Annotated in this window: 54 protein-coding genes and 1 riboswitch (1 of these 55 cut by a window edge); of the genes, 39 read left to right on the top strand and 15 right to left on the bottom strand. The window is 66.8% G+C overall.

Features of this window, described 5'->3' with window-relative positions:
* The 12 genes from EBS11_RS16695 to hmgA form a co-directional block, all read left to right on the top strand.
* A protein-coding gene (locus tag EBS11_RS16695) for a winged helix-turn-helix domain-containing protein (protein WP_290604596.1) crosses the window boundary here: on the top strand, positions 1-233 show its 3' end. 496 nt of this gene lie to the left of the window's left edge; the window shows 233 of its 729 coding nt (coding positions 497-729); its start codon lies off the left edge, out of view; the stop codon is at positions 231-233.
* Positions 226-1,578 (top strand): ATP-binding protein, encoded by a 1,353-nt coding sequence (locus EBS11_RS16690; RefSeq protein ID WP_290604594.1) that lies wholly within the window; start codon positions 226-228, stop codon positions 1,576-1,578. The genes EBS11_RS16695 and EBS11_RS16690 overlap by 8 nt, the downstream gene beginning before the upstream one ends.
* A gap of 231 nt (positions 1,579-1,809) precedes the next feature.
* A complete protein-coding gene (locus EBS11_RS16685; protein WP_290604569.1) occupies positions 1,810-2,754 on the top strand; it encodes a DUF535 family protein in 945 nt (314 codons plus the stop codon).
* A gap of 89 nt (positions 2,755-2,843) precedes the next feature.
* A complete protein-coding gene (gene hemB, locus EBS11_RS16680; RefSeq protein ID WP_290604567.1) occupies positions 2,844-3,818 on the top strand; it encodes a porphobilinogen synthase in 975 nt (324 codons plus the stop codon).
* A gap of 107 nt (positions 3,819-3,925) precedes the next feature.
* Positions 3,926-5,269, top strand: coding sequence for an MBL fold metallo-hydrolase (locus EBS11_RS16675; protein WP_290604565.1), 1,344 nt, complete (start codon positions 3,926-3,928; stop codon positions 5,267-5,269).
* Between the two features lie 66 nt (positions 5,270-5,335).
* Positions 5,336-5,845, top strand: coding sequence for a peptide-methionine (S)-S-oxide reductase MsrA (gene msrA, locus EBS11_RS16670; RefSeq protein ID WP_290604563.1), 510 nt, complete (start codon positions 5,336-5,338; stop codon positions 5,843-5,845).
* Positions 5,846-5,863: 18 nt separating this feature from the next.
* Positions 5,864-6,682 (top strand): helix-turn-helix transcriptional regulator, encoded by an 819-nt coding sequence (locus EBS11_RS16665; protein ID WP_290604561.1) that lies wholly within the window; start codon positions 5,864-5,866, stop codon positions 6,680-6,682.
* A 210-nt stretch (positions 6,683-6,892) separates the two neighbouring features.
* Positions 6,893-7,291 carry a DUF1842 domain-containing protein gene (locus EBS11_RS16660; protein WP_290604559.1) on the top strand — a complete coding sequence of 133 codons (399 nt, stop codon included), beginning with the start codon at positions 6,893-6,895 and terminating at the stop codon, positions 7,289-7,291.
* Between the two features lie 218 nt (positions 7,292-7,509).
* Complete coding sequence (locus EBS11_RS16655; RefSeq protein WP_290604557.1) at positions 7,510-8,865, top strand: MFS transporter; 1,356 nt, start codon at positions 7,510-7,512, stop codon at positions 8,863-8,865.
* 21 nt (positions 8,866-8,886) lie between these two features.
* Positions 8,887-10,566, top strand: coding sequence for an FAD-dependent oxidoreductase (locus EBS11_RS16650; protein WP_290604555.1), 1,680 nt, complete (start codon positions 8,887-8,889; stop codon positions 10,564-10,566).
* Between the two features lie 12 nt (positions 10,567-10,578).
* Positions 10,579-10,764, top strand: a complete 186-nt coding sequence (locus EBS11_RS16645) for a DUF2783 domain-containing protein (RefSeq protein WP_096235651.1) — start codon at positions 10,579-10,581, stop codon at positions 10,762-10,764.
* The gene (gene hmgA / locus EBS11_RS16640; protein ID WP_290604551.1) at positions 10,761-12,065 is read left to right on the top strand and encodes a homogentisate 1,2-dioxygenase; all 1,305 of its coding nucleotides are present in this window, start codon (positions 10,761-10,763) and stop codon (positions 12,063-12,065) included. The genes EBS11_RS16645 and hmgA overlap by 4 nt, the downstream gene beginning before the upstream one ends.
* A 4-nt stretch (positions 12,066-12,069) precedes the next feature.
* Here the strand turns inward: hmgA and EBS11_RS16635 are convergent, their stop codons facing one another.
* Positions 12,070-13,407, bottom strand: coding sequence for an LLM class flavin-dependent oxidoreductase (locus EBS11_RS16635; RefSeq protein WP_290604549.1), 1,338 nt, complete (start codon positions 13,405-13,407; stop codon positions 12,070-12,072).
* A gap of 158 nt (positions 13,408-13,565) precedes the next feature.
* Between EBS11_RS16635 and EBS11_RS16630 the strand changes: the two genes are divergently transcribed.
* The 5 genes from EBS11_RS16630 (at position 13,566) to EBS11_RS16610 (ending at position 20,787) form a co-directional block, all read left to right on the top strand.
* On the top strand, positions 13,566-14,774 hold the full coding sequence (locus tag EBS11_RS16630; RefSeq protein ID WP_290604547.1) for a sigma 54-interacting transcriptional regulator: 1,209 nt from the start codon (positions 13,566-13,568) through the stop codon (positions 14,772-14,774).
* Positions 14,775-15,010: 236 nt separating this feature from the next.
* Positions 15,011-16,093 (top strand): LLM class flavin-dependent oxidoreductase, encoded by a 1,083-nt coding sequence (locus tag EBS11_RS16625; RefSeq protein WP_290604545.1) that lies wholly within the window; start codon positions 15,011-15,013, stop codon positions 16,091-16,093.
* 33 nt (positions 16,094-16,126) lie between these two features.
* A complete protein-coding gene (locus EBS11_RS16620) occupies positions 16,127-17,281 on the top strand; it encodes an LLM class flavin-dependent oxidoreductase (RefSeq protein WP_290604543.1) in 1,155 nt (384 codons plus the stop codon).
* A 222-nt stretch (positions 17,282-17,503) separates the two neighbouring features.
* Positions 17,504-19,879, top strand: coding sequence for a TonB-dependent receptor (locus EBS11_RS16615; RefSeq protein WP_290604541.1), 2,376 nt, complete (start codon positions 17,504-17,506; stop codon positions 19,877-19,879).
* 74 nt (positions 19,880-19,953) lie between these two features.
* Positions 19,954-20,115, top strand: a riboswitch (FMN riboswitch).
* 171 nt (positions 20,116-20,286) lie between these two features.
* Entirely contained in the window at positions 20,287-20,787 is a 501-nt protein-coding gene (locus EBS11_RS16610; RefSeq protein ID WP_290604539.1) for a 6,7-dimethyl-8-ribityllumazine synthase, read from the top strand.
* Between the two features lie 66 nt (positions 20,788-20,853).
* On the opposite strand, the gene EBS11_RS16605 is transcribed toward EBS11_RS16610, so the two are convergent.
* A complete protein-coding gene (locus EBS11_RS16605) occupies positions 20,854-21,906 on the bottom strand; it encodes an ABC transporter substrate-binding protein (protein WP_290604537.1) in 1,053 nt (350 codons plus the stop codon).
* A gap of 229 nt (positions 21,907-22,135) precedes the next feature.
* On the opposite strand from EBS11_RS16605, the gene EBS11_RS16600 reads away from it, so the two are divergent.
* From EBS11_RS16600 to EBS11_RS16565, 8 genes are all read left to right on the top strand, one after another.
* Positions 22,136-22,891, top strand: coding sequence for a class II aldolase/adducin family protein (locus tag EBS11_RS16600; protein WP_290604535.1), 756 nt, complete (start codon positions 22,136-22,138; stop codon positions 22,889-22,891).
* A 151-nt stretch (positions 22,892-23,042) separates the two neighbouring features.
* Positions 23,043-24,110 (top strand): PhnD/SsuA/transferrin family substrate-binding protein, encoded by a 1,068-nt coding sequence (locus EBS11_RS16595; protein ID WP_290604531.1) that lies wholly within the window; start codon positions 23,043-23,045, stop codon positions 24,108-24,110.
* The gene (locus EBS11_RS16590; RefSeq protein ID WP_290604530.1) at positions 24,107-24,949 is read left to right on the top strand and encodes an ABC transporter permease; all 843 of its coding nucleotides are present in this window, start codon (positions 24,107-24,109) and stop codon (positions 24,947-24,949) included. The genes EBS11_RS16595 and EBS11_RS16590 overlap by 4 nt, the downstream gene beginning before the upstream one ends.
* Positions 24,946-25,710 carry an ABC transporter permease subunit gene (locus tag EBS11_RS16585; RefSeq protein ID WP_290604528.1) on the top strand — a complete coding sequence of 255 codons (765 nt, stop codon included), beginning with the start codon at positions 24,946-24,948 and terminating at the stop codon, positions 25,708-25,710. The genes EBS11_RS16590 and EBS11_RS16585 overlap by 4 nt, the downstream gene beginning before the upstream one ends.
* A complete protein-coding gene (locus EBS11_RS16580) occupies positions 25,703-26,983 on the top strand; it encodes an MFS transporter (protein ID WP_290604526.1) in 1,281 nt (426 codons plus the stop codon). Before EBS11_RS16585 ends, EBS11_RS16580 begins: the two co-directional genes overlap by 8 nt.
* Entirely contained in the window at positions 26,980-27,861 is an 882-nt protein-coding gene (locus EBS11_RS16575; protein WP_290604524.1) for an ABC transporter ATP-binding protein, read from the top strand. The genes EBS11_RS16580 and EBS11_RS16575 overlap by 4 nt, the downstream gene beginning before the upstream one ends.
* 39 nt (positions 27,862-27,900) lie before the next feature.
* Positions 27,901-28,962, top strand: coding sequence for an ABC transporter substrate-binding protein (locus EBS11_RS16570; RefSeq protein WP_290604522.1), 1,062 nt, complete (start codon positions 27,901-27,903; stop codon positions 28,960-28,962).
* Between the two features lie 48 nt (positions 28,963-29,010).
* On the top strand, positions 29,011-30,066 hold the full coding sequence (locus EBS11_RS16565; protein ID WP_290604520.1) for an ABC transporter substrate-binding protein: 1,056 nt from the start codon (positions 29,011-29,013) through the stop codon (positions 30,064-30,066).
* 70 nt (positions 30,067-30,136) lie between these two features.
* On the opposite strand, the gene EBS11_RS16560 is transcribed toward EBS11_RS16565, so the two are convergent.
* Positions 30,137-30,313: a hypothetical protein gene (locus EBS11_RS16560; RefSeq protein WP_290604518.1), complete on the bottom strand. Its 177-nt coding sequence runs from the start codon at positions 30,311-30,313 to the stop codon at positions 30,137-30,139.
* A 103-nt stretch (positions 30,314-30,416) separates the two neighbouring features.
* Here EBS11_RS16560 and EBS11_RS16555 point away from each other — a divergent pair, with 103 nt between their 5' ends.
* Together EBS11_RS16555 and EBS11_RS16550 are read left to right on the top strand one after the other, a co-directional pair.
* A complete protein-coding gene (locus tag EBS11_RS16555) occupies positions 30,417-33,110 on the top strand; it encodes a polysaccharide deacetylase family protein (RefSeq protein WP_290604516.1) in 2,694 nt (897 codons plus the stop codon).
* Positions 33,111-33,112: 2 nt separating this feature from the next.
* Positions 33,113-33,487, top strand: coding sequence for an immunity 22 family protein (locus EBS11_RS16550; RefSeq protein WP_290604514.1), 375 nt, complete (start codon positions 33,113-33,115; stop codon positions 33,485-33,487).
* On the opposite strand, the gene EBS11_RS16545 is transcribed toward EBS11_RS16550, so the two are convergent.
* Positions 33,460-34,692 carry a response regulator gene (locus EBS11_RS16545; protein ID WP_290604512.1) on the bottom strand — a complete coding sequence of 411 codons (1,233 nt, stop codon included), beginning with the start codon at positions 34,690-34,692 and terminating at the stop codon, positions 33,460-33,462. The genes EBS11_RS16550 and EBS11_RS16545 overlap by 28 nt on opposite strands.
* 130 nt (positions 34,693-34,822) lie before the next feature.
* On the opposite strand from EBS11_RS16545, the gene EBS11_RS16540 reads away from it, so the two are divergent.
* A complete protein-coding gene (locus EBS11_RS16540) occupies positions 34,823-36,901 on the top strand; it encodes a TonB-dependent receptor (RefSeq protein ID WP_290604510.1) in 2,079 nt (692 codons plus the stop codon).
* Positions 36,902-36,957: 56 nt separating this feature from the next.
* The gene (locus EBS11_RS16535) at positions 36,958-37,503 is read left to right on the top strand and encodes an RNA 2'-phosphotransferase (RefSeq protein ID WP_290604508.1); all 546 of its coding nucleotides are present in this window, start codon (positions 36,958-36,960) and stop codon (positions 37,501-37,503) included.
* Between the two features lie 31 nt (positions 37,504-37,534).
* Here the strand turns inward: EBS11_RS16535 and EBS11_RS16530 are convergent, their stop codons facing one another.
* The 7 genes from EBS11_RS16530 to EBS11_RS16500 all read right to left on the bottom strand — a co-directional run bounded on the left by EBS11_RS16530 (position 37,535) and on the right by EBS11_RS16500 (position 44,292).
* Positions 37,535-38,386 carry an aldo/keto reductase gene (locus EBS11_RS16530; protein WP_290604506.1) on the bottom strand — a complete coding sequence of 284 codons (852 nt, stop codon included), beginning with the start codon at positions 38,384-38,386 and terminating at the stop codon, positions 37,535-37,537.
* A gap of 110 nt (positions 38,387-38,496) precedes the next feature.
* Positions 38,497-39,618 carry a HupE/UreJ family protein gene (locus tag EBS11_RS16525; RefSeq protein ID WP_290604504.1) on the bottom strand — a complete coding sequence of 374 codons (1,122 nt, stop codon included), beginning with the start codon at positions 39,616-39,618 and terminating at the stop codon, positions 38,497-38,499.
* Positions 39,615-40,826, bottom strand: coding sequence for a hypothetical protein (locus EBS11_RS16520; RefSeq protein WP_290604502.1), 1,212 nt, complete (start codon positions 40,824-40,826; stop codon positions 39,615-39,617). The genes EBS11_RS16525 and EBS11_RS16520 overlap by 4 nt, the downstream gene beginning before the upstream one ends.
* 72 nt (positions 40,827-40,898) lie before the next feature.
* Positions 40,899-41,147, bottom strand: a complete 249-nt coding sequence (locus EBS11_RS16515) for a hypothetical protein (RefSeq protein ID WP_290604501.1) — start codon at positions 41,145-41,147, stop codon at positions 40,899-40,901.
* 17 nt (positions 41,148-41,164) lie between these two features.
* Complete coding sequence (locus EBS11_RS16510; protein ID WP_290604499.1) at positions 41,165-42,676, bottom strand: DUF4331 domain-containing protein; 1,512 nt, start codon at positions 42,674-42,676, stop codon at positions 41,165-41,167.
* A 375-nt stretch (positions 42,677-43,051) separates the two neighbouring features.
* Complete coding sequence (locus EBS11_RS16505; RefSeq protein WP_290604497.1) at positions 43,052-43,699, bottom strand: DUF1109 domain-containing protein; 648 nt, start codon at positions 43,697-43,699, stop codon at positions 43,052-43,054.
* On the bottom strand, positions 43,696-44,292 hold the full coding sequence (locus EBS11_RS16500) for a sigma-70 family RNA polymerase sigma factor (RefSeq protein ID WP_290604495.1): 597 nt from the start codon (positions 44,290-44,292) through the stop codon (positions 43,696-43,698). The genes EBS11_RS16505 and EBS11_RS16500 overlap by 4 nt, the downstream gene beginning before the upstream one ends.
* Positions 44,293-44,422: 130 nt before the next feature.
* On the opposite strand from EBS11_RS16500, the gene EBS11_RS16495 reads away from it, so the two are divergent.
* The 8 genes from EBS11_RS16495 (at position 44,423) to EBS11_RS16460 (ending at position 50,206) form a co-directional block, all read left to right on the top strand.
* Complete coding sequence (locus EBS11_RS16495) at positions 44,423-45,229, top strand: DUF1223 domain-containing protein (protein WP_290604493.1); 807 nt, start codon at positions 44,423-44,425, stop codon at positions 45,227-45,229.
* Positions 45,229-45,834 carry a cytochrome b/b6 domain-containing protein gene (locus tag EBS11_RS16490; protein ID WP_290604491.1) on the top strand — a complete coding sequence of 202 codons (606 nt, stop codon included), beginning with the start codon at positions 45,229-45,231 and terminating at the stop codon, positions 45,832-45,834. Before EBS11_RS16495 ends, EBS11_RS16490 begins: the two co-directional genes overlap by 1 nt.
* Positions 45,835-45,845: 11 nt before the next feature.
* The gene (locus tag EBS11_RS16485) at positions 45,846-46,616 is read left to right on the top strand and encodes a molybdopterin-dependent oxidoreductase (protein ID WP_290604489.1); all 771 of its coding nucleotides are present in this window, start codon (positions 45,846-45,848) and stop codon (positions 46,614-46,616) included.
* A gap of 183 nt (positions 46,617-46,799) precedes the next feature.
* Entirely contained in the window at positions 46,800-47,096 is a 297-nt protein-coding gene (locus EBS11_RS16480) for a pentapeptide MXKDX repeat protein (protein ID WP_290604487.1), read from the top strand.
* Between the two features lie 142 nt (positions 47,097-47,238).
* Positions 47,239-47,865, top strand: a complete 627-nt coding sequence (locus EBS11_RS16475) for an energy transducer TonB (protein ID WP_290604485.1) — start codon at positions 47,239-47,241, stop codon at positions 47,863-47,865.
* 38 nt (positions 47,866-47,903) lie between these two features.
* Entirely contained in the window at positions 47,904-49,124 is a 1,221-nt protein-coding gene (locus EBS11_RS16470; RefSeq protein ID WP_290604483.1) for an MFS transporter, read from the top strand.
* Between the two features lie 13 nt (positions 49,125-49,137).
* Complete coding sequence (locus EBS11_RS16465) at positions 49,138-49,527, top strand: DUF5071 domain-containing protein (protein ID WP_290604481.1); 390 nt, start codon at positions 49,138-49,140, stop codon at positions 49,525-49,527.
* 37 nt (positions 49,528-49,564) lie between these two features.
* Positions 49,565-50,206: a CatA-like O-acetyltransferase gene (locus EBS11_RS16460; RefSeq protein WP_290604479.1), complete on the top strand. Its 642-nt coding sequence runs from the start codon at positions 49,565-49,567 to the stop codon at positions 50,204-50,206.
* Here EBS11_RS16460 and EBS11_RS16455 read toward each other — a convergent pair.
* Positions 50,203-50,964: a helix-turn-helix transcriptional regulator gene (locus EBS11_RS16455; RefSeq protein ID WP_290604477.1), complete on the bottom strand. Its 762-nt coding sequence runs from the start codon at positions 50,962-50,964 to the stop codon at positions 50,203-50,205. The two genes, EBS11_RS16460 and EBS11_RS16455, sit on opposite strands and share 4 nt — an antisense overlap.
* A gap of 88 nt (positions 50,965-51,052) precedes the next feature.
* On the opposite strand from EBS11_RS16455, the gene EBS11_RS16450 reads away from it, so the two are divergent.
* The gene (locus EBS11_RS16450; protein ID WP_290604475.1) at positions 51,053-51,814 is read left to right on the top strand and encodes an alpha/beta hydrolase; all 762 of its coding nucleotides are present in this window, start codon (positions 51,053-51,055) and stop codon (positions 51,812-51,814) included.
* Positions 51,815-51,820: 6 nt separating this feature from the next.
* On the opposite strand, the gene EBS11_RS16445 is transcribed toward EBS11_RS16450, so the two are convergent.
* Both EBS11_RS16445 and EBS11_RS16440 read right to left on the bottom strand, forming a co-directional pair.
* Entirely contained in the window at positions 51,821-52,462 is a 642-nt protein-coding gene (locus tag EBS11_RS16445) for a LysE family transporter (protein WP_290604473.1), read from the bottom strand.
* 115 nt (positions 52,463-52,577) lie between these two features.
* Positions 52,578-53,657, bottom strand: coding sequence for a YeiH family protein (locus tag EBS11_RS16440; RefSeq protein ID WP_290604471.1), 1,080 nt, complete (start codon positions 53,655-53,657; stop codon positions 52,578-52,580).
* 116 nt (positions 53,658-53,773) lie between these two features.
* On the opposite strand from EBS11_RS16440, the gene EBS11_RS16435 reads away from it, so the two are divergent.
* Positions 53,774-54,676, top strand: a complete 903-nt coding sequence (locus EBS11_RS16435) for a LysR family transcriptional regulator (protein ID WP_290604470.1) — start codon at positions 53,774-53,776, stop codon at positions 54,674-54,676.
* A gap of 76 nt (positions 54,677-54,752) precedes the next feature.
* On the opposite strand, the gene EBS11_RS16430 is transcribed toward EBS11_RS16435, so the two are convergent.
* Positions 54,753-55,825, bottom strand: a 1,073-nt coding sequence (locus EBS11_RS16430) for an NAD(P)H-dependent oxidoreductase (RefSeq protein WP_290604468.1), incomplete at its 5' end; no start/stop codon positions are given.

Here is a 55,825-nt window from a genome sequence, read left to right as displayed (position 1 = left end):
TGCAGCCGCGCGAATTTCGCCTGCTGGAGTACCTGATGCGCCACCAGGGCCAGTCCGTCACGCGCGCCATGCTGCTCGAAGCCGTGTGGGACTACCATTTCGACCCGCAGACCAACGTCATCGACGTGCAGGTGAGCCGTTTGCGCACCAAGGTGGACAAGGAGTTTTCGCCGCCGCTGATCCACACGGTGCGCGGCGTCGGCTACACCCTGGGCGTGCTTGACGGTGCGTAATCTGCACCGCTCGATCGCGGCGCGCCTGGCGCTGGGCTATGGCGTGCTGGTGGCGCTGTCGATCGCCGTCGTGTGCGGCGTCTTCTATTTCGGCACCATCGGCGTGCTCGATCGCAGCGTGGACCGCAAGCTGGTGCTGCTGTCCGAGCGCCTGGCGGCCCTGTACCAGCCGGGCGACGGCACGCGCACGGCGGCGGAAATCGCCCATCTGCTGACGGACCGCACGGACAGCGACACGGAGATCTTCCTGCTCGTGGACGCCGACGGCCGGCGCGTGGCCGGCAACCTGTCCACCTGGCCCGACGCGGCCAGTCCCGTGGGCGAGCTGCTGCACCGCGACGTCACGCGCGAAGGCCGCAGGGTGCCCGCGCGCCTGCTGATCCGCGACCTCGACGGCGGCGCGCGCCTGTTCGTCGGGCGCGACATGGAGGAGGGCGAGTCGATCCGCTCCCTGGTGCTGCGTTCGCTGGCCTTTGGCGGCAGCGCCGCCGTGCTGCTGGCCGTGGCGGGCGCCTGGCTGTTCCGCCGCCAGATCGAGGCGCGCATCGGCCAGATCCGGCGGACGGCGGCGGAAATCGAGGCGGGCGACCTGAGCCGGCGCATTCCCGTTTCCAGCGAGGATGAATTCGGCCTGCTCAGCCGCGACATCAACCGCATGCTCGACCGCATCGAGCACCTGATGGAAGGCGTGCGCCATGTGTCGAACGCCATCGCGCACGACCTGCGCACGCCGCTGGGGCGCATCCGCAACAAGCTCGACGGCGCCTTGCGCCAGCAGCAGACGGTGGCGGCCTATGAAGGCGCGGCGCAGGCGGCCATCGACGATATCGACGACCTGACGCGCGTGTTCGACAAGCTGCTGCAGATCGCGGCGGCCGAATCGGGCATGCGTCCCGAGAATTTCAGCGACATCGACCTGCAGCGCATCGGCGCCGACATCGTGGAAATGTACGAAGCGACGGCCGACGAGCAGGGCGTGCTGCTGGTGCAGATGTATGGCGACGGCGTGCCGGCGCGGGGCGACCGCAACCTGCTGGGCAGCGCCCTGGCCAGCCTGGTGGACAATGCCATCAAGTATGCGGGGCGGGGCGCCACGGTGGAAGTGTCGGCCGGCAGCGACGCCGACGGCAGCTGGCTGGCCGTGCGCGACAACGGTCCCGGCGTGCCGCCGGAAGAGCTGCCCAAGCTGACACAGCGCTTTTATCGTCTCGACAAGAGCCGCCACCTGCCCGGCAACGGCCTGGGCCTGTCCATCGTGGCGGCCATCGCCGCCCTGCACGGCGGCAGCCTGGAAATCGAGGACGCGGCGCCGGGCTTGCGCCTGCGGCTGCGGTTGCTGGGCTAGAGGCCGTTTCCCGCCGGAGCGTGCCGTCGCCACGGGCCGGGAAGGTGCCGGATCGTCCGGCCGGCGTGGCAAATCCGCACATTACCAACTTGTAACCCCCTTCATTTTCACCTCCCCCTATCATCCGCACTATCCGGTGTCGCGCGGGTGCCTGCGTGCAGCCGCCTGTCCCGGCCTGCGTGCGGCTGCGGCCGCGCCCCGTTCGTACAGACCCATCGTAGAGCCGTTCGCATGCATACATTTACCGTCACCGGAGAACTGGCCCCAGTGCCAGCGGCGCGCCAGCATGGCCACCGTATCAAGGCCGCCATCGGCGCGCTCGTGTTTCCCGTGCAGCGCGCGCGCTGGCAAGCCTTCCTGGCCGACACGCCGGGCCTGGCGGCGCTGGCGCAAGCCCACCCCAGCCTGCGCTACAAGATCTACCGGCCGTATGCGAACCGCCAGCTCGGCTGTGCGGCGCGCGTGGACCTGCTGTGCGGGCATTACCGTTTCCTGTGGCAGGCGGGCGCGCGTCCGCTGGTGGAGTACGTGGCGCGCCGCGCGCTGGTGCTGGCCGCTATCGAAGGCAAGGATGGCGCCACCTACCGCCTGCAGCTGACGGCCATCCACGATAGCCACCGCGAGGGCGACCTGTGCCTGCGCCTGACGCGCGACGGCGCGCCGCTGTACCTGGCCAGCTTCCTGTTCCGTCCCCAGCCTGGCGGCGCCGCCATCGCGCTGGGGGCCCTGCAGGGCTTGCGCTCGTCGGCCGGCGCGCAGGCGGTGAAGGAGGCCACCCGCGCGCTGCACGGCTGCCGGCCGAAGAACCTGATGGTGGCGGCCTTGCGCGACCTGGGCGATTTCTTCGGCTGCGACCATTTGAGCCTGGTCAGCAACGCCAACCGCATCGCGCTGAACTGGCGCCGGCGCCGCCACATCAGCTGCGACTACGACCAGGCCTGGCAGGAGCTGCACGCGCTGCCGTCCAGCGACGGCAATTACCGCCTGCCGTGCGGCCCGTGCCAGATGCCGGACCTGGAGCAGGTGGCGTCGAAGAAGCGCGCCGATGCGCGCCGCCGCGGCGCCATGCTGGTGCAGCTGGCGGCCGACATGCGCTGGCAGCTGTCCGCCCTGCTGAACGAGCCGGCGCCTGCCCCCAGCGGCCAGCCGGCGCCGCTGTGCGCCAGTGTTTCTTGACCTGCGCGGCTTTTTTGCCAGGCGGCCCCACGCAATCGGCGTGATGGGCGTATACTGACCGGCGTTCTCAACCTGAAGCCAGTCACCCCATGCCAGCACAATTCCCCACTTCGCGCATGCGCCGCCTGCGCGCGACCCCGCAACTGCGCGAGCTGTTCCGCGAGACCGAGATCAATCCGCGCGACCTGGTCCTGCCGATCTTCGTCGACGAAGGCGCCAGCGACTTCATCGACATCACGTCCATGCCCGGCGTGCGCCGCATTCCCGAGGCGAAGCTGGCGCAGGAAGTCGAGCGCTATGCGCGCGCCGGGCTGCGCTCCGTCATGACCTTCGGCATCTCGCACCACAAGGATGGCCATGGCAGCGACACCCTGAACCCGGAAGGCCTGGTGGCGCGCATGTCGCGCATCATCAAGGACGCCGTGCCGGAAATGGTGGTCATGTCCGACACCTGCTTCTGCGAATACACGGACCACGGCCACTGCGGCATCCTGCATGGCGACACGGTGGACAATGACAGCACGGTGCTCAACCTGGGCAAGCAGGCCGTCATCGCGGCCCAGGCGGGCGCCGACATCATCGCCCCGTCGGCGGCCATGGATGGCCAGGTGGCGGCCATCCGCAGCGCGCTGGACGCGGCCGGCTTCCAGGACACGCCCGTGATGGCGTATTCCACCAAGTTCGCCTCCGGCCTGTACGGCCCGTTCCGCGACGCGGCCGGCAGCACCCTGAAGGGCGACCGCAAGACCTACCAGATGGACCCGATGAACCGCCGCGAAGCGGTGCGCGAATCGCTGATCGACGAAGCCGAAGGCGCCGACGCGCTGATGGTCAAGCCGGCCGGGGCCTACCTGGACATCATCCGCGACCTGCGCGAAGTGACGCGCCTGCCGATCGGCGCCTACCAGGTCAGCGGCGAATACGCGATGATCAAGTTCGCCGCCCAGGCGGGCGCCATCGACGAGCGCCGCGTGGTGCAGGAAACCCTGGGCGCCATCAAGCGCGCGGGCGCTGACATGATCTTTACGTATTTTGCGATGGACGTGCTGAATAATCCGTATTAAGCATTGTCCGTCAAGTTAGTGCCTATTTTTACCCCATAAGTAAGAGCTGGGGTCAGACCCGCCGGGTCTGACCCCGGAATTTGCTATTGGGTTTATTCAGCTTACCCATGCCCCTGAAAATCTCCCGCATCCTGCACGCCGGCTATGTCTTCGAATGCGAAGGCACGGCCATCGCCTTCGACCCCATCGTCGAAAATCCGTTCAGCCGCAACTGCCACGCGTTTCCCGCCGTGCGCTTCGACCTCGATGCCGTGCGCCGGCTGCGCTGGGATGCCGTCTTCATCTCGCACTTCCACGACGACCACTGCTCGCTCGACAGCCTCGACGTGCTCGACCGCGCCACGCCCATCTACCTGTACTGCGTCTTCGACGAACTGTTCGCCATGCTGCGCGCGCTCGGTTTTACCCGCGTCGAGCGGCTGCACGTCGACGTGCCCGTGCGGGTGGGCCCCATCGAGGTGATCCCGCGCCGCGCGCTGGACGACGACGTCGATTCGCTGTTCCAGGTGCGGGCAGGGGGCTTGAACGTGCTCAACGTCGTCGATTCCTGGATCGGCCCCGAGACCCTGGCGCAGCTGGCCGCCTTCGCGCCGTGGGACATGGTGCTGTGGCCGTTCCAGACCATGCGCGAGATCGCCGTCATCGCGCCGTCGCAGGCGGCGCGCGGCCCGGTGGAATTGCCGGATGACTGGGTGCCGCAGCTGCGCGCGCTCGCTCCCCGCTACCTCGTGCCCAGCTCCTGCCAGTTCGTGCAGGAAGACTGGTCCTGGTACAACCACGCGATGTTCCCCATCACCTACCGCCGCTTTGCCGAAGAGATCGGCGCGGCGCTGCCGGAGGCGCGCATCTTCCGCCTCGATCCGTCGATGGCCGTGCTGCTCGACGCCCACGGAGTGAGCAGCGCCGAATCCTTGCCCTGGGTGCTCCCCGTGGGGCCGCAGGACGTGGATTTCGATTACCGGCCAGAGGCGCCGCCGCCCGCCACGGCCGACATCGCCCGGCGTTTCGCGGCCCTGGACGCTGCCGCCACGGCGCTGGTGCTCGATTTCTGCCGCCACGGCCTGCCCGAGCGTTACCGCGACATGGAACTGCCCGGGGACAGCTACTTCCAGCAACCGCGCCTGTGGCGCTTGTCGCTGTACGGCCACGACGGCGCCGCCACCGTCCTGCATTACCGCACGCACGGCGACCTGATCGACCTCGTGCCCGACACGGGCGAGGCGCCAGGCTGGACCACCGACGTGCCGCTCGTGAAATGCCATGCGGCGCTGGCGCTGGGCGAGTCGCTGACGTCGATGTACATGCGCATCAACGACGGTCCGCTCGACGGGGCCACGCGGGACGAACGCATGGACGCCGACATCGTCGACGACCCGCTGATCCGCTGCCTGTTCAACGACGCCATCGGCGCCTACCAGGCGGCGCAGCTGAAACGCTTGCTGGCCCGCTGAAGAAAATCGCGCGACAGGGTAAGATGAACGATTAATACCAGTATCTCAGATCAAGGAATGATCAATATGACACAAGACAACGATACCGCGATCCTGGCCGGCGGCTGCTTCTGGGGCGTGCAGGACCTGCTGCGCCGCTATCCTGGCGTGCTGGCCACGCGCGTGGGCTACAGCGGCGGCGACGTGGCCAACGCCACCTACCGCAACCACGGCACGCATGCGGAAGCGATCGAGATCATCTTCGACCCGAAGGTCATCAGCTACCGCAAGATCCTGGAGTTCTTCTTCCAGATCCACGACCCCAGCACGGAAAACCGCCAGGGCAACGACCGCGGCACGAGCTACCGCTCGGCCATCTTCTACACGAGCGAGGCGCAGAAACGGGTGGCCGAAGACACCATCCGCGACGTCGACGCGTCCGGCCTGTGGCCCGGCAAGGTGGTGACGGAAGTGGCGCCGGCCGGTCCGTTCTGGGAAGCGGAGCCGGAGCACCAGGATTACCTGCAGCGCTTGCCGCATGGCTACACCTGCCACTACATCCGCCCGGACTGGGTCTTGCCGCAAGGTCAGCACTAAGGGTCACGGGAGACGGCCATGCGCTACTGGCGGGTAGAACGGCGGCAGGCCGACGGGCAGCTGGACCTGGGGCGCGCCCTGGACCTGGTGTCGGCCATCGGCCATGCGGACGTGAACGCCATGGCGGGCGCCATCCTGAAAACGGCCAGCACGGCCGCATCCATCGCCCAGTGCACGATCTTTGCGTATGAATTCGGCAACCGTCCCCGCACGGTGGCCGTGGCCGACCGGCGCGGCGGGCGGTTTCTGCAGGATATCGCAGACAGCTATGCCCGCCATTACTATGCGCTCGACGGCAACCAGAGCGTCATCGCGCCTGCGCGCCAGCCGAAAGCCGATCCCGTCATCGTGCTGCACCAGCAGGCGGGCGACGAGATCCGCCATCCCGGCTACCGCGCCGTCTGCTACCAGAGACCGAACGTGTCGGACCGCCTGTCCCTGCTGGTGCAGCCGGCCAGCGACATCTGGCTATCCGTCAATTTTTACCGCGACAGCGGCCAGGGTCAGTTCCAGCCCGGCGAGATCGCCGCCATCGAAACCCTGTCGCCGCTGTTTGCGTACGCGGCGCAACACCACTACCGCCTGAACGGCCAGCCCGCGCAGGGCGTCTCGCCCATGATGCTGGCCCGCTTGCGCCAGCATGGCCCGCAACTGAGCAAGCGCGAACTCGACGTGCTGCGCGGCGTGCTCGAAGGCCTCACGGCCGCGGAGATCGCCGAGAGCATGGGCGTGCAGCCGTCCAGCGTCGTCACCTACCAGAAACGCGCGTACAAGCGCCTGGGCATCTCCAGCCAGCGCCAATTGTTTGCGCTATGTCTAGGGCCGCAAGCGGCTTGAGTGCTAGCCAATCCCGAATACGGACCCCTGCATAAAATTGCTGGAATTCAAGGCAATAATGTGAGCATATTGCTACGAAAATAGGGACTATGCTGCCTGCAGAGTGTTGATGCGCCGGGCGGCCATCAGCAAGGCTGGTAGCCAGTGCCTGTCGCGCTCCGCGATCTCCGGAATTCATGGCTCATGCATCGTTCCCCGAAGGAGTCCATTGTGTCCTCATCTGAACTGAATGCGGTAGAACACGTCTTTCTGACCGCCGGCAATCTCGGCTTGCCTGGCGCACCGATCCTGAACCTGGCCCTGTTTTACAATCCCGACGACGGCACCGTCAGCGGCGAAGCGCTGATCACGCAATCGATCACGCCGCCGCATGGCCGCGTGGTGATCCGCCCCGTCAGCGGCCCCGTGCACGGCCTGGGCCTGGGCAACGCCACGCGCGTGTTCAGCCTGAGCGGCGAGTACGTCGTTTCCGCCACGCCACCGGCCATCGGCAGCTACCTGGCCAAGTTCGAAGCCACCTTTGTCACCGACAACAACTGGAGCGGCCACGGCTCCTTCAGCTATGACCAGCAAAAGGTCAACAACGTGCCCATCAAGAAACGCGGCTAGACCCGTCCGCTGACGGCGGGCAAGCCTGGCGGCGGCGTCCTTTCCGGGGGCGCCGCCGTTTTTGCGTGCGTTTTCTACTCCTTCCGGCCGGCGTCTGTCCCCAAAATGGGGACAGCCATGGTCGTAGACGTCTGCATACTGTGTCGCACGCCGGAGCATCCGGCCGCTCTCACCCCAGAACAACAACAAGGGGAGGGCGACACCTTATGGAGACCAGCATGACCATCGCCCAGGCGGCCACCCCCGCCACACCCGCCCCCCATGCGCCCGTCGCCGACGCGGCCACTGTCCAGCTGGAACAGCAGCTCATGCGCAAGGTATCGCGCCACCTGCTGGGATTCTTGTTCCTGCTGTTCGTGTTTTCCTTTCTGGACCGCATCAACATCGGCTTTGCCGGCTTGACCATGATGCAGGACCTGGGCCTGTCCGGCACCCAGTTCGGTTTTGCCACGACCCTGTTCTACATCGCCTACATCGCCTGCAGCATTCCCAGCAACATCGTGCTGGCGCGCATCGGCGCGCGCCGCTGGATCGGCGCCATGATGATCGCCTGGGGCCTGGCCTCGACGGCGACCCTGTTCGCCAGCGGCCCGGCCAGCCTGTATGCGCTGCGCTTTCTCGTCGGCGTGACGGAGGCGGGCTTCTTGCCCGGCATGCTGCTGTACCTGACCTACTGGTTCCCCAGCGCCTACCGGGCGCGGGCCAATGCCCTGTTCATGATCGCCATGCCCGTCACGGCCGCCATCGGCTCGGCCCTGTCGGGGCTGATCCTGGGCCTCGATGGGCACTGGGGCTTGAAGGGCTGGCAATGGTTGTTTTTGCTCGAAGGCATGCCGTCCGTGCTGCTGGGCCTGGCCGTGTTCGGCTACCTCGATGACGCGCCCGCCAAGGCGAACTGGCTGAGCAAGCTGGAACGGCAGGTGCTGGCGCGCATGCTGGCGGCCGAGCAGAAACCCGTGGCGCCGCACGCCGCGGCAGCAGCGAAAACCTCGGTGCTGGCGGAAATGTGCTCGCCCACCGTATTGAAATTCGGCATCGCCTATTTCTGCCTGGTGAACACCCTGGCGATGGTGGCCGTGTGGACGCCCTTGATCGTGAAAAGTTTCAGCGGCGACGCCAGCAACACACAGATTGGCTTGCTGGCCGCCATCCCGCAAGTGTGCACCGTCATCGGCATGATCGCCTGGGGCCGCCGCTCGGACCGCCTGCAGGAGCGCCGCTGGCACATCGTGTGGCCCATGCTGCTGTCGGCGGCCGGCTGGCTGTGCACCGCCTGCTCAAGCAGCCCCATCGTTCAGCTGCTGGGCGTGTGCATGGCTTCGACGGGCGCCTACACGGCCATGTCCGTCTTCTGGACGACGCCGGACCGGGCCCTGAGCCTGGGGGCGCGCGCCATCGGCATCGCCGTCATCAATGCCACGGGCAATATCGGTTCGGCCCTGAATCCCGTCGTCGTGGGCTGGCTGAAGGACATCACGCACAGCTTTGCCACGGGCCTGCTGTATGCCAGCGTGCTGCTGGTGGCGGGCGCGGCCATCGTGCTGACCCTGCCCATTGCCCGCGGCAGCAAATAATATTGTTGAAGAGGAAACATCATGAGCGCTACCTTCCACCCTTATCCCCACGTGGCGAAAGTCTATCCGCCCGGTAAGCCGGCCGGCGCCGCCACGCAGCACGTGCCCGTCCTCATCGTCGGCGGCGGCCCCGTAGGGCTGGCCACGGCTCTGGGCCTGGCCCGCCACGGCGTGCGCAGCGTGCTGATCGAAGCGGACGATGGCGTGTGCACGGGCAGCCGCGCCATCTGCATCTCGCGGCGCAGCCTGGAAATCATCGAACGCCTGGGCGCGCTGGACGGTTTTCTCGTCAAGGGCTTGCCGTGGGCGGGCGGGCGCAGCTTTTACCGCGAGGAAGAAGTGCTGCACTTTACGATGCCGCAAGACGCGCAGCAGAAATTGCCGCCCATGGTCAACCTGGCGCAATACCATATCGAGCAATTCCTGCTCGACGCGGCCGAACGCCAGCCGGAATTGATCGATATCCGCTGGCAGACGCGGGTCACGGGCGTGGACAAGCGCGCCGATGGCGCCACCGTCACCGTGGCCACGCCCGATGACACCTATACAATCGAGACGGACTGGCTGGTGGCGGCCGACGGCGGGCGCAGCGCCGTGCGCGAGGCGCTGGGCCTGAAGTTGCAGGGCACCAGCTATGAAGGGCGCTATGTCATCGTCGACATCCATTTGAAGAGCGGGCGCCCCACGGAGCGCCTCGCCTATTTCGACCCGCCATCGAATCCCGGCTCGACCGTGCTGGTGCACAAGCAGCCCGACGATATCTGGCGCATCGACTATCAATTGCGCGACGACGAGGATGCGCAGGCGGCCGTGCTGCTGGAAAACGTGGCGCCCCGCGTGGACAGCCTGCTGGCCATGATGGGCGAGACGGCGCCGTGGCATCCCGTGTGGATCACCATCTACAAGGCGAATGCCCTGACCCTGGAAAAATACCGGCACGGCCCCGTGCTGTTCGCGGGCGATGCGGCCCACCTCGTGCCCATCTTCGGCGTGCGGGGAGCGAACTCGGGCATTGACGACGCGGACAACCTGGCCTGGAAGCTGGCCTACGTCGTCCAGGGCCGGGCGCCGCAGGCCTTGCTGGACAGCTATTCGGACGAGCGCGTCTACGCGGCCCGTGAAAACCTGCGCCACGGCACGAAAAGCACGGAATTCATGGCGCCGCCCACGTTTGCCTTCGATCTCATGCGCACGGCCGTGCTGGGCCTGGCGGGCAAGCATGCGCACGTGCGCTCCCTGATCAACCCGCGCCAGACGAGCGCCATCGCGTACGCGCAGTCGCCCCTGAACGGGCCAGATATCGGCGGGTTTGCGGCCGGCCCCGCGCCGGGCACGGTCCTGCCCGAGTGTCCGCTGGCGCTGCGGCACAACGGCGGGCAAAAAGCGGCGTATATTACCGATCTGGTGGCGCGCGCGGATGGCGATTTCACGGGCCTGTACTTCAGCGAGGATGGCGCCGTGCCGGCGGAACTGCTGGCGCTGGGCGATGTCTTGCCATTGACGACCGTGGCGATTTGCCGCAATGGGGCGCAAGAGTGCGCCTGGGACCACACGGCGCAGGTATTCTCGCTGTTCGACGCCCGGCCCGGCACGTTTTACCTCGTGCGCCCGGACGGCCACGTGCTGGGGCGCTGGCGGCAAGTGCAGGCAGGGCAGGTGGCGCGGGCGCTGGCGGCGGCCGGCATCGCCCAATCAAAGTAACAAGGAGACAACATGACCGACATCGAACTGGATAATTTGTACACCGAGCTGTGCCACACCATGGGCGGCCTGGGCGAACAGCGCTCGCCCCTGTTCCTGGCCCGCTTCGCCCTGCTGGCCATGGGCGCCATCGGCAAGGCCGACGTGGTGCAGGGCTTGCTGCGCGACGCGGCCGACGGCCTGGCGGAGAGCGCATGATAGGCGCCGGCTACCAGAGCGGCTTCGGCAACGAGTTTGCCACGGAAGCCGTGCCCGGCGCCTTGCCGCAGGGGCAGAATTCGCCGCAACAGGCACCCCTGGGCCTGTACGCGGAACAACTTTCGGGCACGGCCTTCACGGCGCCGCGCGCGCAGAACCGGCGCTCGTGGCTGTACCGCATCCGTCCCGCCAGCCAGCATCCGCCATTCGCTTTGCTGGAAAATACGCGCATCGTCGGCGATTTCCACGCCATGCCGCCGACGCCGCCGAACCAGCTGCGCTGGGACCCGCTGCCGCTGCCCGACAGCGCCACGCCCGTGGACTTCATCGACGGCTGGCAGACCATGGCGGGCAATGGCAGCGCCGAAACGATGAGCGGCTGCGCCATCCACGTGTACGCGGCCAACCGTTCCATGCAGCGCTTCTTCTATTCGGCCGACGGCGAACTGCTGGTCGTGCCGCAGCAGGGTCGGCTGGCCATCGCCACGGAACTGGGCCTGATCGAGCTGGAACCGCAGGAAATCGCCGTCATCCCCCGCGGCGTGCGCTTCCGCGTGACCCTGCCGGACGGCGCGGCGCGCGGCTACGTGTGCGAAAACTTCGGCACGGCCTTCCGCCTGCCGGACATGGGACCCATCGGCTCGAACGGCCTGGCGAACAGCCGCGACTTCCTCACGCCGCACGCGGCCTACGAGGACATCGACGGCGAGTGCGAGCTGGTGGCCAAGTTCGGCGGCCACCTGTGGCGCACGACGCTGGACCATTCGCCGCTGGACGTGGTGGCCTGGCACGGCAATTACGCGCCATACAAATATGATCTGCGCCGCTTCAATACCATCGGCTCGATCAGCTACGACCACCCGGACCCGTCGATCTTCCTCGTGCTGCAGGCGCCCAGCGAAAATCCCCAGCTGGGCGCCATCGACTTCGCCATCTTCCCGCCCCGCTGGCTGGCCGCCGAGCACACCTTCCGCCCACCGTGGTTCCACCGCAACGTGGCCAGCGAATTCATGGGGCTGATCCACGGCGTGTACGACGCCAAGGCGGCCGGTTTCGTGCCTGGCGGCGCCAGCCTGCACAACTGCATGTCCGGCCACGGCCCCGATGCGCAGACCTTCGACAAGGCCTCGCACAGCGACACGTCCGCGCCCGTGAAGGTGGGCGATACCATGGCTTTCATGTTCGAGACGCGCACCGTGATCAAGCCCACGCCGTTCGCCTTGAACAGCGAACTGCTGCAACGTGACTATTACACGTGCTGGCAAGGCTTGCGCAAGCATTTCGACCCGGATCAGGGCTAGAGTGTCAGGCGGCCCGCGCCCGCGCCACTGTGTGCGGGTTGGCGGGCCGCGCCAGTCCCAGGTGACCGCGCAGGGTGCTGGCCGCGTATTCCGTGCGGAACAGGCCGCGCCGCTGCAGTTCCGGCACCACCAGCCGCGTAAAGTCCTCGAAGCCCTGCGGCAGCAGGGGCGGCACGACGTTGAAGCCATCCGCGCCCCGTTCCACGAACCATTGCTCTATCACGTCGGCCACCGTCCTGACGGAGCCGATGGCCTGCAGGTGGCCGCGCGCGACCCTGAAGCGCAGCACCAGCTGGCGCAGGGTCAGGTTTTCCCGGCGCGCCAGTTCCAGCTGCTGCGCGAAACGCCCCTTGCCGTTGTCGCCCGCTTCGTAGGGCAGGTCGGGCAGGGGGCCATCGAGGGGATAGCCGGACAAGTCGAAGCCGCCGAATTCCAGATTGCCGAAGTCGACCAGGTCCTGCAGTTCGCCGAACCGGTCCTGCGCCTGCTGGTCGCTGTCCGCCACCACCACGGACAGGCCCGGCGTGACTTTCAGCTGGTCTTGCGCGCGGCCGTACTTCGCCATGCGGCCCTTCACGTCCGCGTAATACGCCTGCGCCACGGGCAGCGAGGTCGCCGAGCAGTACACCATCTCGGCCTGGCGCGCGGCAAATTCGCGGCCCGTCCCGGAATTGCCCGCCTGGACCAGCACGGGGTGGCCTTGCACGGGGCGGGGCAAGTCCAGCAAGCCTTGCGAGGCAAAATACTCGCCCCGGAAGTCCAGCGGGTGGCCCGCTTCGGGCCGGTAGAACTGACCGGCGGCGCGGTCGGGATGGTCGAAGGCGTCGTCATCCCAGCTATCCCACAGCATCTTGGACAGGGCGACGAATTCATCGGCGCGCGCATAGCGTTCCGCGTGGCTGCGCGGCGCAGGAATCCCGAAGTTACGCGCCGTGTGTTCGCCGAACGAGGAAACGACGTTCCAGCCCGCGCGTCCGCCGCTCATGTGGTCGAGCGAACTGAATTTGCGCGCCACGTGGTAGGGGTGCTCGTAATTGGTGTTGACCGTGGCGATCAGGCCGATGTGGCTGGTGACGGCGGCGATCGCCGACAGCAGGGTGTAGGGTTCGAAGGGCAGGCCGACGGCGGCGTGTCCCGTCTCGGGCGTGACGTCGCCGGCGCGGCCGATGAAGTCGGCGACGAAAAAACTGTCGAATTTGGCCGCCTCGGCCAGCCGGGCGGCGCGCAGCCACCAGGCCAGGTCGGGCCGCCCGCTGGCGCTGGCGGATGGATGGCGCCAGGCGGCCGGATGGTGGCCGTGGCGTTGCAAAAAGACGTTCAGGACAAGCTGGCGTGCTGGCATGGAAGTAGCTCCGTGGTGGGTTGGCGACAGGGCGTTTCCCTATTTACCATGCAAGCTTCGGGCCAGCATGGAACGAGCGTCGGCATATGCAAAATCCGGATAAGCTAGCGCGGCACCATTCGTTCACGCCTGCGGATGCAGCGCGGTATAGTCGGCCCATGGAACTCTTAGCCCACAATTTCAGCAGCGATTTCGCGCGCAGCGCCCACCTTGCCCGGGGCGCCGGTGCCGCCGACGGCAGCGACGGCGGCGAGGCGCTGGTCGCCTTCCGCGACCCGCAGCAAATGAGCCTGCTGGTGCGGGCCACGGCCTTCGTCTTCGCCGATCCCCGCTCGCGCCAGCTGCACGAGCTGATCGAGCGCATCGCCCCCAGCGAGGCGACGGTGCTGATCACGGGCGAAACGGGGACGGGCAAGGAGCTGATCGCCCGCCACGTGCACGGCTTGAGCGGGCGCGCCGAACAGACCTTCGTGGCGATCAATTGCGGCGCGTTTTCCGAAACCCTCGTCGAAAGCGAATTGTTTGGCTATGAAAAAGGCGCCTTTACGGGCGCCCAGCAGGGCAAGCCTGGCTGGTTCGAGACGGCCAGCGGCGGTACCCTGTTCCTCGACGAGATCGGCGACCTGCCGCTGGCGATGCAGGTCAAGCTGCTGCGCGTGCTGCAGGAGCGCGAAGTGGTGCGCCTGGGCGCGCGGCGCGCCATTCCCATCGACGTGCGCCTGATCGCCGCCACCAATGTGGACCTGGCCGAAGCCGTGCGGGCCGGGCGCTTCCGCGAAGACCTGTATTACCGCCTGCAGGTGATCGGCCTGCCGCTGCGTCCCCTGCGCGAGCGCCCGGGCGACATCATGCCGCTGACGCGCCACTTCATGGCCATCTACGCGCAGCGCCTGCACCTGGGCGAGGTGGAACTGGGCGCGGACGCGCAGCAAGCCTTGCTGGCCTACCCGTGGCCGGGCAATATCCGCGAACTGGAAAATGTCATCCACCGTGCGCTGCTCGTGTGCCGCAGCGGTGAAGTGCGTGCCGACGACCTGAGTCTGTCGGGCTGGCACAGGCCGCTGGCTGCCGTCGCCGCGGCGGCCCCGGTGCCCGTGCCGGACGCCTGGGCCGGCGGCGCCGACATCGCCTATGCGGCCCACGGCGCAGCCGGGCAGGATGACTTGCTGGCGGCCGGGCGCTTCGCCCGCGCCTGGCAAGCCTTGCTGGACTCGGGCGAGGCCGTGGCCTTCGAAGCCTTGCAGCAGGAACTGGTCTGCGCCGCGTGGGAGCGCAATGAGCGCAACCAGGTGCGCACGGCGAAACACCTCAATATCAGCCGCAACATCCTGCGCACCTTCCTGAAAAAAGCGGGCGCCATCGACTAGGCTCCGCAACACGCCAGCCCTTTCGTGCCGGACCCGCAGCGATGCGGCTCCGGTTTTTTTCATGGCTGCTGCGCGCGCAGCACGCTGCTGTCCTGGACGCAGGGAATTGCTGCCAAATCAACAGCGGAGGGCAGCGGCGGGCGTCCGCGGCATGGCATGTTTTCTGCGAGGAGGGAAGGGCAGGCCTGCGCGCTGCGCGTACGGCCTTTTCTTCGACCCACGACAGGAGTCCATGCATGACCATCGAATTCATCTGGCAATTGCCCACCGGCGGTGACGGCCGTTACGCGGCGCCCGGCATCACGCGCCGCGGCGAACGGGCCGCCGGCGCGCCCAGTCCCCTGCAGGCGGGCGTGAGCGACCCGCGCGGCGCGCGTCCGCCGTTCAACTATTTCGATTACCTGCACCAGATCGCCCGCGCGGCGGACCTGTCCGGCTTCGACGGCATCCAGGTGCGCCACGATACGCAGGGCGATGAAAGCTGGATCGTCGCAGGGTATCTGGCCCGCAGCACGCGGCATTTGAAGCTGATCGCCGAATTCGACGCGGCCTGGGGTTCGGCCGTGTATGCGGCGAAGAACGCCGTCAGCTTCCAGCGCTTCACGGGCGGGCGCTTCGCCTGGCAGATCGGCCATGGCGGCGATGCGGCGGCGCGCCGGCGCCAGGGAGATGCGGCGCCGGACGCCGACATCCTGCCGCGCATCGATGAATTCATCACGGTGGCGCGCGGCGTGCAAAGCACGTCGCCGTTCAGCTTCAAGGGCCGCTTTTTCGAAGTGCAGGACGGCGGCTTCAAGGGGCCGCTGGCGCATCACCTCGTCAACAGCATCTATCTGACGGGAGAGTCGCCCGAGGCGCTGGCCCTGTCGGCGCGCCAGGCGGACGTGCATGTGTTCGATGCGGCGCCCGTGGCGGACCTGCGGCCCGCCATCGACAGTCTGCAGACGCAGGCGCGCCAGCGGGGCCGCGCCGTCGCGGCGGGCCTGCGCATCGACGTGCTGGCCCGCGAAACCTTCGATGAAGCCTTGCGCGATGCGCGCCGCTACCGCAGCGGGGCGGGACTGCCCGCCGATGCGGTGTTCGATGCCGGTGCGGCGGGCTTCTGGCCCGGCTTTGCGCAAGCGCAGACGGGCGCCCACGGTGCCCTGGTTGGCAGCTACGAGCAGGTCAGCGCTGCGCTGCAGGCGTATGCGCAGGCGGGCGTGTCCAGCTTCGTGCTGGCGGCCATCCCCCATTTCGAGGAAGCCTACCGCATCGGCGAGCATGTGCTGCCGCGCGTGCGGGCTTCGCTGACCACCGCGCAGCAGCGGGCGGCCTGAGTTCCCGTATCCACTTACTGAAGGAGTACCCTGATGGCAATCGACTTTTTCTGGCGCATCCCCACGCATGGCGAACCGAGTTCGCACCGCGCCCGCACGCCGTTTCGCGGCGACTGGTTTCCCGGCAATGACAGCCTGCGCCAGGCCGGCCTTGGTGGCGGCGGCGCCGACGGTTTCAGCTATATCGACTACCTGGCGGAAATCGCCCGCGCGGCGGAAATATCGGGCTTCCAGGGCGGCCTGATTCCGTCCTTCCCCATGACGGACGAACCGTGGGCCATTTCCGCGCTGCTGGCGCGCGAAACGCGCACCTTCCGCTTCATGATCCCGTTCCAGCCCGGCTTTTTGAATCCCGTGGTGGCTGCGCGCATGACGGCCAGCCTGCAGCGGGCCACGGGCGGGCGGGCCCTGTACAACGTGATCACGGGCGGCGGCGGTCCGGCGCAGCTGTGGTGGGGCGATTCGGCCGGCCACGACGACCGCTACACGCGCACGACGGAATTTCTCGACGTGGTGCGCGGCGTGTGGCGCGGCGGGCCATTTTCCTACCAGGGTAAGTTCTACCAGGTGGAAGACGCGGGCCTGGCCGCGCCGTTGTCGGAACAGGACTTCCCCGAGATTTATTTTTCCGGCTCGTCCGACGCGGCCCTCGGCTCGGCCTCGAAGCATGCCGATTACTACCTGACGTGGCTGGAGCCGTTCGAGCAGCTGCGCGAGAAATTCGCCCGCGTGCTTGAAAAGACGGCACTGCTGGGGCGCAAGATCAAGTGCGCCGTGCGCGTCGACATCGTCGCCCGCGCCACGGAAGAAGAGGCGTGGGACGAGGTGCGCAAGGGCTTCGAGGCCGTCGATGCGGCCACCCTGCGCCAGTTCCTCGGCGCGGATGGCGGCGATTCCGTGGGCGCGGCGCGCCAGCGGGGCAACCGCCCGACGACCCTGAGCAGCTACAAGGACCTGATCACGGCGCCGAATATCTGGTCCGGCTTCAACCTGCTGCGCGGCGGGCAGACGCAGGGCATCGTCGGCAGCTACCAGCAGGTGGCCGAACGCCTCGATGAGCTGGTGCAGCTGGGCGCGGACGCCTTCATCCTGGCCAGCACGCCGCATCTGGAAGAAGCGTACCGGGTGGGCGAGGAAGTGCTGCCCCTCGTGCGCGGACATACGGCGGCGCTCCTGCGCGCCGCCTGACCCCCGTACCTGTTGCCGCGACAGCAGCGCCATGGCCTGCTGTCGCGCAGGCAGCACGGGGCGGCGCCCCTGCTGCCAAATCAACAGCGCTATCATCTCGATAGTCTTCCTTTGAAATCAAGTACTTGAGTCCGATTTTGCTGCGCTGCGGCAGCGGGCATGCGCCTTGCAATACAGGTCATCACCATCTCGCGTTTTGACTTTACTCAAGGATAACCACCCATGCGCCGTTCGACTGCCCCCGCCGCCTTTTCCTCTTTCTCCTTTCGCCTGACGCCGCTGCGCCGCGCGCTGCGCTCGGCCTTCGCCATCGGCGGCCTGATGCTCGCCCCAGGCCTGGGCCATGCCGAAACGCCTGCCGCCGTGGTGGCCGATGCCACGGCCGACGCGAATGGCGCGGGCGAAGGCGCCTCGCTGCAATCGGTGACGGTGACGGCGCAAAAGCGCGAGGAATCGGCGCAGAAGGTGCCCAGCGCGATCACGGTCCTGGGCGGCAAGGAGCTGCTCGACACGGGCATCGGCCGCTCGGCCAGCGAAATCCTCAACTACGTGCCGAATGCCTCGGCCGGCACGCAGCAGCATGGCCGCCCGCGCTGGTGGATACGCGGCGTGGGCGCGGGCCAGCAGCAGGTCGACTTCCCGAACCCCGTCGGCTTCTACCTCGACGACGTCTACATCAGCAATTCCAGCGCCACGGGCTTTCCCCTGTTCGACCTGGACCGGGTGGAAGTGCTGCGCGGCCCGCAGGGCACCCTGTGGGGCAAGAATACGACGGGCGGCGCCATCAATGTGATTTCGCGCAAACCCTCGTTCAAGTCCAGCGGCTACGCCAAGATTGACTACGGCAGCTATGACACGACCCTGGCCGAGGGCGCGATTGGCGGCGCGCTGGTCGACGAGGTGCTGGCGGGGCGGCTGTCCTTCCACACGGAGCAGCAGGGCGAAGGGCGCTTCCACAACCTGTTTACGGGCGAGCGCGATGGAAAGCTCAAGGACAGCGCCATCCGCGGCCAGCTCAAGGCCCTGATCGGGCGCGACCTGACGGCCAATCTGAACCTGCATTACCGCGACTACACGACCAAGGGCGCCACCACCACCGTGGCCAGCTACGGCGCCAATGGCGTGTACCGCAACGGCTATATTCCGAGCACCAATCCCGACGACGTGAGCACGAATGCGCCGGCCGACAGCGACGTGCAGCAGGGCGGCGCCCAGCTGAACCTTGAATATGCGCTGGGCGAGCTGACCCTCACTTCCATCACGGGCTATGAAAACTTCCGCAACGAGGCGACGGGCGACAGCGACAACACGCCGCTGGAAGTGGGCCGCAGCCGCTCGAAGGCCAGCAGCCGGCAAGTGTCGCAGGAGCTGCGATTGACGTCGCCGCAGAACGGCGCCGTGAGCTGGGTGGCGGGCCTGTTCTACTTCAATGAAAAGATCGACTCCGACTCGGCCGGCGCGCGCCTGCCCAACGGCACTGTGCCGGCGCTGGCGGGCAGCACGCAGCCCGTCGGCTACAACCGCACCGTCTACCAGCACAAGGCGCGCAGCGCCGCCATCTTCGGCAGCACCACCGTCAATTTCAGCGAGCAGCTGCTGTCCACATTTGGCCTGCGCTGGACGACGGAAACCAAGGACCTCGATTTGCGGCGCGTGCAGGCGGCATCGAACTCGGTGACGTTTGGCGATGCCGCGAACTGGTGGAACACGGTCCAGGGCGGCAATTACACGGCCGCCTCGGTCGCCAACAACAACTTCACGTCGAATCCGTCGACCACGTGGAATGCGCTGACCTATGACGTGACGCCCGAATACCGCTTCAGCCGCACCCTGCGCGGCTACCTGAAATACGCGCACGGCATCAAGTCGGGCGGCTACAACACGAGCGCCACGGACGTGCGCGCGCTCAACACGGTGAAGCCGGAAACCCTGAACTCGTTCGAGGCGGGCATCAAGTCCGAATGGCTGGACGGACGCCTCAACTTCAACGCCAACGTCTTCCATTACGACTACAAGAACGTGCAGGTGAATATCACGGGCGTGTACAACGGCGACCCCACGCAAAGCGTGAACTACCTGCAGAACGTGCGCAAGGCCCACGTCAACGGCGCGGAATTCGAGGTCGAGGCGCAGCCGACGGACAACCTGCACGTCAACGCCAACCTTGGTCTGCTGCGCACGGAGTTCGACGACTTCGCCATCCAGAACAATGGCGGCGACCGCTCCGGCAATGAATTCGTGCGCTCCCCCCACGTGACGGCCCTGCTGGCGGCCGATTACCGCTACCCGCTGGGCAATGGCGCGCAGCTGGTCTTCAGCGGCGACGTGCGCTACACGTCCAGGCAGTACTATTATGTGGACCCGCAAAGCGACGCGCGCGGCTTGCTGAACCAGGGCGGCTTCGCGCTGGCCAATGCGCGCCTGTCGTATGTGCTCCCGGGCGGCAAGCAGCGCATCACGGCGTATGCCAACAACCTGGCCGACAAGGTCTACCGCAACCACACGCTCACCAGCTTCGTGCCGGGCGCCGTCAACGGCGACACGGTGATCATCGGCCAGGGCCGCACGGTGGGCGCCTCGTACACGGTGCAGTTCTGATCGCGCAGGGCAGGGGCAGGGGCGATATGCTATAGTCGCCGGGCATGGCTGCCGCACCCGGTGCGGTGGCCATGCAACGTTCTCAGGGCGGGGTGCGATTCCCCACCGGCGGTAATGGCATGCGTGCCTAGCCCGCGAGCGCTTGCCGGCGCGGTCTTCGGACCTGGCCGGCAAGGTCAGCAGACCCGGTGCGATCCCGGGGCCGACGGTATAGTCCGGATAAAGAGAGAGCGGGATGCATCATTGTGTTGGTGCCGGCAGACGCCCGGCGCATGGGCGGCATTGCCGTCGGTGCGCGGACGCGCGTGCCTGCATGCGCAGTTGGGCGTGGCTTTCACGCGCCTGTCATATCCCCTTCGATCCCATGCCCTGTTTTTTTGTCATTTTTAAAAACAGGAGTCTTTTGTATGTCACAAGCACACGCAGCACCGGGCAAGCGCATCGCCTTCATCCAGGCGGGCTGGCACCGCGACATCGTCGCGCAATGCCGCTTGTCCTTCATCGCCGACATGGCGGCCCTGGGCTTCGCCGAGAGCGATATTGACGTCATCGACGTCGCCGGCGCCTTTGAAATCCCCCTGCACGCACAAGTGCTGGCCAGAAGCGGCCGGTACGCGGCGATTGCCGCCTCGGCGCTGGTGGTCGACGGCGGCATCTACCGCCATGACTTCGTGGCCGATGCCGTCATCTCCGGCATGATGCAGGTGCAGCTGGCGACGGGCGTGCCCGTGCTGTCGGCCGTGCTGACCCCGCACCACTTCCACGCGGGCCACGAGCACCAGGAATTCTACTTCCAGCATTTCAAGGTCAAGGGCGCGGAATTGGCCGCCGCTTGCGCGGCCACCGTCCGTTCGCTGCAGCGGCTGGCGCAACCGGCCGCCGCGCCGCACGAGGTGCTGGCTGCCTAGGGCGCCGTCTGCCTTGATGCCGTAGTCCCCGGGGCCAGCGCCTGTGCATGCGCTGGCCCCGTTTCTTCATGCGGCTTGCCGCAGCAGCGCGTCCAGCCGCCGCTGCGCTTCTTCCAGGGGCCGGCGGTCGATCCAGGCATCGATATCGACGTCGCGGTCGAGGAAGCCGTGCTGCAGCTGGAAATCCTTCTGCTGGCGGAACAGCGCCACTTTTTCCTCGGACAGGTCGGGTGCCAGGGCCAGGTGGAAGCCGTCGCGGTAGGCTTCGGCCACGGCATCGGCGCCGGCCCGCGTTTCGCCCTGCAGGATGGCCAGTACCTCGGCCTGGTGGCTGCGCGCCCAGTGCGCGGCGCGCAGGGTCTGCGTCAAAAAGCGCACGACGAGCTCGAAATGCTGCTCCAGCATCGTTGCATGCACGGTGATTGGCCGCGGTGTGCCGTTATTCACGCGGAAGCGCCGGTCGGGCAGGGCGTCGATATCGATGCCCACCGCCAGCCCCGCCGCGCGGGCCGCTTCGGCCGCCGCCGCGCCTTTCACGTAGACGGCATCGACGTCGCCGCGCAGCAGCGGCGCGATGCCCTGCCACAGGCCTGCACCCAGATTGGCTTGCGCTGGCGCGTCGGCCCCCACTTCCACCAGTTTCACATCGTCGAGCGTCAAGCCGGCGGACGCCAGCACGCCCTTGTAGCCGGCCAGGCTCATGCCGCGCGCGATGCTGTGTCCGCGCCGTTTGTCGCGCAAGTCTTCGGCGCGGAACACGGGCAGCGCCAGGCGCTTGCCCTGCAACTGCGCGGGCGCCGTGATGCCGGAACCGGGGCGCACGAGGATGGCTTGCCATTCGTCGATCCAGGTCAGGCCGATCAGGCGCGTGGGCGCTCCTTGCGCGCGGGCGGGCAGGGCCAGCAGGTTGCCCCCTTCGCGCACGAGCGTGGACAGGCCATGGTCGTAATGGTGGCGCGCCAGTTCGCCGCCTGCTTCCTGCAGGGTCTTTAACGCGATGCCGTCGCGGGCGAATTCTTCGTCCAGCCAGCCCAGTTTGTAGGCCAGGCCCGTGGCCGTGGGCACGGGGCAGCGGGTAAACCAGACGGTATCGACGGCGGGGACGGTTGCGGTAGTCATGGGATGCTTTCGTGGTGGGTGGAGCCTTGAACCGTGCAGGAAACGTGCCCGCGCCGCTTGCTGGCTGGCCCACAGCACCCGCGTCCAGCGCTGCTGCCGCGCCAGCAGCCGCTGTTGCGCAGGCAGCAGCGCTCCACCATTTCCCCCGGCTCCAGCGCTGGCACGCGTCTTGCGAAAGTAGAGGGCAGATGCAGCCAATCCCAACCCCTCACACTGAATGGAGCATGACATGACGGACGTGGCACAAGCAGAAGCACAACAAGTACAGGCGCAGGATTTGACGGCGGCCGAACTGGCCTTCGTGGAGCAGGTACGGCGCGATGCGCAGACGGCCTTCGACGGCCTGCGCGAGACGGGCAGCCTGACGGCCAACGGCACGGTGGGCTTTGTCGAGCGCACGCCCGCCGGCGACAAGGTGGTGGTGGTCAACGACCCTGGCCCGTTCCGCCGCGGCCAGCCCCTGAAGGCGGCCGTGCTGGCGCTGGATGGCACGGTGCTCGCGGGCGACGCGAATAACGGCGGCGCGCGTTATTTAAAACTGTTCCGCGAACGGCCCGAGGTGACGTCGATCTCGCACGTGCATTCGCCGTCGCTGGGCGCGTGGGCGCAGACGCACCGCACCCTGCCGATCCGCTACGTGCCCGTGCAGCGCTACCAGCTGGTGCGCGAAATTCCCATCTATATCGACCGCCGCCAGCCGGAAGTCGATTTCATCCTCGGCGAAATCGCCCGCAACACGCACGCCACGGCCATCCTGGAAGCGAATGGCGGCGCCACCGTGTGGGGCAAGCAGGGCTTGCTGAAGCTGGCCGAATTCATCCTGCTGCTGGAAGAGGGCGCGAAGATCCAGATCGCGGCCGAAGCCATCGGCGGTTCGCGCGATTTCGGCCCCGGCGTGCTGCTGCAGCAATGGAAGATGAGCAAGCTGATCGACACGGCGCGCGCCTTGTCGCTGCTGCCCGCCACCGACCTGGTCAATACCTGACCCAACCTGCTGCGCGTCGCGCCTTGCGGCCTGTGATGCTCGCTGTGTCCAGGCACGGCAGCTTCCCGGCCACATGCGCTGCCGCTCGCGACGGTTTTGTCAGGCGTCGCTGTTTGAACGATCTTTAATCAAGAACAGGTCCGCAATGTCATTGAAATTATTACGTTTGAGCTGGCGCAAGCTGTCTGCCGCCATCGTGGCGGCCAGCCTGCTGGCGCCAGCCATCGGGGCGGCCGCCGAGCCGCTGCCGGACGCCGTGCGCATCGCCGTCGTGGCGCGCGCGGCGCCGTCCGGCAAGACCGTGTTTGCCGGCTCCGCCGCCCAGGTGGCCGCGCAGGGCTGGCTGGCGGCCGAACTGGGCAAGCTGGGCGTGAAGCTGGAATGGGTGCCCGTCACCACCAATTCCGTGGCGACGCAAGTCAACGAAGCGTTTGCCAACCATTCGATCGACCTGGCCCAGTATGGCGACTTGCCCTCGATTATCGCCAATGCCTCGGGCTTGCAGACGCGGCTGATCCTGCCCGGCGGCAGCTTCAGCAATACCTACCTGGTGGTGCCGCGCGGCTCCACGGCCCGCTCGATCAAGGACTTGAAGGGCAAGAAGATCGCCCTGCACCGTGGCCGGCCGTGGGAATACCCGTTCGCGCGCCTGCTGGAAGCGAATGGCATGACTTTGCGCGACGTCAAGATCCTCAACCTCAATCCGCAGGCGGGCGCTGCCGCCGTGGCGACGGGCGGCGTGGACGCCTTCTTCACCCTCAGCGACGCCTTCCTGCTGGAAGATAAACAGGTGGGCAAGATCATCTGGTCCAGCAAGGCGCCGCCGCAGGACTGGAAGATGCGGGCCGAACTGTGGGCCGACAGCGGCTTCCTGCAGCGCTATCCGCAGCTGGCCCAGCTGGTGGTGACGGCGTATGTGCGCGAGCACCACCGGGCCGCCGGCGCCGGCGGCGAAGACGAGTACGTGCGCACGGAGGCGGCGGCCGGCCAGGTGGAAAGCGTCGTGCGGCGCGAGCTGGCGGGCGACCACACGCCGTGGCAGGCGCGCTGGTCGCCGTTGTTTACGGCCAGCCTGCGCCAGCATTACGTGGGCGAGGCGGCGTATGCGAAGAGCGCGGGCCTGATCGGGCGGCCCCTGCAGGTCGACAGCCTGTTCGCGCCCCAGTTCGTCAACCAGGCGCTGGCGCAGCTGAAATTGCAAACCTACTGGACGCCATGACTTCCCTCGTCACCGCCATCGCCTTGCCGCGCGCCGCCGCACCGGCGCGTGCAGCCTCTGTCCCCTGGCTGCAGCGCTTCGTGCGCTCGCCCTGGTCCGTGTGGACGTCGCCGCTGGCTTTGCTGCTGCTGTGGACGGCGGCCACCGCCTTGGAATGGATGCCCGCGCACATCTTGATGTCGCCGTGGCAAGTGCTGCTGACGGCCGCCGACCTGGCCGAAAGCGGCGAACTGGGCCAGCACCTGGGCATCAGCCTGTTCCGCCTGCTGGCCGGTTTCGGCCTGGGCGCCAGCGCTGGCCTGGCGTTTGGCGTCGTGCTGGGCCTGTCCCCCGGCTTGCGTAGCTACGTCGACCCCACTTTCAATGTCTTGCGCCAGCTGCCCACCGTCGCCCTGATCCCCCTGTTTATCCTGCTGTTCGGCATCGGCGAGAGTTTCAAGGTGTTTATCGTCGCCAAGGCCAGCTTCTTCATCGTCGCGCTGGCCGTGCATGACGCCATCCGCAACCTGTCGCAGCGCTACTTTGAGGTGGCGCAAGTGTATTGCTTTTCGCGCTGGCAGCGCATCCGCCTGATCGTCCTGCCCGCCATCGTGCCGGCCGCGCTGACGGGCATGCGCATCGCCCTGTCGCGCTCGTGGATGGTGCTGGTGGGCGCGGAATTGCTGGCCGCCGACAGCGGCCTGGGGCAGATGATGGAAATGGGCCGGCAAATGTTCCGCCTCGACGTGGTCATGGTAGGCGTGGTGCTGACGGGCGCCATCGGCTTCGGCCTGGACCGGGCTTGCCACGCGCTGGAAGCATGGCTGATGCGCTGGAAGCGTAGTGGAGAGACCATATGAAACAACGTTTGATCCAGATCATCAAGGGTGCGCTGCTGCCGCTGGCCCTGCTGGGCGCCTGGCAATGGGCGTCCGGCCAGGGCGCGGCCGCCGCGTATATCTTCGTGTCGCTGGGCGACCTGGCGCACAGCCTGTGCGACCTGCTCGTCACGGGCGAGCTGTGGGTGCATCTGCGCGCCAGCCTGGGCCGTACCCTGGCCGGCTTGCTGCTGGGTGGCAGCGCGGGCATCGTCACGGGCGCGCTGATGGCGCAGTCGCCGCTGGCGGACCGCCTGATCGGCCCTCTGTTCCACAGCATCCGGCAAGTGCCTTTGCTGGGCCTGATTCCCTTGCTGGGCTTGTGGGTGGGCAATGGCGACGGCGCCAAGCTGCTGGTGATCGCCATCGCCGCCTTTTATCCTACCGTGCTCAACACGTATGCGGGCATGCGCCAGGTGGAAGGGCGCCTGCGCGAAGTGGGGCAGGTGCTGACCCTGACGCGCTGGCAGACCCTGCGGCGCATCCTGCTGCCGGGCGCCATGCCGGCCATCGTCACGGGCGTCACGCATGCGCTGGCGTTCGCCTGGCTGGCGTGCCTGGGCGGCGAACTGCTGTTTTCAGCCGGTCCCGGCATGGGGTCATTATTGCTCAACGGCGAAGTGTCGGGCCGCATGGACGTCGTCCTGCTGGCCGTGCTCGTGATCGCCTTGCTGGCGCAGGCCATGAACGTGGGGTTTGCCCGTCTCGCGCGCCTGCTGGTGAAGGGGCGCAGCAGTGAGTGAATCCTTGCCATTGACGGCAGAGGCGGCCGCGAGCGCCCGCGACGGCGAGCTGCGCGCCTTCTTGCTGCGCTTTATCGGCTTGACCCTGCTGTCGGGCGTGACGATCGGCATGAACAAGGTGCTGGCCACCCTGCTGGGACTGCATTTGCACGTGAGCAACTTCCAGCTGGCCGCGATCAGCAGCGCGGAAACCCTGGCCATGGCGCTGGGCACCATTCCAGCCGGCTATATCTTGTCGCGCGGTAACCCGAAGCATCTGTACGCCGGTGTCAGCCTGAGCCTGGCGCTGGCCTTTTGCGTGCTGCCGTGGCTGCCCGGCTGGCAATGGGTGGCCTTGCTGATGTTCTTGGTGGGACTGTGCATCTCGCTGCGCATCGTGGCCATGAGCACCGTGTTTCTCGTGCGCCTGCCGGAACTGGGGCAGGGCAAGGCGGGCTGGTACAAGGGAACGTTGATCCTCGGCATGCAATTCCTCGGCCCCCTGTGCGGCAATTACCTGATCGCGCAGCTGGGACTGAAGGCGGGCTTCTTGATTTCCGCCCTGATGTTCGCCATCCTGGCCGTGCTGGGCTGGCACGTATTGCCCAACAATACTTTGCCCAGCAGTACGGCGCCGCGCAAGCCGGCGGGGCAGGCCGCGTTGCCCGGCGCGGCCAGCCTGCGACAGCTGCTGCGCCTGCCCATCGTGCGCAGCACCTATCTGTTCGAGATCCTCGCCAGCTTCACGGCGTCCAGCGTGGGCGTGTTTTCCATCCTGCTGGCCATCCGCGTGCTGCACTGGCCCGCGCACCACGCCGTCTGGCTGATGGCCGTGCAAGGCTTGAGCTGCGTGCTGGTGCTGCTGTTCCTCGGGCGCTGCGTGCTGGCCAGCCGCCACCGCGAACAGCTATACGGCGGCGCCCACCTGGCCATCATGGCCGCCTTGCTGATCCTGGGCCTGTGGCCGGACAGCATCGCCTACCTGGCCGCGTCGGTGCTGCTGGGACTGGGGCTGGGCGTGAATAACCTCGTCAATACGGACAATATCGCCCGCGCGCCCGTCGACAAGGCCCGCGTTTCCGCCCATTTGACCCTGTTCGGCATGGTGGGCGGCACGGCCGGCGCGCTGGCGGCGGGCCGCCTGGCCGACCTCACGGGCTTGCGCAATGTGTTCCTCATCTGGCTGTTCCCGTGGCTGGCCGCCTGGCTGGCCTTCCACGGCAGCCGCTGGCTGCGCCGGGCGCCGCCCGCCGCCGTTTCTTCCCTCGCCCCTACTGCAGAGAGTGCGCCATGAATGATCTCGTTTCCCCCTCGGCCCTGTTGCCGCAACGCCCGCAGCTGAGCGGCGGCTTGCAGGTGCAGCACGTGAGCAAGTCCTTCGCGCTGAAAGGCGCGCCGCTGCCCGTGCTCGACGATATTTCGCTGACGATCGCGCCCGGCGAATTCGTTGCCATCGTGGGCGCGTCCGGCTGCGGCAAATCCACCCTGCTGCGCCTCTTGGCGGGCCTGGACACGGATTACACGGGCTTGCTGCTGCACGATGGCGTGCCCATCCGCGGCACGGATCTGCGCCGCGGCCTCGTGTTCCAGGACCACCGCCTGTTCCCCTGGCTGACGGTGCAGCAGAACGTGGCCGTGGCCTTCAGCAATACCAAGGTAGCGCTGGCCGAGCGCGACGCCCGCGTGGCGGCGGAAATCACGCGCGTGGGCCTCGATGGCTATGCGGATGCGTATCCGCATCAATTGTCGGGCGGCATGTCGCAGCGGGCGGCGATTGCCCGCGCCCTCGTGGGGCGGCCCGACGTGCTGCTGCTGGACGAGCCGCTGGGCGCCCTCGACGCGCTGACCCGCTTGCGCCTGCAGCAGGAACTGCGCCGCCTGTGGCAGGACGAGGGCATCACCATGGTGATGGTCACGCATGACATCGACGAAGCCGTCTACCTGGCCGACCGCATCGTCGTGCTCGACGCGCGTCCCGGCAAGGTGCGGCGCGTGCAGGAGGTGCCGCTGGCCCACCCGCGCCAGCGCGGTGCGGCCGGCTTTGTCGCCATCCGCGACGGCTTGCACGGGGATTTCAGCGACCTCGACGAATCGCATGCGCCAGCGGCGCACGATGTGGACCCCAGCAGCTTGTGGGATGGCAATGAATGGGCGCGCAGGATGGCGCTGTAATTTTCGTGTTTTTGATATCCATCAACCTGGAGATACAAGATGAGCAATGAGAACCAAGCACTCGACACCCTGTGGTACACGCGCTGCCCCGTCCCGACGGGCCTGGGCATCGCCCTGCAGCAAGGCTGGCTGGAAGACGCCTTGCGCGCCGACGGCACCAGCCTGCGCTCCTTGCGCGAGTCCGACCAGGAAGCCGTGCGCGAATCGCATTTCGACCATACCCTGCAGAACTCCGTGCGCCACGGCGGCAATATTCCCGCCCTGTGGGCCAGGGCGGCAGGGCGCGAGACGCGCGTCATCGGCCTGTCGTGGTCGGACGAGACGCAGCTGATACTGACCCTGCCCGGCAGCGGCATCGCCACGGTGCGCGACTTGAAGGGCCGGCGTTTCGGCTTGCCCTTGTGGGCCAGGGCGCAGATCGACTTTGCGCGCGCGCAAGCCTTGCGGGGGCTGGAAAATGCGCTGAGCCTGGATGGTTTGACGGTTGCCGACGTGGAACTGGTCGATTATGTGATCAATGCGGGGCAGAGCGAGGCGCCGCCGGAGCAGGGGACGGCGACGAACCTGTTCAGCGGCGCGCGGCGGGGCGGTCAAAGCCCGGAACTGCTGGGCCTCTTGCGGGGCGAGGTGGACGCCATCTTCCTGAAAGGCGCCTCGGCCGCCCAGCTGGCGCAGCAGTTCGGCCTGCACACGGTGATCGATACGGGCAGCCATCCGGAACCCTTGATCCGCGCCAACAACGGCACGCCGCGCACTCTCACCGTCGATGCGCACTTGCTGGACCACCATTTTGCTTCCGCCGTCACCCTGGTCGACCAGGTGCTGCGGGCCGAAGCGTGGGCACGGGGCCACGCGGACGAGACGCGGCGTTTCCTCGCGCGCGAATCGAATGCCAGCGAGCACTGGGTGCAGGTGGCTTACGGCAAGGATGCGCATCTGCGCCTGGACACGGACCTGGCGGAAACGTCGGTCGCGGGCTTGCAGGATTTCAGCGACTTTCTGTTCCGCTGGAACTTCCTGCCCAGCAAGGTCGACGTGCGCGCCTGGATCGACCCCCGTCCCTTCGACGCGGCGCTGGCGCAGACGCGCCGGGCGGCGTGAGCGGGAAGCACGTCAACGGTGGTCATGCTCGATGAAGAGGAGAATGCGATGCGGCGACGCACGGTGATGGGCGGGCTGGCCTTGCTGCCCCTGGCGGGACAGGCGGTGTCGGCGGCGAAAGGAGCGGGGGCGCCGCCGGCGGCCCTGCGCATCGCTTCGACGGGATTTGCGGAAAATGGCAGGGCGGAGCTGGGCGGCATCGCTTACCGGGTGCAGCAGGAAGGCTGGCTGGCGCGCGAACTGCAGCAGCGGGGCGTGCGGCTGGAATGGCTGCCCGTCACGGGCGACACGGGCGCGACCATGAACGAAGCGTTTGCCAGCGGGCGCATCGACATGGCCGCGTATGGCGACTTGCCGTCCGTCATACTCAACGCGGGCGGCGTGCGCACGCAGGTGATCGTGCCGGCGGGGCGGGGCACGGACCAGTTCCTGCTCGTGCCCACCAGCTCGCGCTCCACCTCATTGGCCGAGCTGAAGGGCAAGCGCATCAGCGTGCACCGGGGCCGGCCGTGGGAACTGGGCTTGCGCCAGCTGATCGCCGACCAGCGCATGTCGCCCACGGATTTCCGCCTGATTAATATGGATTTGAAACCGGGCACGGCCGCGCTGGCCACGGGCGCCGTCGATGCCTTGTTCATGATCAATGGCTATCCGCTGGAAGACAAGGGCATCGGCCGCATCATCTGGTCCAGCAAGGGCTTGCCGGAACGCAAGATGCGGGCGGAACTGTGGGCGCGGCGCGACTTTACGCAAGCCCATCCCGCCATCGCGGAACTGGTGGCCACGGCCTGGCTGCGGGCCCAGCACTGGGCGGCGCTCGACGGCAACCGCGAAGCCGTCATCAGGGATGGCACGCGCAACGGCACGCCCGACAGCGTGGTGCGGCGCAGCTACGACGATCCGGGTTTGCAGTGGAAGGAACGCTGGTCGCCCCTGTATGACGATGCCGTGTACCGCCATTACCGCAGGGTGCTGGCATTTGCGCAGGAACAAAAGCTGATCCGCCAGCCCCTGACGGCGGAAGAGCTGCTGGAACCGCGTTTCGTGGCGGCCGGCCTGAAAAAGCTGGGCCTGCTTAATTACTGGGAGCCGGCCAAGGTGTAGCCCGGCGGACAGGCGCGTGGAGGGCGGCGCCTGTCCCACGGCTCGCCGGCGGCAGCGGGACGCGGCACGTTCAGTGCGGCAGGCACACGCGTCCCGCAAAGTTCACCACCCCATCGCCCGCGTGTGCGCGCAGTTGCAGCAGCAACAGTGCCATTCCCAGCATCAGCGCGGCGGCGCAGAGTTTCTTGTGCATCTTCTTTCCCGTTTTCACTGTGAGGTTGACGGCAGTATTATTGCCTAAATTCATTTGTGCGTATGAGCATGTTGCCAAGCGTGCTCTACAATTATGCCTCGTGCGCCTGTGCGCCATCTGAATTTTATGCATAATATGTGAAGGGAATGACAAGCCTGTGACTTCCAAGCCGATCAAGATCGCCGCCACCGTCGTCGTGGCGCTCGCCGCCGGGGCCGGCATTTACACGTTTACCCGTCCCGCCACCACGGCCACGCCGGGCGCGCCAGCCCCGGGCAGCCCGGCCGCCGCGCCGCAGGCGGCCGCCGGCACGGCCGCCGTGGCCAGCCAGTTCCGCGACTTGCTGGCCAATTTCCGCAAGATCATCGTGCTGCTGGCGGACGAGCAAAACTTGCCCGAAGGGGCGCGCGACGAGGCCCGCAAGGTGGGGCAGGCCCTGTTCCATGAAAACCAGGAACGCATCGCCAGGCTGGACGCGGCGCTGGACCAGCTGACGGCGCCCACCAATCCGGGCCGCTTCGAGGCGCTCGACAGCCTGCTGACGTATATCGAATCCGATCCCGGTCTGTATGACGCGGACCGGCTGGCCTTCCGCGAGTTGCTGCAAAGCATGCTGGCCGACGTGGCCAGGGATACGTCCTTGCCGGCGATCAAGCTGCACAAGCGCATTTCCGAAGACCTGGACGCGCTGGGCGAGATCGAGCGCAATTACGAGAAGGAAATCCGGCAAATCTTCGGCAACCTGGGCCAGCGCGCCATCGAGCTCAAGCGTGAACGGTGGGACGATTACGTGGCGCAGCTGAAAAAGCTCTACAGCCGCGAACAGATCCTGAAGGAAAACGGCATCGTCGTGCCCTATGCGACTCCGCCGGCCGGCTCCGTGCCCGACGCCAAGCCCGCGCCCAAGAAGGACGAGGCGGAAATCTTCGGCCTGGGCTTGCCGAAAAAAACCATCGTGCTGACCTTCGACGACGGTCCGCACCGCCGCTACACGGAAGAAATCAGCGCCATTTTGAAACAGTATGGCGTACCGGCCGTGTTCTTCAACGTGGGCCGCAACCTGGGCAGCTTGGACGCGGCAGGCCACGCCAAGCTGGGCGCAGGCGCGGAAGTGAGCCGCAAGCTGATGAAAGAAGGCTATGCCGTGGGCAACCACAGCTTCAGCCATGCGCAATTGTCGAAGCAGACGGGCGACAAGCTGAAGGGCGAAATCCTCGGCACGGACACCTTGCTGAAAGCCATCAGCCCCGAGCGGGCCGCGCTGTTCCGCTTTCCGTATGGCGCGCGCAACAGCGAAGGCATGGCCGCGCTGGCCGACGCGCACCTGAAATCCGTGATGTGGAACATCGATTCGCTGGACTGGGCCGACCCCGTGCCCAGTTCCATCACCAGCCGCGTGCTGGCTTCCGTCGACAAGGCGGGGCGCGGCATCATCCTGTTCCACGACATCCATGAACGCACGGTGAAAGCCTTGCCGGCCGTGCTGGACAAGCTGGTTGCCGAAGGCTATCAATTTGCGGGCTGGGATGGCACCAGCTTCCAGGTGGCGAAAAGCACGGCGCCCGCGCCGGAAAAAGTGCCCGTCACCACGGGCTACGCCAATTCCTGGGCCGTCGTGATCGGCATCGACGACTATGCCAAGTGGCCGAAGCTGCAATATGCGGTGCGCGACGCGCAAAGCATCCGTGAAACCCTGATCGAGAAATTCGCCTTCGCGCCCGAGCGCGTCGTGACCCTGAAAAATGGCGAAGCGACGCGCAACAACATCCTGGCCGCCTTCCACGACAAGCTGGCCCATGGCGGCGTGCAAAAGAATGACCGCATCTTCGTCTTCTTTGCCGGCCATGGCGCCACGCGCAAGCTCAGCTCGGGGCGTGACCTGGGCTATATCGTACCCGCCGACTCCGACCCGGCGCAGTTCGCCACGGATGCGATCCCGATGACGGAAATCCAGAATATCGCGGAAAGCCTGACGGCCAAGCATGCCTTCTTCGTCATGGACGCCTGCTACAGCGGCCTGGGCCTGACACGGGGCGCCGGTTCCAGTTCCTTCCTGCGCGACAACGCCAAGCGCATCGGCCGGCAAATGCTGACGGCCGGCGGCGGCGACCAGCTCGTCGCCGACGGCGGACCGAACGGCCACTCCGTGTTCACGTGGACCCTGCTGCAAGGCCTGGCGGGCAAGGGCGACCTGAACGGCGACGGCCTGATCACGGCCACGGAACTGGCCGCCTACGTGGCGCCGGCCGTCTCCAGCGTCTCGAACCAGACGCCCGCGTTCGGCAGCCTGCCCGGTTCGGAAGGGGGGGATTTCGTCTTCGAGTTGCCGGGAGAGACGGAATTCCTCAGCCCGAACACGGCGCAACTGTCCACGGAAGCCATCGCCCTGAACAGCAAGCTCGATGCCAAGCCGCAAGCGGCCAGCGTCACGGTGAAGGATTTGCAGGGCGGCGAGCAGAAGATCGTCACGCCGGGCGCCGTGCCCACTTCCGCGCGCCAGCTGGCGCAGCGGGCCAACGACCGCGGCTTGCAGCTGTACAAGGAGAAACAGTATGCGCAGGCGGAAGCGCAATTCACGGAAGCGCTGAAACTGCGCCCCGACTTCGCGCTGGCCGCGAACAACCTGGGCTTTGTCTTCTACAAGCAGGAAAAATACCGCGAAGCGGCCCGCTGGTTTGAAAACACGGTCAGGATGGACCCGTCGCGCGCCATCGCCTACCTGAACCTGGGCGACGCGTATGCCAAGGCCGGCGATGGCGCCAAGGCCAAGGCCGCGTACAAGACTTACCTGGAACTGGCGCCGACGGCCTCGATGGCGCCCGCCGTGCGGCAAAAGATGGAGAAGCTTTAATTTTGCCCACGGTCCACGTGTTTGCCTGCAGCGGCCGCTTCGCCTCCTGGGAAGCGCTGCAGGCTTATGTGTCTCCCGCGTACACGGAAGACGGCGACGCCGTGCCGTCGCCATTCATGCTGGAGACGGGTCTCACGGACTACGAACCGGCCTGCATCGAGAGCGCGTTGCAGGCCTCGCCCGCGCCGCTGGCGCAGCTGCTCGACGGCGTGTCGTATGCCGGCAGCTGGCTGGCGCAGGCCTGCGCGGACGCGCACGGCATGCTGGTCGACACGGGCGTGTGCGTGTTTGCGCCCAACCGGCTGGCGCATCCGCAGCGCAGTTCGCTGCATTACGTGGGCAGCTACGCCTATTGCGCCGATGTTCCCGGCGACTGATCGCCATCGCCGCGCCCCTCGTGCAATAGCTTGTTGACGCTGGCCAGCAGGCTGGTGCCCGAGGTGGTGATGAAACGGGCGCCCGCCGCTTCCGCTTCCGTGCCGTAGCTGGCCACCGTATCCTTGCTGCAATATACGACGATGGGCAGCTCGGGCCGGGCTTGCCGCACTTCGCGCACGGTGCGCACGCCCGCATCCTTGATGCGCCGGCCGTTTTCGGCCCGCGCCATGTCCGTGATCAGCAGCGCATAGCGCTTCTGCTGCAGCATGGCCAGTGCCTGCCGCATGGACACGGCCTGGTCCACCTTGATGTTTTCCCGTTCCAGCTGTTCCACCAGCAAGGTATTGTTGCGCGGATGGTCGTCCAGCCACAGCACGAGGCTGGCGGGCTTTTGCGCCGTCGGCATGCCGGCCAGGGCCGTGACGGCGGCGCCGCCATCGGGCGGGTGGGCCAGCAGCAGCTGCGTGACGGCTTCCTGCATGTCGTCGAGCGACTTTTGCTGCAGGCGGCTCAGTTCCGTGACTTCGATTTCCTTGCCGCTTTCCAGGCGCACGGATTCATTCTTGACGAGGCTGTCTGCCCGCTTGATCATGATGGACAGGTAAATGCGCGTGAGCAGGTAGCCGATCAGGAAGCCGTGCACGGAAAAGAACAGCATGATGCCGCCCACCACCGCCATGGCCGTGGCCGTATCGATGGCCAGGCTGGGCGCGATGAAGGCCGCCATGCTGCGCGCGCTGCCAGGCAGGCTTTTCAGCTCGATCAAGCCTACGCCGACGATGATCTTCGTGAGCCAGTCCGAGACTTCCACCAGGTTGGAATTGATTTCCATGGGCGTGGGCGTGCCCAGGAACAGGGTATTGGCGGGGTTTCCCGCCGCCGCATCGGCGCCGGCGGCCGGTGGCTCGTCCGTGGGGCGGCCCTTGCCGGCGGCCCGTTCGTCGGGCGGGGCCACGTTGACGGTGCCCGAGGGCACGGTGCGGGGGATGCCGAACAAAAATCCCAGCAGCATGCCGCTGACGCAAAAACCCAGGCTCCACAGCAGCGCCGGCACGGCGTGGTAGTAGGGCGGCAGCACGGCCCCGGCCAGCACGGCCAGCATGCCGGCCAGCAGGATGAACAGCAGGATATAGGGCAGCACGTCGCGCTTGCGGGCGGCGGCAAGGCTTTTGGCCGGCTTGCTGGTGCTCTCGGTCTGGTCCACGGGGCACTCCCTGGAAAGCCGTGCCCATGGACACGGCAGTGAATCCGAAATGACGCTGGCGACGTATAAGCATGTGCATGTTGCAACGAGGCTGGCGGCCCGTACTGACATCATAAAAACTGGAGACGCGATGCCATTGATAAAACGCAAACAGCTGGCAGCTTGTACGCTGGCGCTGCTGTCCATGGGGGCCAGGGCCGTGGCGGCAGACCCGGCCGAGGCGGCCAGCGGCGCCGACGAAGCGCGCACGGTGCGCGTGACGGGGCACTACGACAATGCCGTCGGCACGTCGGACGCGGCCAGCCAGGGCGTCATCACGAACGAGCTGATCATCAACCGGCCCGCCCTGCGCACGGGCGAGCTGCTGGAATTCGTGCCGGGACTGATCGTCACCCAGCACAGCGGCGACGGCAAGGCCAACCAGTACTTCCTGCGCGGCTTCAACCTCGACCATGGCACGGATTTCGCCACCTATGTGGACGGCATGCCCGTCAACATGCGCACGCACGCGCACGGGCAAGGCTATTCGGACCTCAATTTCCTCATTCCCGAGCTGGTGCAGCGCATCGACTACAAGAAGGGGCCGTATTTCGCGGGCGAAGGCGATTTCGCCTCGGCAGGCAGCGCCCGCATCCGCCTGGCCGACAAGCTGGCGCCGGGCCAGGCCAGCGTTTCCGTCGGCCAGCACGGCTATGTGCGCGGCGTCGTGGCCGACGCCGTCGGCGCCGGGCCGGGCACCTTGCTGTACGGCCTGGAAGTGAACCGCAACAACGGTCCCTGGGACGTGCCCGAGCACGTGCGCAAATACAGCGGCGTGCTGCGCTACAGCCAGGGCACGCCGGACGACGGTTTCAGCGTGACGGGCATGGCTTATCACAATAGCTGGAATGCCACGGACCAGGTGCCGCTGCGGGCCGTGGAATCGGGCCAGATCGGCCGCTTCGGCAGCCTGGCGCCCAGCGACGGCGGCGACACGTCGCGCTACAGCCTGTCCTACGCCATGCGCAAGCGCACGGAAAACCGGCTGTTCGAGCTGGATGCCTACCTGATCCGCTCGCAGCTGGAACTGAACAGCGACTTCACGTATTTCCTCGCCAACCCGGCCGCAGGCGACCAGTTCCAGCAGAGCGAACGGCGCACGGTGGCGGGCGTGAATGCCAGCGAAAGCTGGAGCACGGAGCTGGCGGGGTTCTCCATGCGCAACAAGCTGGGCGTGCAGGCCCGTTTCGACCGCCTGGCGCCCGTGGGCCTGTACAACACGGTGGAGCGGGTGCGGCAGAGCACGGTGCGCGAAGACCGCGTGCGCGAGAGCAGTCTCGGCCTGTACGGTGAAAACACCGTGCAATGGCTGCCGTGGCTGCGTTCCGTGGCGGGCTTGCGCTACGACGCCTACCGTTTCAAAGTCGACAGTAGTATCGACGGCGACAGCGGCACGGCGAACGACCATGTCGTCTCGCCGAAGCTGTCATTGATCCTTGGTCCGTGGAGCAGGACGGAATTTTTTGTCAACTATGGCAAGGGTTTTCACAGCAACGATGCGCGGGGCACGACGCAGACGCGCCTGCCTGACGGGGAAGCCGCCACGCCCGTCACGCCCCTGGTGCCGACGAAGGGTATGGAGCTGGGGGCGCGCACGGAATGGCTGCCAGGCCTGCAAAGCTCGCTGGCTCTGTGGCGCCTCGATATCGCCTCGGAACTGCTGTTCGTGGGCGACGCGGGCGAAACGGAACCGAGCCGCGCCAGCCGGCGCCACGGCATCGAGTGGAACAACCATTATATTGCCGCACCGTGGCTGCTGTTCGACCTGGACCTGGCCGCTTCGCGCTCGCGCTACACGCAGGATGACCCGGCCGGCAACCATATCCCCGGCGCCATCGGCAAGGTGGCGTCATTTGGCGTGACCGTGACGGACCAGGGGCCCTGGTCGGGCGCCTTTCAATTGCGCTACTTCGGCCCCCGTCCCTTGATCGAGGACAATAGCGTGCGCTCCGCCTCGACGACGCTGGCCTACGCGCGCCTGGCCTACCAGCTCAACCCCAAGACGCGCATCACGCTCGATGTCTTCAACCTGTTCAACAAGCGCGCCAGCGACATCGATTACTACTATGCGTCGCGCCTGCCCGGCGAGGCGGCGGACGGAGTGGAAGACCGGCATTTTCACCCCGTCGAACCCCGTTCCGCGCGCCTGACCTTGTCATATGCGTTTTAAAAGGCGTAGACTGCGGCCATGGCGCCCGCTGTGGGCGTCAACAATAATAAGATTGAATGACAGATAACTTAGTACATACCAGCAAATTCCTTTCCCTCATACTGCGCCACGCCCCCGAAAAAATCGGCCTCGTACTCGATGCCCAGGGCTGGGCCGACATCGGCCAGCTGCTGGCCCAGGCGGCCCGGCATGGCCGCCGCCTTTCCCGTGAACAATTGGATGACGTGGTGGCGCGCGACAGCAAGACGCGCTACGCCATCAGTGCCGACGGCTTGCGCATCCGCGCCAACCAGGGCCACTCGCTGGCCGCCGTCGACATCGGCTTGCCGCCCGCCGCGCCGCCCGCCATGCTGTACCACGGCACGGCCAGCCGTTTCGTCGAGTCGATCCGTGCTGCCGGCCTGCTGCCGGGATCGCGCAATCACGTGCACTTGTCCAGCAACCGCGAAACGGCCGTGGCCGTGGGAGCGCGCCATGGCAAGCCCGTCGTGCTGACGGTGGATGCGGCCGCCATGCAGGCGCACGGCCACGCGTTTTACGTGTCGGCCAACGGCGTGTGGCTGACTCATGCCGTGCCGCAGGCCTTCATCGGTTTTTCCTGACGGGGGGCAGGACTGCCCCTTCCACGCGGGTTCAGATAGCGAGCTTGCGTTCGGCCATCCACTGGACGATGGCGGGATCGCGGTGGGAGAAGAAACTGCTGGTGCCCGTTTCCAGGGTGGCGATGGCGGCCATGTCCGCCTCGTCCAGGTCGAAATCAAAGATGGCCAGGTTTTCCGCCATGCGCTCGCGGCGCACGGTCTTGGCCAGTACGGCGATGCCCCGGTGCGTGAGCCAGCGCAGGACGACCTGGCCGACGGACTTGCCGTGTTTGCCGGCGATGCCCAGCAGCACTTCATTCTGGAACAGCTTGTTGCGGCCTTCGGCGAACGGCGCCCATGCCTGCGGCTGCACGCCGTGTTCCAGCATGAAGGCCACGCCGTCGGACTGCTGGTGGAAGGGGTTGACTTCGATCTGGTTGACGGCCGGCGCGATGTCGTTGAAGGCGATGATGTCCATCAGCCGGTCCGTGTGGAAATTGCTCACGCCGATGGCGCGCAGCTTGCCGCTGCGGTACGCGTCCTGCATGGCGCGCCAGGAACCGTGGACGTCGCCAAACGGCTGGTGGATCAGGTACAGGTCCAGATAATCGAGCTGCAGGCGCCGCAGCGAGTCGTCGATCGCTTGCGTGGTGCGCTCGTAGCCCGTGTGCTGCACCCACAGCTTGCTGGTGACGAACAGCTCCTCGCGCGCCACGCCGCTGTGGGCTATGCCCTGGCCGACGGCCGCTTCGTTCATGTAGGAGGCCGCCGTGTCGATCAGGCGGTAGCCGGCGCCGATGGCGTCGATGACGCTGCGCTCGCATTCGGCCGGGTCGGGGATCTGGAAGACGCCGTAGCCGGCGATGGGCATGGCGATGCCGTTGTTCAGTGTGACATGGTCCATGGCTAAGCTCCTTCGGTAATTAACAGGAGCTACTCTACGACTTAATTCATTGCTTGATAAGCCGCTGGAATCGGCATGCTCTTATTAGCGGGGCTAATGAATCGCCCCGCTCAGGCGGAAATCAGCTTGATATCGGCCACCCGCTCCACCAGCCACACGGCCGCCACCAGGGCGATGGCCAGCGAGCCGACGGTCAGCACTTGCCGGTAGAACCAGGTCTTGCGCAGCAGCCAGGCGAGGGGCAGGAAGGCGGCGACGATGGCCAGCTGGCCGATTTCCACGCCCACGTTGAAGCCGAACAGGCTGGCCAGCAGGGAGCCTTGCGGCAAGCCCAGGTCGCGCAGCACGCTGGCGAAGCCGAAGCCGTGGATCAGGCCAAAGGCGAAGGCGGCCACGGGGCGCTTGCCGCGGAACAGGGGCAGCAGATTGTTCAGCGCGGCCAGCACCACCGAGGCGGCGATGGCCGACTCCACCCAGCGCGACGGCAGCGAGACGAGCGACAGGCTGGCCAGGGTCAGGGTGATGGAATGGGCCAGCGTAAAGGCCGTGACGACTTTCAGCACGTCGACGAACGCCCCCCGCAAGCCTTGCCGCTGCTCGCGCAAGCCGGGCAGCAGCACGGCCGGCAGCAGCAGCGACAGCAGGAACAGGATATGGTCATAGCCGATCCAGATATGCCAGATGCCGTGCTTGACGTAGGCGCCGAACTGCGCCAGGCGGTCGGGCGCGGCCAGGGAAATCGTCTGGCGCGGGCTGTCCGGGTCGAAGATGGCCGTCTGCGTGGCGCCGCCGCTGTCGATCTTCAGCAATCCCTTGTGCTGGGGATCGAGGTCGGCGAACAGGGTGTAGCCGATGCTTAAGTTGGCTGGCGCGGCGTTGCCGGGGCAGGTGGCCGCAAAGCGCAGCACGTTGTAGGCGCCGTCCGTGTGGCTGTCGATCAGCTGCTCGACGGCCTTCAGGGGGCACACGCCCTCGTCGCCGGCCACCTGCAGGCGCTGCAGCGCGTAGGCGGCAATGGCGGCGTGGCGGGCGCGGATCTCGTCCCACGTCAGCGCGCCGTCGCCATTGCCGTCCAGGCCGATGGCGAAATCGAGGTCGCGCAGGGCGATGTCCCATTGCCCCTCGATCTGCTGGCCGTGCACTGTCAGGCTCAGGTAGCTGTCGCTGGGCTTGTGGGCTTGCGCGGGAACCAGCCAGGCGCACAGCAGCAGGATGACAAGGCAGTGTTTCACAGGACACCTGCTTTCTTCGCGGTACTGATTTTTTGCCCGTCGAGGGGACCCAGCTGTTTTACCAGGCGGTGCAAGGCGACGTCTTCCACGCCGTTGGCCGCGATCCACGCCAGCGCGGGTTGCGCGGCCGCAAAGTTGCGCGCTGCCAGGGCCGCTTCGAGCAGGATGCGCATGTCGGGCACTTCCTTCTGGATGGTCCAGTTTTTCTGAGCCAGCTGCAGGGCGGCGGGGATATCCTGCTGCAGGAACAGGGCGAAGCGGGCCTGTTCGCGCTGGTGCACGGTGTCGCCGCGCTGCATGGCGGCATTGAAACGGGCCGCCAGCTCCGTCTTTTCGGCCTGGAAGGCGGCCGGCCGGACGGGCAGCGCCTGCAGGGCCAGCGCATGGCGCAGCAGCAGGGCGTCGATGCGCTGCTGGTCCTGCAGCAGCGTGACGACGTCCTGCGGGCGCTGCTGGTCCAGCAGGAAATCCGCGTAGGCGCCCAGCAGGTAGCTGTCGCGCGGCTGCCGCGCCAGGGCCGCCTTGTAGCGCGCCTCGGCCAGCGCCGTTTCGCCGCGCCGCGTGGCCATTTCCGCCAGCAGGGTCTGGGCCCAGCTTTCCAGCTCGGGCGCCGCGCCGGCGCTCCTTTGCACGGTCAGGTCCAGCAGGCGTTCGCTGCCGGCGGCGCGGCCCGTGACGCTGGCCACGTTGGCGAGGCAGGTGACGGTGACGAGCTGCGCGGCGAGGGCCGACAGGCGCGCGCAGGCGGCCGTTGCCTTTGTGTAGTCGCCCTGCACGGTGAGCACGGTGGCGCGCGTCAGCCAGGCCTGCCCGTTGGCCGGTTCCTGCGCGATGATGGCGTCGAGGTCCTGCAGGGCGGCGTCGAAATGGTGGGTGCTTTGCAGGATGGTGGCGCGCAGCAGGCGCACGGGCACGGGCGGCGCCGCCTGCCGCCACCACGGCGCCAGGGCCGCCTGCGCATAGCCCAGGTAGCGCGGGTCCGTCTCGCTGCGCGCCAGGGCGATGTAACGCTGCGCCAGGCCGGTGGCCAGGGCCAGGTCCTGCGGCCTGGCAGTGAGTTGCTGGCGCAGGCCGCGCAATGCCATCTGCGTGGCATCGGCGCGGCGCGGCAGCTGCTCGATGACGGCGCTGCCATCGGCCGGCGTGTAGGGCGCGGCCAGGGCCAGCACGGGCAGGCAGGCGCACAGCAGGGAAATCGGTGTCTTCATCGCGGACGCTTCCATGTCGACGGCGGAACGGCACGGGCGCCGGGGACAGCCTGCCCCGGCGCCCGCAAGGGCTTACAGCGGCACGGGCTCCGTGTTTTCCGGCGAGGTCGCCACGATGGCGTCGATGCTGACGCCTTCCTTGTCCTCGCTGGTGGTCAGGATGACGTTGCTGACGGCCACAAAAAAGGCGTCGAGCATGGCCACGGGAGGCGGCGTGGTGCCGCCATTGTCGCCGCCGCTGCCGCTGTCCGTGCCGCCGCCACCGCAGCCGGCGAGCAGGGCCGTGAGCGCCAGGGCGCTGATTACATGCAGTTTTTTCATCGCGTTCTCCTGTCGGGTTATTGCTGCGGCGAACCGGCCACGGGGTTTTTCAGGTAGGGGAAGCCTGGCGTGAAGAAGGTTTCATCCAGATAGGCCCCATCCGTGAAGTGCAGGCCGCCGGCGGGCGCGTCGGATGGCGCGCAGCCGATGTTCAAGGTGCACAGCTTGCCCATGGCCACGCGCAGCACCACGTCGACGACATCGTCGCCGGGGCGGCGGCCGTTCGGAAAGCCCGCGTTGTCGCCGCCGATGACGCCCAGGCGGTTTTGCCCGCCCACCGGCGTGGGAGCGATGGACGTGTTCAGGCGCAGCATTTCAGAGGCGACGACGGTCGCCGGCTGGTTCACGCCCTTGATGCCCGTCAAGAAGGTGGCCACCAGGTCGTTGCGGGGGAAGTTGGTGGGCGCCTTGGCGCCTGCCGAGCCGTACAGCACTTCCACCAGCGCCGGCGCCGTGGGATTGGTGACGTAGTCGGCAAATTGCGCGTCACCCGATGGCTTGCTGGCGTTGAAGCGGTCCTTGTCCTTCAGGCCGATCACCAGTTCATTCACCAGCGGCATGCCCAGGCGCGACACCTGCACCCACGCGCCGCCTTCCTTCGAGGCCGTGGTGGTGGTGCCCGGCGCCGGATTGAGCAGCCGGCCCTGGCGCAGGCTGGCCGTGGTCCAGCCGCCGATGACGGGGTCGCTGCCCGCCGTCAGGCAGGCGGTCGGCACTTCCATCTCGATGGCCGTGACGTTTTTCTTGGCCAGGTCATCCTTGGCGGCCGATTCCGCATTCGCGGCGAATTCCGTGGCGGGCGCCTTGATGTTGATCAAGTCGAATGTTTCGCCCAGGTTCACGACGAAGGGGTCCTTGCGCTGGCCGACGAACATGCGCGCCGGCGTGGCGCAGCCGGGGATGTTCACGGAATAGACGTGCTGCGCCGCATAGGCCGCATAGTTGGGGATGGCCTTGTTGCCGATGTTGTCGACGGGCTTGTCGAAGGTCGCGCCGCCGCCCGAGGCGTTGGTCACGCTGCTGCGCGTGCCCGTGCGGCGGTCGCCCCGCACCACCGTCACGGTGTACGTTTCGCGCACGTTCAGGCCGGCCGGGTTGACCGTGTCGATGGCGCCGCCATTGATGACGAGCGGAATCGACACTTTCTTGCCGCCTACGGTGAACTGGCCATCCTTGATGGTGTTGGTGAAGCGGAACTGGAAGGTGATGTCTTCCTTGCCGTCGCCATTGTTGTCGATGTGGATTTCGTACAGGGCGTTCGGGTCCATGGCGAAGTAGTTCGGCCCGCCATAGGCATCCTGCAGGGGCACGTAGTCGGCCACCAGGGTGGTGTAGGCGCCGCGTCCCGCCTCGTAGCTGCGGAACATATAGAAGTCGGTGCCGTCGACTTTCGGGTTTTGCGTGATGAAGGGCGCTTCGCGGTGGCTGGAAGCATGGGCGGTTGGCGCGAGGACCAAAGTGAAGGATACGGCCAGCAGGTTGCCCAGGAGTGCGGCGCCCAGAGCGGTTTTCGAGTGATGCAAAGACATGTCGATTCTCCCTGAATTGTTATACGCAGTGGCAGGACTTGCGGAAATTACGGGACTGCATCACTTGTACGGGGCGCCAGCACGATCAGATTCAATTCCTCCACAATTAATTTTTGGGTAGCGGAATGAACGGCCGTCGATCGTCAGGGGCTGGCGCACGCAGTCGAATCTACGCGCGTATTGCATGTCAGTAAGAATAAATATTTTGTGGACAAGAAAAGACAGGCCCGCGGCTGCCGGCGATAGCCTGTTGCGCTATGCCGGCATGTATGCAGGGGCAAAGGCTGCGCGTGGGAATGCGTGACTTTTGCGGATATGAAGTCGATAGGCGTGAAATGCCCGCTTGACGGGCGCCGCGCCGGCTGCAAGAGTGGCTTACCAGGCCAGCATTTTGGGGCCGAGGGCGGCGCCGAGGGCGGTGGGCACCAGCATGCCCAGCACATACCAGAAGCCGACGAAGCTGGCGGCCAGCTCCGGGCAGTGCAGGCAGTACACGAGGGCGGCCAGGGCGCCGGCGGCAAAACCGGCGGCCGCGCCCGCCAAGCGCAGGCGCGTGGGCGCCCATTGGCGCATCAGGCGCAGCACGGCGGCCAGCAGGGGCAGCGACAGCATGGCGATCAGCAAGGGGCAGCTGCGCCAGGTGGCGCCCCAGAACAGTTCGGCGCGCTGTTCGGGCGGCGCTTCGTTCAGGATGAGGGCGCCCAGCGCCCACATCAGCAGCAGGGGCACGGCGATCAGCATGGGCAGGGCGCGCGTGCTGGCGCCCGGCACACACAGGCGGCGGCCGACATGCGAGGCTGCCAGGCAGAGGCAAATGACGAAACCGACCTTGATCCAGAAATCCGGCAGCAGGGCCAGCTGTTCCAGGTTGGGCCGCACGCCCAGCAGCATGGCCATCAGCGCCACGCTGGCCAGCAAGCCCGCGCCCAGGGTGGCGCCCGCGCGCCAGTACGCGCCCGGCGGCGGCGCGGCGGCCACGTCGGGGCCGCTGGCCAGCATGGCGATCAAGTCATCGGTTTTCATGGTGCAGCTCCCTCATTGCCTGTCCTTAAATTGGCCGCCAGTGCCTTCAAGCCGCGATGCACGGCCACTTTGACGCTGGCTTCCGAAATGCCCATGGCGGCTGCCGTGTCGCGCACGGACCAGCCGTCGAGCTTGGTATGCACGATGGCGTCGCGCTGCTGCGCAGGCAAGCTGGCCAGCAATTTTCCCAGGTCGCGGCTGGCTTCGGCCGCCTCCGCGTCGGCGCTGGAAAACAGTTCCTGCGTGTCATCTTCTTCGTCGTACGGCAAGTGCTGCGCTTCGCGCCGCGCATGCCGGCGCAGCCAGTCGATCAATTTGTAGCGCGCGATCGCATGGATCCACGACGTCAGCGGCACGCCCGTATCGTACGTCAGGCGCTGGTTGTGGATGGCCAGCAAGCATTCCTGCACCAGATCTTCGACCTCGTCCGGCCAGCGTTGCAGGCGCCGCCGCAGGAACGCGCGCAAATGGCCGCTGGTGGCTTGCAGGAAGCTGCGGTAGGCCGCCGCATCGCCGTCGAGCCCGCGCAGCATCAGGCCATGCAGCCGCAATTCCGTGCCATGCAGGTGTTCGCTTACAGGTATTCGTTGCATGCAGGCCTTTGGTGACAGGCAATGAAAAAAATAAATCCAACAATAATCGATAACGGCTGTAACCAATCCGGCCATCGCGGCGAATTGACAGGCAAGCACGTTTCTTCATTCACTATACCGGGTAGTCATCATGCATATCAAGCACCGCCTTGCCGCCAGCCTCGTTCCGCTCTGCCTGTGGGCCGCGACGGCACCCGCGTACGCGCAACTGGCCGCCGGCCAGCGCTGCGCCGTGCACAGCGGGCCGCAGACGGCGGCGCTGGTGGAACTGTACAGCAGCGAAGGCTGCTCCAGCTGCCCGCCCGCCGACCGGCGCCTGAATGCCCTGCGCCTGGAAGCGGGCGCGTCCAGCCTCGTCGTGCCCCTGGCCCTGCACGTCACGTACTGGGACCAGATCGGCTGGAAGGACCCGCTGGCGCAGCCGCAATTCGATGCGCGCCAGGCCGAACTGCTGCGCCACCAGCCCCGCCACGTGGCCTATACGCCCCAGTTCTTCGTGGGCGGCACGGAATTGCGCGGCTGGGAGGCGCAGTTGCCGCAGGCCATCCGCCGCATCAACGCCACGACGGCGCACGTGGCGATCAGCCTGTCCGCCACGCCGGGGCCGGAGGGACAATTATTGCTTGAAGCGGATGCCAGCGCGCCCGATGCGCAGACGAACGGCCAGCTGTACGTGGCCATCAGCGAAAGCGCCATCGTGTCGAAAGTGCTGCGCGGCGAGAACCGGGGCGCCACCCTGCAGCACGATGCGGCCGTGCGCTTGTGGCTGGGGCCGGTTGCGCTGGCGCAAGGCCGCGCCCAGCTGCGCCGCGAAGTCAAGCTGCCCGCCAGCTGGCGCCCGGAGCAGCTGCAAGTGGTGGCCTTCGTGCAGGGGGCCGACAGCAGCGCCATCCTGCAAGCCGTCAGCACGGCGCAATGCGCGAAAGGAGTGTTGTGATGTCTACGCCGACTGTTTCCAGCGCCGTGATTCACCCCGCCTGGCTGCGCCTCACGCACTGGCTCAATGCCGTGGCCGTGGTGGTGCTGGCCACCAGCGGCTGGCGCATCTACAACGCGGCGCCGTTCTTCCCGTTCGAGCTGCCGCGCGCGCTGACCCTGGGCGGCTGGCTGGGCGGCGCCCTGCAATGGCATTTCGCCGCCATGTGGCTGCTGGTAGGCAATGGCTTGCTGTATCTGGCGATCAACATCGCCTCGGGACGGCTGCGGCGCCAGTTCTTTCCCCTGACGTCGCGCCTGCTGCTGGCCGATTTCGCCGCCGCGCTGAAAGGCAAGCTGGCCCATGCGGACCCCCGCCGCTACAACATGGTGCAGCGCGCTGCCTATCTGTTCGTCATGCTCGACTGCATCGTGCTGGTGCTGTCCGGCCTGGTGCTGTGGAAATCCGTGCAGTTTCCCCTGCTGCGCGAGCTGATGGGCGGTTATGACAGCGCACGCCGCGTGCACTTCATCGCCATGGCGCTGCTGACGGGTTTTGTCGGCGTACACCTGGTGATGGTGGCCCTGGTGCCGCGCACCCTGGTCGCCATGCTGCGGGGACGTTAAAGGAGACCATCATGAAAAAAACCATCCTCGTGCAGGAAGAGGGCCAGGCCATGCTGGCGGACGCCTTGCGCCAGATCAGGCAGCCGTCGCGGCGCCAGTTCCTGCAGCGCAGCCTGACCCTGGGCGGCCTGTCCCTGTTGACGGGCTGCAATGCCAGCGACCCGTCCAGCGTCGAGACGGCCCTGATGGCCGTGTCGCGCTTCAACGACCGGGTGCAGGGCTGGCTCTTCGACCCCAACAAACTGGCGCCGACCTACCCGGATTCCATGATCACGCGGCCGTTCCCCTTCAACGCCTATTACGGCGAGGACGAGGTGGAAGAAGTCGATGGCGACGCGTGGCGCCTGGAATTGAGCGGCCTGATCGCCGACAGGAAGCCGTGGAGCCTGCCGCAGCTGCGCGCCTTGCCGCAGGAAACCCAGATCACGCGCCACATCTGCGTGGAAGGCTGGAGCGCCATCGGCAAGTGGGGCGGCGTGCCGTTTTCCCATTTCCTCAAGCGCATCGGCGCCGACACGACGGCGAAATACATCGGTTTCCGTTGCGCCGACGATTACTTTACCAGCATCGACATGGCCACGGCCCTGCATCCGCAGACCATCATGGCCCTTACCTACGACGGCCAGGAATTGCCGCCCAAGTATGGCTACCCCATGAAACTGCGCATGCCGACCAAGCTGGGCTACAAGAACCCCAAGCACATCCAGGCCATGTTCGTCACGAACACCTACCCGGGAGGATATTGGGAAAACCAGGGCTACAACTGGTTCGGCGGTTCCTAGGACGACGGCAAGGGTGGCCATGGTGCATTGCCATGTCGTACCAGGCGTACCGCCTGCGGCAATGCGCCTGGCCCGGCCACCTCCCGGCCTTCCTATTTTTTAGCAGCACGCAGCACCCGTAGCACGGCAATAGCTTTACCACCGGGCAATCTCGCCCATCCAACACTGAGACAAGGACATATCATGAAAACCACGACCACCACCTTCGCCGCCATCGTCGCTTCCGCCATCCTCCTGTCCGGCGCCGCGTTTGCCCAGGATGCCATGAAGAAAGACCCGATGGCCAAGGACGCGTCGGCCGATGCCATGCACAAGGATGCCATGGACAAGGACGCGATGGGCAAGGACGGCATGAAAAAACCGATGGCGAAGAAGCACATGAAGAAGGACCACATGGCCAAGGATGGCATGAAGAAAGATGAAATGAAAAAGGATGACATGAAGAAAGATGCGATGGCCAAGGATGCGATGGCCAAATAAGCGGGCTGGCAAGGTGTTGCACCGGCAGGCGCGCCATCGTTGCACGGTGGCGCGCCTGCCGTCGCTTGGCCAGCGGCTTGTTGGCATCCATGACAATTTGCTAAAATTGAAAACTGATTCAATAGCAATTGCTGGAGTAACGATGCCGATGCATGAAGCAAGCTTCCCATTCCGCCGCGTGGCAGCGGTGCTGGCCATCCTGCCCGGGCTTGGCCAGGCGATGCCGGGCGCGACCTGTCCGCCGCAAGTGTATCCGCAGGAAGCGCGCCGGTATGAACTCGATGGCAAGACGACCATGCGCTTTTCCGTAGGGCAGGATGGCAAGGTGGCAACGGCGTCCGTGGCACGCAGTTCGGGGTGGAAAATGCTGGACGATGCGGCGCTGAGCAATGTGCGCCAGTGCGTGTTCCCGGCTGATAGGGCGGCCAAGGAAAATTTCAGCGTTCAATACGCATGGGACCTGGACGATACCGAGCTCCTGCGTCCCTTGCTGGTGCCCGGCAGCTGCCAGCCTTCCCAACGTGTCCAGGGCTATAACAACCTCGACAAATCGACCAGCAATGACAGCGGCGTCGTGCTGCGCATGTTGATCGGCAGCGAAGGCGTCCCTGCACGCATCGTGGCAGAAGCGCCGGGCGTGCCAGCGGAACTGGTCGAGGCGGCTGTTGCCTATGTGCAGGGTTGCCGTTTTGCCATCGATCCTGAAGTTGGCGGCACGCGCAGCTGGAGCACGTATGGCAAGGTGCTGCTGCGCCGCCCGCCCCTGTAGTAAGCTTGCACTGTCCACATCGTTTTCTTGCCGAAGTCATGACCGAACCATCCGCCGCCGCTGTTGCCACCGCATCGTCTCCTTCCGACAAATCGATCCGCCGCCGCTCGCTGTTCGCCGCCTGCAGCGCGCATGCCGTGCATGACGGCTTGACGGACGTCATCTATGTGCTCCTGCCCATCTGGCAGGCGCAGTTTGGCATCAGCTACGCCGTGGTGGGCCTGTTGCGCGGTTCGTATTCGGGCATGATGGCGGGCTTCCAGCTGCTGGCCAGCCGCCTGGCGAAACGCTGGGGCCGCGAGCGCCTGCTGGTGGGCGGCACGGCGCTGGCCGGCATCGCCTATCTCGTCGCGGGGCAGGCGGGCGGCCTGGCCGTGCTGCTGATCGCCTTGCTGCTGGGCGGCCTGGGCGCCAGCACGCAGCATCCGCTGGCCTCGTCCATCGTCACCGACACGCACGAGGCGGGCGGCGGCGTGAAGGAAGCGCTGTCGCAGTACAACTTTGCCGGCGATATCGGCAAGACCCTGATCCCGGCCCTCGTGGGCTTGCTGTTGCTGGTGTGCAGCTGGCAAGCGAGCGTGTCCCTGCTGGGACTGCTGGGCTTAGCGGCGGCCGGCCTGCTGTGGTGGCTGCTGCCCAGGCCGGGCGACATCCAGGCCAGCCAGAAAAAAGTCCTCAAGCCCGTCGCGGGCAGCGGTTCGCCTGCCAGCTTCCGTGCACTGCTGGCCACGGGCACCCTGGACAGCGCCGTGCGCATGGGCTTTCTGACCTTTTTGCCATTCTTGTTGAAAAGCAAGGGGGCGGGCACGGCCGGCATCGGCGTGGCTCTGTCTCTGCTGTTCGTGGGCGGCGCCTTCGGCAAGCTGCTGTGCGGCTACCTGGGCGCGCGCATCGGCATGATGAAGACCGTGTGGCTGACGGAATCGATGACCTCCGCGCTCATCGTCGCGGCCCTGTGGCTGCCCCTGACCGGCATCATGGCCATGCTGCCCCTGCTGGGGCTGGCGCTGAACGGCACCTCGTCCGTCCTGTACGGCGTGGTGCCGGAACTGGCGGAACCCGGCAAGCGCGAGCATGCGTTTGCCCTGTTCTACACGGGCACCATCGGCGGCGGCGCGCTGGCGCCCGTGCTGTTCGGCGCCTTGGGCGACCGGACGAGCGTGCCCACGGCCCTGCTGGCGCTGGCGGCGCTGTTGCTGCTGACCTTGCCGCTGGCGTGGCAGGTGCAGAAGGGCGTGGCGCACCGTGGCGCCACCTGACAGGACGGCTCGCATGCGCCTGCCATTGCCGCGCGATAAACATGACACGCAAAACGCCCACGCCCTCGTCGCCCTGCGCTGGGAGGAGCTGCAGCCGCTCATGCCGCACATCCTCGAGTGGGTCCAGGACGCGAACTGGCCCGTGGCCGCCGTGCTCCTGCCGTATCTGGCCGGCATCGGTCCGCGCCTGGCGCCGTATGTGCAAACGGTGCTGGCCGGCGACGACGAGCCATGGAAATACCTTGTCTTGCAGCGCATCGTGCGCCCGTCGCCCGGGCTGGCCTTTGCCCTGGACGGGGAATTGAGGCGCTTCGCCCGCGCGCCGACGCTTGCCGAGCTGGAGGAAGGCGTGGCCGAGGCGGCGCGGGAGATCTTGCGGGACAGCGCCGCCGGTGCGGCGTGACTTGCCCGCCGGCACCCCCATCGTCTACACTCGCCGCATGAAAAATTTTGAAAAGCGGCGCGACCGCTATGATTTGTTCCGCGCGTTCGACAATCCCCTCGTCAACATCAATTTCCAGCTCGACGTGCCGGATTTCCGGCCCTGGTGCAAGGAACGGGACATTCCCGTGTTTCACTTCTTCCTGTTCTGCCTGCTGAACACGGTGAAGGAAATCGACCAGTTCATGTACCGCATCTACCGGGGCGACGTGATCAAAATCGACGATTTTCCCGCTTCCTACACCGTCATCAATGGCGACGAGAACCTCAACTACACGCGCTTCACGATGACGGACCAGCTGGACCTGTTCATCGAACGCAGCCTGGCGGCGAAACGCCACGCCGAAGCGAGCTGCGCGCTGATCAACACGGGCGAGGGCGACAGCGAGCGCGAGCAGCGCAACAACATCTTCATCACCTGCCTGCCATGGCTGGAACTGGCCGCCATCGAACATCCCGTGCACCGCCACCGCGACGCGGATATCCCGACCTTCACCTGGGGCAAGTTCGGTCCCGCGCAGGACGATGGCCGCATGCGCATCCCGTTTTCCGCGCAGGCCCACCATGGCTTCGTCGATGGCTACCACGTGCAGAAGCTGGCGCAGGCGCTGTCGCGGCGCATCGCCGCCATCATTGCCTAGGCCGACAGGTAGGCGCCGGGCGCCTGGCCCAGGGCGCGGCGAAAGGCGGCCGTGAAGGCGCTGGGGCTGGCGTAGCCCAGGTCCAGCGCGATGCGTGTGACGGGCTGGCCGGCGGCCAGCCGCGTGATGGCGGCCAGCAGGCACGCCTGCTGGCGCCACTGGGCAAAGCCCAGCCCCGTCTGGAGCCGGAACCGGCGCGTAAACGTGCGCCGGCTCATGCCGGCCCGGGCCGCCATCGCATCGAGGCCCGTGTCCAGGCTGGGCTGCTGCAGCATGTCCAGGCACAGCCGCGCAAGACGGGGGTCCTGCGGCAGGGGCGTATTCAGCGGCAGCGGCGCCATGGCGGCCATTTCATCGAGCAGCAGGGCCATCAGCCGTCCGGCGCGCGTCTCGGCGGCGTACAGGGGGGGCACGGTGACGGCTTCGGCCAGCAGCTGGCGCAGCAGGGGCGAGGCATCGACGACCTGGCAGTGCGCCGGCAAGCCCGCCGCGGCGACGGCGCTCCCGTCCATGAAGACATTGTGCATGGTCACGGCGCCATGCATGCGCATGGCGTGGCGCAGTCCCGCAGGCACCCAGCAGGCGCGCTGCGGCGGCACCAGCCAGTCGCCCTGCGGCGTGTGCACGCTGATGGCGCCCCGCGCCGCATAGGCGAATTGCCCGCGCGCATGGCTGTGGCTGGGAAAGAGGGTGCCGGGAGCGTACTCGCGGGCCGTGGCGATCAGCGGGCGCGGCACTTCCATGTAAAAATCGTCCATGGCCCGTACTCTACAGTATTTGACCTGGCATCGCGCGCGGGCCGCCGCCCGTGCCGCTACCATGCAGGCTTTTCCTGCAAGGATGCATATGCACAATACCTATCACCGCGTGGGCCATGGTTCCCACGCCGTCATCGTCCTGCACGGCTGGTTCGGCGACGCGCACGCGTTTGCGCCCATGGAAGCGGGTCTCGACGGCCAGGCGTTTTCGTATATTTTCATGGACAGCCGCGGCTATGGCGGCATGCGCGGCGCGGCAGGCGCATATACGCTGGACGAGGTGGCCGGCGACGCGCTGGCGCTGGCCGACGCGCTGGACTGTGCCAGCTTCAGCGTGGTCGGGCACTCGATGGGCGGCATGGCGCTGGAGCGGCTGGCCCTGCTGGCGCCGCAGCGCCTGCGCAAGCTGGTGGCCGTGGCGCCCGTGCCCAGCTGCGGCGTGGCCTTCGATGCAACGGCCCGCGCGGCATTTCTTGCCGCCGCCGACAGCGTGGCGGCGCGGCGCGCCATCATCGACCGCAGCACGGGCGGCCGCCTGCCCGCCAGCTGGCTGGACTGGAAGGCGCGCTATTCGTGGGACAGTTCGGACCGGGCGGCGTTTGCCCGCTATTTTCTCGCGTGGAGCGAAACGGATTTCAGCGGGGAAGTGCGGCGGGCGGCGCCGCCACTGCCCCTGCTGGCGCTGGTGGGCGAGCACGATCCCCGTTTCGACGCGGCCCTCGTGCGCCGCACCCATCTGGCGTGGTATCCGCAAGCCCGGCTGGAAGTGCTGGCCAATGCGGGACACTACCCGATGAATGAAACGCCGCTGGCCCTGGCGGCCAGCATCGAGGCCTTCTTGCGGGAATAAGACTGCTTATGCGGTCTTGGCGCGCAGGCGCAGCAGGCTCAGGCCCAGCAGCACGAAGGCGCCGCCGCAGATGCGGTTGAACAGCCTGGCCCGTCCCGGCGTGGCCAGCTGGGTTTTCAGCAGGCGCGCCAGGTTGGCGTAGAACAAATGGGCCAGCATGGCGCAGGCGACGAAGGAGGTCGTCAGCACCGTGAACTGGATGGCCACGGGTTCGCCCGGCGTGATGAATTGCGGGAACAGGGCCGAGAAGAACAGGATGGCTTTCGGGTTCGTCAGCGCCACCGTCAAGCCCTGGCGGAACAGTTTCCAGAACGAATTCGGATTCGCCGCGCCTTGCACCACGGGCGCCGCGGCCACGATGCTGGCCTTGCTGCGCCATTGCTTGATGCCCAGGTACACGAGGTACAGGGCGCCGGCCAGTTTCAGCAGCATGAAGGCCGTGGCCGAGGTGGCCAGCACGACGCCCATGCCGGCCATGGCCACGCCGGAAATGATGAACAGGCCAAAGCCATTGCCCATGCTGCTGATCATGGCGCGGCGCGGGCCGACGGCGATGGCATTCGAGATGGCCAGCAGGACGGCCGGGCCGGGAGAAAACGTGACGAGCAGGGCAACGCTGCAGAAAAGCAGCCAGTTCGAGAGGTGCATGGGTGTTCCTGGGTGGGGCCGGGGCCGGATTGAGAGTCAAAACACGCTTATTGTACGAAGTTTTCCGCTCTCTTGCCGGCGGCCCCGGCTGGCGGGAAACCCGCCTAGCCGCAACTCAGGCAAACAGGCTGGCCACCACATGGTTGATGGCGGCGCCGCCGGCGATCAGCCAGCAGAACAGCAGGCCGGCCAGCAGCAGGGGCTTGATGCCAGCGCGGCGGATGGCCGACATGTGCGTCGTCAAGCCCAGGGCCGCCATGGCCATGGCCAGCAGGGCCGTGTCGATGTCCGTGATGGTGGCCACGACGGGGGCTGACAGCCAGCCCAACGAATGGAAGGCGACGACGGCGATGAAGATGAAGGCGAACCAGGGAATGGCCAGCTTGGCTGCCTTGCCGTCGCCGCTGCCGCTCCTGGCCTTGCCGCGTGCCAGCACGGCCGACAGGATGACGAGGAAGGGCGCCAGCATCATCACGCGCACCATCTTGGCGATCACGGCCGCATTCGCCGTTTCCTGGCCGATGGACTTGCCGGCCGCCACCACCTGCGCCACTTCATGCACGGTCGAGCCGATGTACACGCCAAAGGCGGACGGCGTGGCCGCCAGCACATGCCAGCCCAGGTTCAGCTGGTACAGCAGGGGGTACAGGAAGATGGCGATGGTGCCGAACACCACGACGGTGGAGACGGCCACGGTGACGTCCTCGCTGCGTCCCTTGACGACGGGTTCCGTCGCCATCACGGCCGCCGCGCCGCAGATGGAGCTGCCCGCGCCGATCAGGATGGCGCTGTTGCGTTCGAGCTTGAATACCTTGGTGCCGAGGAACATGGCCAGGCCGAAGGTCGACGTGAGCACCAGCGCATCGATGGCGATGCCGGCCAGGCCCACCTGGCCGATGTCCTGGAAGGTCAGGCGGAAGCCATACAAAATGATGCCCAGGCGCAATAACGTCTGCTTGGAAAAGCCCACGCCCGCGCCGCATGCGGGCGCCACGCGCGCATACACACTGTTGCCGAGGATGATGCCGAGGATGATGGCCAGGGTCAGCGCGCTCATGCCGTGGTTTTGCATCCATTCCAGCTTGCCCAGCTGGATGGCGCCATAGGCGATGACCCCGCTCAGCAGCAGGCCGGGCAGGAGGCGGCCGTAGCGGTCGCTGAAACTGGTGGTATTCGGGGTGGATAAGGAAGACATGCCGTACTCCATGGTTCTTGGTTCGTATGACACGACTGTACAGTTTGCTGATTAAATGGTAAAACGGATTGTTTTTGTATGTTTAACCTAAAAAATAGGTAAAAAGGGGCGTGACCATGGCTTTGACTTTGCGGCAATTGCAGATTTTCCTCGCCGTGGCGGACACGGGCAGCACCAGCGCGGCCGCCGAGCAGATCGCGCTGTCGCAGTCGGCCACCAGCGCGGCCCTGAACGAGCTGGAAACCCTGCTGGGCGCGCAGTTGTTCGACCGCGTGGGCAAGCGCCTGGTGCTCAACGACAATGGCCGCCTGCTGCTGCCGCAGGCGCGGCAGATGCGCGACGCCGCCGCCAGCATCGAGCGCCAGTTCGCAGGCGCCGACCCGTCCGTGCCCGTCAGCCTGCAGATCGGCGCCAGCACGACGATAGGCATCTATCTGCTGCCGCAGATCCTCGCGCAGGCGGCGCAGCAGTACGGGCGCAGCATTCCGCAGGTGACCATCGCCAACACGGCCGACATCGCGGCCGCCGTGGCGGAGTTCCGTGTCGACATCGGCCTCATCGAAGGGCCGTGCCACGAGGCGGGCTTGCTGGTGGAGCCATGGCTGACGGACCAGATGCTGATCGTGGCCGCGCCCACGCATCCGCTGGCGCACCTGCGCCATCTGCTCAGCTTTGCCGAGCTGAACCAGGCGGGCTGGCTGCTGCGCGAGGCGGGCTCGGGCACGCGGGAAGCCGTGGAGCAGGCGCTGGTGCCGTATTTGCACTATCTGCGCGCGGCAGGCGAATTCAGCAATTCGGAAGCCATCAAGTATGGCGCGGCGGCGGGGCTGGGCATCGCCTGCCTGTCGCGCGTGGTGGTGGCCGACCTGCTGGCCAGCGGGCAGCTGGTGGAGCTGGAAACCATGTTGCCGCCCCTGGAGCGCAACTTTTACCTGATCCGCCAGTCTAAAAAGATCCTGTCGCCCCGCTTGACGGGGTTTCTGGAGCTGTGCCGCCACGCGTCGCGCATGGCGGGCTAGCTGTGATGTTTCAATAGCTTGTTGCTGCGCGGTTGCGCTGCCGCCTTGCCGCTGGGCGCCTGAACCGGGCGCATCCCTATTTGGGCCGCGACGGCTGCAGGCCCGCATCGGGCGGCACCAGCGTGCCTGCGCGCAAGCGCTTGACGGCCTCGGCCACGGCGCGCGCCACGTTGCGCACTTCTTCCTGCATGGCCGTGTCGCGGTCCAGGGTTTCGTGGCTTTGCGCATAGCTGTCGTAGTAGCCGATGTAGCGGTCCAGGCGCGACTTGGCGCCCGCATCGACCAGGCCCATCCAGTCCAGCCAGTCGGACAGGCCCCGCCGCACGCCTTCGATGCCGGCCACGTCGCCATGCACGACGAGGCCGTATGCGCGCCCGGCCAGGTGTTTCGGATAATCCCAGCCCGCCAGTTCCAGCGCCTTCGCTTCCACGGCTTTCTTGCCGTGCGTGGATGTGGGGTCCGGGTTGCCGCCATCGGCGCACACGAGGCGGTCTATCATCAGCTTGAGCACGCCTGGCGTCTGGTACCAGTACACGGGCGTGAGGATGATGACGGCGTGTGCGGCCGTCCAGCGCTCGTAAATGTCCGCCATCCAGTCATTCGTCTGCCGTTCGCCATGGTTGGGGTAGCAGCTGCATGGCCAGTGGCACAGGGGCATGGCCGTCGAGACACAGCCCTTGCAGGGATGAATGTGCAAATCATACGAGGACGTCAGCAGGCTCAGGTCCAGCACGTCCGCGACGATGTGCTCCCCCAGCAGCACGTTCTTTGCCCATTGCGTCATGCGCCAGGTCTTCGAGATTTCTCCAGGGCAAGAACCGTCATTGCGCGCGGCGCCGCAGATCAGCAGCACGCGCGATGGCGTGGCGGCATCCTTCTGGCGCGCCTCGGCGGCCAGCAGGCGGTCGCGCGTGGCTTTCCACTCCACCGACAAGTCGTAGCCGGGGTCCGCAAAGCCGGGCCCCGCCTTCTGCGTGACGGGCGCCTTGCGGCCCGCCTGGTAATTTTGCCAGGCCACTTCCTCCACCTGCACGAGGGCGCCCCGCACGGCATCGAAGCTGGGATCGGCGTACGAGCGGATGAACTGCAAATGGAATTCGACCCGGCCCAGCGGGGCGGGCGCCTGGCCCTGGCGCGGCGGCGGGACGG

The sequence above is a fragment of the Janthinobacterium sp. genome, from assembly GCF_009923995.1.
In the GTDB taxonomy this organism is placed as follows: Bacteria; Pseudomonadota; Gammaproteobacteria; order Burkholderiales; family Burkholderiaceae_D; genus Janthinobacterium.
This window is presented reverse-complemented; position numbering and strand designations above follow the sequence as displayed.

Excerpts from the sequence above, each read along its gene's own strand:
- EBS11_RS16685 (WP_290604569.1), top strand. The coding sequence starts at position 1,810 with ATGCATACATTTACCGTCACCGGAGAACTGGCCCCAGTGCCAGCGGCG.
- hemB (WP_290604567.1), top strand. The coding sequence starts at position 2,844 with ATGCCAGCACAATTCCCCACTTCGCGCATGCGCCGCCTGCGCGCGACC.
- EBS11_RS16675 (WP_290604565.1), top strand. The coding sequence starts at position 3,926 with ATGCCCCTGAAAATCTCCCGCATCCTGCACGCCGGCTATGTCTTCGAA.
- msrA (WP_290604563.1), top strand. The coding sequence starts at position 5,336 with ATGACACAAGACAACGATACCGCGATCCTGGCCGGCGGCTGCTTCTGG.
- EBS11_RS16665 (WP_290604561.1), top strand. The coding sequence starts at position 5,864 with ATGCGCTACTGGCGGGTAGAACGGCGGCAGGCCGACGGGCAGCTGGAC.
- EBS11_RS16655 (WP_290604557.1), top strand. The coding sequence starts at position 7,510 with ATGACCATCGCCCAGGCGGCCACCCCCGCCACACCCGCCCCCCATGCG.
- EBS11_RS16650 (WP_290604555.1), top strand. The coding sequence starts at position 8,887 with ATGAGCGCTACCTTCCACCCTTATCCCCACGTGGCGAAAGTCTATCCG.
- EBS11_RS16645 (WP_096235651.1), top strand. The coding sequence starts at position 10,579 with ATGACCGACATCGAACTGGATAATTTGTACACCGAGCTGTGCCACACC.
- hmgA (WP_290604551.1), top strand. The coding sequence starts at position 10,761 with ATGATAGGCGCCGGCTACCAGAGCGGCTTCGGCAACGAGTTTGCCACG.
- EBS11_RS16635 (WP_290604549.1), bottom strand. The coding sequence starts at position 13,407 with ATGCCAGCACGCCAGCTTGTCCTGAACGTCTTTTTGCAACGCCACGGC.
- EBS11_RS16630 (WP_290604547.1), top strand. The coding sequence starts at position 13,566 with ATGGAACTCTTAGCCCACAATTTCAGCAGCGATTTCGCGCGCAGCGCC.
- EBS11_RS16625 (WP_290604545.1), top strand. The coding sequence starts at position 15,011 with ATGACCATCGAATTCATCTGGCAATTGCCCACCGGCGGTGACGGCCGT.
- EBS11_RS16620 (WP_290604543.1), top strand. The coding sequence starts at position 16,127 with ATGGCAATCGACTTTTTCTGGCGCATCCCCACGCATGGCGAACCGAGT.
- EBS11_RS16615 (WP_290604541.1), top strand. The coding sequence starts at position 17,504 with ATGCGCCGTTCGACTGCCCCCGCCGCCTTTTCCTCTTTCTCCTTTCGC.
- EBS11_RS16610 (WP_290604539.1), top strand. The coding sequence starts at position 20,287 with ATGTCACAAGCACACGCAGCACCGGGCAAGCGCATCGCCTTCATCCAG.
- EBS11_RS16605 (WP_290604537.1), bottom strand. The coding sequence starts at position 21,906 with ATGACTACCGCAACCGTCCCCGCCGTCGATACCGTCTGGTTTACCCGC.
- EBS11_RS16600 (WP_290604535.1), top strand. The coding sequence starts at position 22,136 with ATGACGGACGTGGCACAAGCAGAAGCACAACAAGTACAGGCGCAGGAT.
- EBS11_RS16590 (WP_290604530.1), top strand. The coding sequence starts at position 24,107 with ATGACTTCCCTCGTCACCGCCATCGCCTTGCCGCGCGCCGCCGCACCG.
- EBS11_RS16585 (WP_290604528.1), top strand. The coding sequence starts at position 24,946 with ATGAAACAACGTTTGATCCAGATCATCAAGGGTGCGCTGCTGCCGCTG.
- EBS11_RS16575 (WP_290604524.1), top strand. The coding sequence starts at position 26,980 with ATGAATGATCTCGTTTCCCCCTCGGCCCTGTTGCCGCAACGCCCGCAG.
- EBS11_RS16570 (WP_290604522.1), top strand. The coding sequence starts at position 27,901 with ATGAGCAATGAGAACCAAGCACTCGACACCCTGTGGTACACGCGCTGC.
- EBS11_RS16565 (WP_290604520.1), top strand. The coding sequence starts at position 29,011 with ATGCGGCGACGCACGGTGATGGGCGGGCTGGCCTTGCTGCCCCTGGCG.
- EBS11_RS16560 (WP_290604518.1), bottom strand. The coding sequence starts at position 30,313 with ATGAATTTAGGCAATAATACTGCCGTCAACCTCACAGTGAAAACGGGA.
- EBS11_RS16540 (WP_290604510.1), top strand. The coding sequence starts at position 34,823 with ATGCCATTGATAAAACGCAAACAGCTGGCAGCTTGTACGCTGGCGCTG.
- EBS11_RS16535 (WP_290604508.1), top strand. The coding sequence starts at position 36,958 with ATGACAGATAACTTAGTACATACCAGCAAATTCCTTTCCCTCATACTG.
- EBS11_RS16530 (WP_290604506.1), bottom strand. The coding sequence starts at position 38,386 with ATGGACCATGTCACACTGAACAACGGCATCGCCATGCCCATCGCCGGC.
- EBS11_RS16520 (WP_290604502.1), bottom strand. The coding sequence starts at position 40,826 with ATGAAGACACCGATTTCCCTGCTGTGCGCCTGCCTGCCCGTGCTGGCC.
- EBS11_RS16515 (WP_290604501.1), bottom strand. The coding sequence starts at position 41,147 with ATGAAAAAACTGCATGTAATCAGCGCCCTGGCGCTCACGGCCCTGCTC.
- EBS11_RS16510 (WP_290604499.1), bottom strand. The coding sequence starts at position 42,676 with ATGTCTTTGCATCACTCGAAAACCGCTCTGGGCGCCGCACTCCTGGGC.
- EBS11_RS16505 (WP_290604497.1), bottom strand. The coding sequence starts at position 43,699 with ATGAAAACCGATGACTTGATCGCCATGCTGGCCAGCGGCCCCGACGTG.
- EBS11_RS16500 (WP_290604495.1), bottom strand. The coding sequence starts at position 44,292 with ATGCAACGAATACCTGTAAGCGAACACCTGCATGGCACGGAATTGCGG.
- EBS11_RS16495 (WP_290604493.1), top strand. The coding sequence starts at position 44,423 with ATGCATATCAAGCACCGCCTTGCCGCCAGCCTCGTTCCGCTCTGCCTG.
- EBS11_RS16490 (WP_290604491.1), top strand. The coding sequence starts at position 45,229 with ATGTCTACGCCGACTGTTTCCAGCGCCGTGATTCACCCCGCCTGGCTG.
- EBS11_RS16485 (WP_290604489.1), top strand. The coding sequence starts at position 45,846 with ATGAAAAAAACCATCCTCGTGCAGGAAGAGGGCCAGGCCATGCTGGCG.
- EBS11_RS16480 (WP_290604487.1), top strand. The coding sequence starts at position 46,800 with ATGAAAACCACGACCACCACCTTCGCCGCCATCGTCGCTTCCGCCATC.
- EBS11_RS16475 (WP_290604485.1), top strand. The coding sequence starts at position 47,239 with ATGCCGATGCATGAAGCAAGCTTCCCATTCCGCCGCGTGGCAGCGGTG.
- EBS11_RS16470 (WP_290604483.1), top strand. The coding sequence starts at position 47,904 with ATGACCGAACCATCCGCCGCCGCTGTTGCCACCGCATCGTCTCCTTCC.
- EBS11_RS16465 (WP_290604481.1), top strand. The coding sequence starts at position 49,138 with ATGCGCCTGCCATTGCCGCGCGATAAACATGACACGCAAAACGCCCAC.
- EBS11_RS16460 (WP_290604479.1), top strand. The coding sequence starts at position 49,565 with ATGAAAAATTTTGAAAAGCGGCGCGACCGCTATGATTTGTTCCGCGCG.
- EBS11_RS16455 (WP_290604477.1), bottom strand. The coding sequence starts at position 50,964 with ATGGACGATTTTTACATGGAAGTGCCGCGCCCGCTGATCGCCACGGCC.
- EBS11_RS16450 (WP_290604475.1), top strand. The coding sequence starts at position 51,053 with ATGCACAATACCTATCACCGCGTGGGCCATGGTTCCCACGCCGTCATC.
- EBS11_RS16445 (WP_290604473.1), bottom strand. The coding sequence starts at position 52,462 with ATGCACCTCTCGAACTGGCTGCTTTTCTGCAGCGTTGCCCTGCTCGTC.
- EBS11_RS16440 (WP_290604471.1), bottom strand. The coding sequence starts at position 53,657 with ATGTCTTCCTTATCCACCCCGAATACCACCAGTTTCAGCGACCGCTAC.
- EBS11_RS16435 (WP_290604470.1), top strand. The coding sequence starts at position 53,774 with ATGGCTTTGACTTTGCGGCAATTGCAGATTTTCCTCGCCGTGGCGGAC.